This window comes from Paenarthrobacter sp. NyZ202 (genome assembly GCF_049860755.1).
Taxonomy (GTDB): Bacteria; Actinomycetota; Actinomycetes; order Actinomycetales; family Micrococcaceae; genus Arthrobacter.
This window is the reverse complement of record NZ_CP187556.1, coordinates 680376-736438: the sequence shown is the minus strand read 5'-3', so window position 1 is coordinate 736438 and position 56063 is coordinate 680376. Positions and strand designations below refer to the sequence as shown.

Below are 56063 nucleotides of genomic sequence, written 5' to 3'. Positions count from 1 at the left end.
CCGGCCGCCTGCACACCTTCGTGGACCACCGCCCCGGGGCGGACGGCCCGGAACAAGTAACGGTCGACGACGCCGCCTGGGCCACGCTGACCCTCACCTCCGGAGCAATCGCCTCGGTGGAAGTCTCCCGCGTAGCCACGGGGCAGAAGAACTCCCTCAAGCTCGAAATCTACGGCGACAAGGGCACGATCCTGTTCGACCTGGAAGCGCTGAACGAGCTCGGCTTCCTGGACGCCACCGTCCCGGTCCGGGAGCAGGGTTTCCGCAGGATCCTGGTCAACGAACCCGAGCACCCGTACCTTGAAGCGTGGTGGCCGCAGGGTCACATCATCGGCTGGGAACACACCTTCACCCACCAGATCCGGGACTTCCTGCGGGCCATCAGTGAGGGCAGCGAGCCATCGCCATCCTTCGAGGAAGGCCTCAACGTCCAGCACATCCTGGCCGCCATCGAAGAGTCCGCGGCCGCCAAGAGCTCACTGATTCAACTGTCCAACACCAACGAATCCGCACACGCAACCGAAGGAGCCTGACATGCCCCGCCCGTACACCCTGTTCACCGGCCAGTGGGCCGACCTCCCCCTCGAGGAAGTCGCCAAGCTCGCCTCGGGCTGGGGCTACGACGGCCTGGAAATCGCCGTCTCCGGAGACCACCTGGACGCCTGGCGCTGGGACGAACCCGGCTACGTCGAGTCCAAACTCGAGCTCCTGGACAAGTACAACCTCAAAGTCTGGGCCATCTCCAACCACCTCAAAGGCCAGGCCGTCTGCGATGACCCCATCGACTTCCGCCACGAAGCCATCGTCGGCTCCAAAGTGTGGGGCGACGGCGACCCCGAAGGCGTCCGCCAACGCGCTGCCGAGGAAATGAAACACACCGCCCGCCTCGCCAAAGCCCTCGGCGTGGACACCGTGGTCGGCTTCACCGGCTCCTCCATCTGGCAATACGTCGCCATGTTCCCACCCGTCCCCGAGAAGGTCATCGACGCCGGCTACCAGGACTTCGCCGACCGGTGGAACCCCATCCTGGACGTCTTCGACGAAAACGGCATCCGCTTCGCCCACGAAGTCCACCCCTCCGAGATCGCCTACGACTACTGGACCACCGTCCGCACCCTCGAAGCGATCGGCCACCGCGAAGCGTTCGGCCTGAACTGGGACCCCTCCCACATGATGTGGCAAGGAATCGACCCCGTGTCCTTCATCTGGGACTTCAAGGACCGGATCTACCACGTGGACTGCAAGGACACCAAGGTCCGCCAAACCGGCCGCAACACCGTCCTCGGCTCCCACCTGCCCTGGGGCGACCCGCGCCGCGGCTGGGACTTCGTCTCCGCCGGACGCGGTGACGTGCCCTGGGAAGCCTCATTCCGCGCCCTGTCCGCGATCGGCTACAACGGCCCCATCTCCGTCGAATGGGAAGACGCCGGCATGGACCGCCTCCACGGCGCCCCCGAAGCCCTCAAAGCGCTCAAGAAATACGACTTCCCCGCCTCCCAAACCAGCTTCGACGCCGCCTTCAGCAGCAAAGACTAGGAGCCGTCCGACGTGATCCGCACCCTGCAATCCGGTCAACAGTGCCAGGTGCGGATCGCGTCGGTGACCGGCGAATCTACGCTGCTTTACAGCACCCACCGCATCCTCCTGGAAGCCCCCAACTGGACCCTGGATGGCCGGTCCCTGATCCTCAACGGGGACGGGAAACTTTGGCGGTTGGACATAACTTCCGGCACCCTGATCGAAATCCCCCTCGGCGGTATCCCTGACCTGAACAACGATCACGTCCTCGCGCCAGACGGCGAAAGCATCTTCCTCTCCGCCAACGACGGCCACATCTACAGGGCTCCGCTCACCGGCGGCCATGCCCAGCGCATCACCCCGGATGACGGTTCCTTCCATTTCCTCCACGGTGTCAGCCCGGACGGGGCGGAGTTGGCGTACGTGGGAATCGGGGGCGGGGACTTCAGGCAGCCGGGCCGCCTCATGACCATAGCGTCCGACGGCGGTGCTCCCGCCCGCGTCAACGTTGGAGAGGGCCACTGCGACGGGCCGGAATACTCGCCCGACGGGAAGTGGCTGTACCTGAACACGGAATCCTTCAGCACCGAGCCCGGCCATGCCCAAGTCGCCCGCATCCGGGTGGACGGGACCGGCTTCGAGCAACTCCTCGAATCCAAAACGGTGGACTGGTTCCCCCATCTTTCCCCGGACGGGCAGTATGCCTCCTACATCCGGTTCCCCAGCGGAACGCAGGGCCACCCCGCAGACCTGCCGGTCGCCGTCGTACTCGTCTCCACAGGTGACTGGAAAACTCCGCTGCACACATGGCCGCTGTTCGGCGGCCAAGGTACGCTCAACGTCAACAGTTGGTCGCCGGACTCGGAGCATTTCGCGTACGTGGCGTACCCGCCGGCTACCCAAACGGAGGACTGAACACGTGTCACTTTCTGATGGAACCATTCGCTGGGGAATCCTTGGAACGGGGTTCATTGCGGACCTGCAGACCCGGGACCTCCGTGAGAACGGGTTTACCGTCCAGGCCGTCGGCTCACGGTCGCTGGACTCGTCCAAGGCCTTCGCTGAACACCACGGCATCGCGACCGCCCACGGCAGCTACGAGGACCTCGCGGCTGATCCCGATGTGGACGTCATCTACATCGCCACCCCGCACCCCATGCACCACGCAAATGCTCTCCTGGCTTTGAATGCGGGCAAGCACGTGCTGGTGGAGAAGTCGTTCACCATGAACGCCAGGGAGGCGCGGGAGGTGACCGAGGCGGCCGCTGGCAAGGGGCTCGTGGCGCTGGAAGCCATGTGGACGCGGTTCCTGCCCCACATGGTCCGCATCCGCGAAATCATCGCGGCCGGGACCATCGGCGAGGTCCGCAAGGTCGTCGCCAGCCACAACCAGAGCCTGCCCACCGATCCCGCGCACCGGCTGAACGACCCCGCCCTCGGCGGCGGCGCGCTGCTGGACCTGGGTATCTACCCCATTTCCTTCGCCTTCGACATCCTCGGCACACCGTCTGCCATCCGCGCCAGCGCGTCGATGACGGCCACCGGTGTGGACCGGCAGACTGCCGCTATTTTCGACTACGACGACGGCGCCCAGGCCGTGGTGGACTGCGAACTGGATGCGGCGAGCGCCAACCGTGCCATGGTGGTCGGAAGCAAGGGTTGGATCGACGTCGAACATACTTGGTACAACCCTGTGCCGTTCACTGTTCACGCCGTTGACGGCTCTGTCCTGGAACGTTTTGATGAACCCGTGAACAGCCGCGGAATGCAATTCCAGGCCGCCGAGGTGGAGCGCCTGGTGAAGTCCGGCGAAACCGTGGGAACCATCCTTCCGCCGTCCGAGAGCGTTGCCATCATGGCCGCCATGGATGAGATCCGCCGGCAGATCGGGCTGGGCTACGGGGCTGATCGAGCATGAGCGATTCACCACGCCTGCAGGAGTTGCGGCAGCAGGAGGAAGAACTGGTTTTCGCTTCGTTCGATCACCATGATGCCTGGCGGCTGGGGTCGTTGATCGCCAACCACGCGATCGCCGAGGGCTTTGGGGTGGCAGTAGACATCCGCCGCCACAACATCGTCCTCTTCCGCTGCGTGCTTCCCGGCGCCACGTCCGATCAGGAGGAATGGATCCGGCGAAAGTCCAACTCGGTACTCAGGTTTGAGCACAGCACCGCGTTCCTGTCCGAGCAGTTCTCCGCTCTCGGCCACAATCCGCTCGGCGGTGGCTGGCTCAACCATGACGACTACACGCTCGCCGGGGGCTCTTTCCCTCTCCGGGTCCGGGGTGCCGGGGTGGTTGGCGCGATCACCGCTTCCGGCCTGGCCTCCGACGAGGACCACCGGTTGGTAGTGGACGGCATCAGGAACTACCTGAAGACAGTCGGGGCGTAACCCCCACAAGAACGTGTCCTAGGCCATCATCCACGCCGCCCCCAGGCCAAGGGCCGCGATCAACGCCCAAGCACACAAGGCCATCACGAGCGACCGTGGTCCGGCGTGCAGGAGTTCACGTACCCGGACCGCGGAGCCCAGGCCGAACAGGGCTGCACCCAGGGCGATCTCCTGTGCCAAGCCGCCAAGGTCCAGGACAGGGGGCGGAGCCCAGCCCAGGGTGCGGAGCACGATCATGGCCAGGAATCCCACCACGAACACGGGAACAATGGGCGGGAACGTCCCCGGACCCCCTGATCCGCGGATGCGCTGAAACCGTTGCCACAGCCCTGCCGAGGCAACGATCGGCGCCAGGAGGACCACCCGAGTGAGCTTGATGACCACAGCAGCGCCGAGGGCCACGGTTCCGGCAGTCTGGGCTGCGGCCACCACTTGCCCCACATCATGGACCGATGCTCCCACCCATCGCCCGAACGTCACCGTGTCCAGGCCCAGCGGATGCATGAGCAGGGGCAAGGTGCCGATGGCCAGGGTTCCGCAGAGCGTTACGAGGGCAACCGGCAGGACGGTGTCCTGGTGCTTTGTTCCCCGGACAGCCGCCATGGCCCCGATGGCCGAGGCACCACAAATCGAAAACCCCGTGGCGATGAGCAGCGGAGCATCGCCCGGGAGCTTGAACAGCTTGCCCAAGGCATACGTGCCGGCGAAAGCGAGCAGCACTACCGCCACGATGAGCCCCAAGGCCTGCCAGCCCAAGGCGGCGATGTCCCCCAGGCTTAGCTTGAGCCCCAGCAGGACGATGCCGGCCCGCATCAGGTGCTTACCGGCAAAGCGGAGACCCGGCTGCCAGGCACCGCCAACCCAAGCTGCAGTTCCGGGCACGTTGGCGCCGGCAATCCCCAGGACCACGGCAAGGGTCATGGCCGGAAGCGACGGCAACAGGGCGTGAATGCCGAAAGCCAACGCCACCGCCACCGCACAGGCGGCTAGCCCGGGCGCCAGGGCGCGGAGGCGGTCACGACACCGGATGGCAGCAGACAGCCCCGGTTCGTCTTGGGCGGTTGCCCTGGTTGTGGTCATACTTCCACGATCCCCCGAATCCGCGGCCCCCGGTAGCCGTCGTTTCAGCCTGAACCCATGCCTAATTGACATGAGCTGACTCTGAGGCATATCGTCCACGCATGAGCAGCCGACCAGACCTCACCGCCTTGGAAATCCTGGTCCTGGTGGCAGAAACGGGGTCGGTCGGCGCTGCCGCCCGCCGTGTGGGCATGGCCCAACCCAACGCCAGCCGCGCATTGGCACGGCTTGAGCGGCAACTGGGCCTGACCCTGGTGGTCCGTACTCCTGCCGGTTCCCGCGTCACCAATGAGGGCGAGGTTGTCACGGCGTGGGCCCGTGAGGCACTCGGCGCAATGGACCGGATGATCCTGGGAGCCCGCTCGCTTGCCGAGGAACGGGCGGCCCACCTGACGGTTGCGGCCAGCCTGACCATTGCGGAATACCTGGCTCCACGTTGGCTGGCCCGTTTCCGCCGGACACACACGGACCTGCATGTCAGCCTCGCGGTGGGAAACTCCGGCGAGGTCCTGGAGCAGGTGGCCGCCGGGAAAGTTCCCCTGGGCTTCGTCGAGACTCCGGTGTTGCCGCGGACTGTTGCTTCAACCACCGTGGCCCGCGACGAACTGGTTGTGGTGGTGGGGACAACGCACCCTTGGGCACGGCGGCGGGTCCCCGTCCAGCCGGACGAATTGATCGCCTCCGACCTGGCCCTTCGGGAAGTCGGCTCGGGAACCCGCGACACCCTGGTCAGGGCCCTTGAGCGTTCGGGCGCCCCGCTGCATGAGGCACGGATGGAACTGGCCAGCACCGTTGCCGTCAAAGCGGCCGCCATTGAAGGTGCTGCCGTGGCGGTGCTGAGCGAGCTTGCCGTGACCGCAGAACTGGCCACCGGCCAACTCATCGCCGTACCCGTCCAGGGCCTGGACCTCACGCGGTCGCTTCGCGCCGTCTGGCTGCCCGCGCGGAGGCCTGAAGGAAGCGCCGCCGAATTGATCCGGATCGCGAAGGCGGGCGAGCGGCTTCACCGCGGCTTGAGCACATAGCGCCTTTCAGGACGCCCGACGCCGTACTTCAACTTCACGTCCACGGCACCTTCGTCGTGGAGGTACTCAAGGTATCGGCGGGCACTCACCCGTGACGTGCCCAGCTGTTCGGCGACTTCCGCGGCCGAGAGGTCGCCGCTGGCGGAACGGAGCGTTGCCTGGACCCGCTCGAGGGTCTCCACGCTGCAGCCCTTGGGCAGGGAACGCCCGGTGCTGCCCAGCCCGAACACCCGATTCACATCCGTTTGCTCAGCCACGTCCTTGGAAGCGTCCAGGCCCTGATAGGCGCTGAGATAGTGGTTCAGCCGTTCCTGGAGGTCTGCCTGGGAGAACGGCTTGATCAGGTAGTGCACGATCCCGCCGCGCAGGGCCTTGCGGACTGTCTCCACCTCCCGCGCGGCGCTGATCACCAGGACATCCAGTTCCGGTGCCACCTCCCGCAAGCGGTGCATCAGGTCAAGCCCATTAATGTCCGGCAGGTGGATGTCCAGCAGCACCAGGTCCGGCTGCAGGCGCCGGGTCTCTTCCAGCGCCTGCGCTCCCGTGTGGGCCACCCCCACAACGCCGAACCCTTCCGTGCGCTGAATGAAACCGGCGTGCACTTTGGCCACCATGAAGTCGTCATCGACAATCAGGACCTTGATCACGGCTTTCCTGCCCCTTTGCTGAACGTCGCTGTAAATACTGCCCCCTGGTCATTGGCCACCGTGAGGTCGCCTCCGGAGCGCCGGCAAATGACCCGGGACAGGGCCAGGCCGAAACCACGGGCATCCCCTGGTGCGCGCTCCTTGGTGGAGAACCCCTGCCGGAAAATCTCCTCGACGTCGGTGTCCGGGACCCCAGGTCCGTTGTCCCGGACACTGACGGTTACCTCGTTGTCTCCATCAGCCACCACCACGCTGACCGTTGCCCCCGGAAGGCCGGTGACGGCGTCGAACGCGTTGTCCACGAGGTTCCCCACCACGGTGGTGAGGTCGCGGGAAAGTTCCTCCTGAACGCGCGGCAGCGCAGCAACCGGATCCAGCTTCAGCTCAACGCCGCGTTCGGCGGCGAGGCTGGCTTTGGCGATGAGGAGGGCGGCGAGCGCCGGGTCTTCGATACGCCTGGTGACGTCGTCGTTGAGGCGCGTACGGTCCACCGTGACGCCGTTGACGAACTGGACCACGGAATCATAATCCTCAAGCTGGATCAGGCCGGAAATCACGTGCAACTGGTTGGCGAACTCGTGGGCCTGGGCTCGGAGGGTGTCCGTGACGGTGCGGGTGGCGCCGAGTTCACGTTCCAGGGATGAGAGCTCGGTGCGGTCCCTCAGCGTGGTGACGGAGCCGATGTCACGGTCATGGGAGCGGAGCGCCACCCTATTCATGACCACCAGCCGGTCCCCCACCAGCACCAACTGGTCCGGGGTGTCCTGGTCGCGGGTGAGTACGGTCTTAAGCGCCGGGTCTACGTGCAGGGACCGGATCTTCCGCCCCACGCAATCCTCCGGAAGGCCCAACAACTGCCGAGCGCTGTGATTGGCTACGGTGATGCGTTCGTGGGGATCCAACGCAACCACGCCTTCCTTCAGCCCCTGCAGCATGGCTTCGCGGTTCTCCACCAAACCGGTGATTTCGTGCGGTTCCATGCCCAGTGTTTGGCGCTTTACCCGGCGGGACAGCAGGAATGCCCCTGCAACTCCCAGAACGCTTGCCACCCCCAGATAGGTCAGGAGGTTGGGAACAGCGTCACCCAGGCGTTCGATGGTGGATGGGTAGTTCCGGCTGATGGCAGCGATGCCGATCATGGTCCCGGAGTCGTCCAGCACGGGCACGTGGGCTGAGAGCACAGCGGCTCCGCCACTGCCAACGACTCCCGTCCAGGCCCGCCCCTCGCCCACGCGGCTGTCGCCAAGGGGCAGGGGCTTACCCAGGATTCCGGGATCAGAGGCGGCGACCACGGTGCCGTCCAGCTTGGCGAGCGCAACATGCGACGACCCGGAGACGGTCCTGACCGATTCAGCCACGGCAGGGAGGGCTGAACCGGCGCGCGGCTCGGCGGCGGGCAGGAGCGCGCGCACTGTGGGGTTGCTGGCCAGGGCTTCGGCGGCGGACAAGGCCCTGCGGCCTTCGGTCCGCTCGAACGTTGCCGCTGACTGCGCCAGCGAGATGGCGACGACTGCCACAAGAACGGCCAGGACGATCAGCAACTGCAGGACAAGGTACTGCCCCGCCAGGGACATCCCTCTTCGTCGAGTCACGGCATGGATCCTTTTTGGGTGGCTCCCGGGCCTGGACAGGGGCTGGGTGTTGTCCGGCAGGAGTACCGGAACTATACCCCAGGCGTCACCGTTCGCTGCCTGCTGGTGAACGCAATGAACTTAACGATCACTGCGAACACAAGAGTGATCCCTGTCACCTGCGGACCTAGCATCGATTCACGGGGCACACCGATGTCCGCCCTGCACCTAATTTTCATCGTTGAGAAGAGGAACACCATGCGCCAGATCCGCGCATTGCGCCTTGCCGCCGTCGCCGCCGGCATCGCCCTGATGGCCACCGGCTGCGGTGCCACCGGCAAGAACTCCACCGGTTCCGAAAGCACCGGCGCGGCCGGCCCGGTCACCGGCCTCCAGATCATGGTCCCCAACACGCCCGGTGGCGGGTACGACACCACGGCGCGTGCCGCGGCCAAGGTCCTCGATGACGAGAAGATCTCCACCAACACCGAGGTCTTCAACCTTGCCGGAGCCGGCGGCACTGTTGGACTGGCGCGCGTTGTCAATGAAAAGGGCAACGGCGACCTCACCATGCTAATGGGCCTTGGCGTGGTGGGGGCCAGCTACACCAACAAGTCCGAATCCAAGCTGACCGAGACCACCCCGCTGGCACGGCTCATCGAAGAACCCGGCGCCATCATGGTCAGCAAGGACTCCCCCTACAAGACCATCGATGACCTGGTGAAGGCGTGGAAGGCCGACCCCGCGTCCATCTCCGTGGGCGGCGGTTCCTCCCCGGGCGGCCCGGACCACCTCCTGCCCATGCAGCTTGCAGGTGCCGTGGGCATCGATGCCACCAAAGTGAACTTCGTTTCCTACGACGGCGGTGGGGACCTGCTCCCGGCCATCCTCGGCAACAAACTCGGCTTCGCAGCTTCGGGCGCCGGTGAATACCTGCAGCAGATCAAGTCCGGTGAAGTCCGTGTGCTGGCCACCAGCGGCGAGAACCGGCTGGAAGGCGTGGATGCCCCCACGCTGAAGGAATCCAACATCGACCTCGTGTTCACCAACTGGCGCGGAATCGTGGCCCCTCCGGGAATCAGCGACGAGGACAAGAAGTCCCTGATCGCGGCCCTGGAGAAGATGCACGAATCCGCCGGTTGGAAGGAAGCCCTGAAGACCCACAGCTGGACCGATGCCTTCATCACCGGTGACGAATTCCAGACCTTCCTGACCGAGCAGGACAAGCGGGTGGCGGACGTGCTCACCAAGCTTGGGTTGGCGTGAGCACTGCAGCAACAGGCCTGAAAGGCCGCGCCGAGCTGGGGGTTTCCCTCCTGCTCGGCGCGGCCGGCGTCCTTGTCTTCCTTGACGCCAACGGCCTGGTTACCCCGTATTCGAAGTCGGACCCTGTAGGTCCAAAGACCGTTCCCTTCATCGTTGCCGGCCTCTTGATCGTGTGCGCAGTCCTGCTGGCCATCAACGTCCTCCGCGGCGGCAAGGGGGAAGCCGAAGGCGGCGAGGACGTGGACCTGGCACACCCCGCGGACTGGAAGACCGTCCTGCCCCTGGCCGGCGCGTTCATCCTCAACATCCTGCTGATCGATTGGGCCGGGTGGGTCATTTCCGGAACGGTCCTGTTCTGGGGCAGCGTGCTCGCCCTGGGCAGCCGCCGCTACATCCGTGACGGGCTCATCTCGATTGCCCTCTCCTTGCTGACCTTCTACGGCTTCTACCTCGGCCTGGGCATCGCCCTGCCGGCCGGGCTCCTGGAAGGAATCCTCTAATGGACGTCTGGTCCTCACTGATGGACGGGTTCGCCACCGCCCTCACCCCCATGAACCTCATGTTCGCCGTCATTGGCGTGCTCCTTGGCACAGCCGTGGGCGTTCTGCCCGGACTGGGCCCGGCCATGACCGTGGCCCTGCTGCTGCCGGTCACCTACGCCCTGGAGCCCACCAGTGCGTTCATCATGTTCGCCGGCATCTACTACGGCGGCATGTTCGGCGGTTCCACCACGTCGATTCTGCTCAACACACCCGGTGAATCGTCGTCAGTGGTGACGGCGATCGAAGGCAACAAGATGGCCAAGGCCGGGCGTGCAGCCCAGGCGCTCGCGACGGCGGCCATCGGTTCGTTCGTAGCCGGCACCATAGGCACTGCCCTCCTGGCTGTTTTCGCGCCCGTGGTGGTGGAGTTCGCCGTCAGCCTGGGCGCGCCCAGCTACTTCGCGATCATGGTCCTTGCCTTGCTCGCTGTCACGGCCGTACTTGGCTCCTCGCGCCTGCGTGGCTTCGCCTCCTTGGCGCTCGGCCTGGCCATCGGGCTGGTGGGCATCGACTCCGTCACCGGGCAGCGCCGGCTGACTTTCGGCCAGCCGCTCCTGGCAGACGGCCTGGACATCGTGGTGGTCGCCGTGGCGATCTTCGCGGTGGGTGAAGCACTCTGGGTCGCGGCGCATCTTCGCCGGACCCCGCTCCACGTCATCCCCGTCGGCCGCCCCTGGATGGGCCGCAAGGACTGGGGGCGTTCGTGGAAGCCATGGCTCCGTGGCACAGCCTTCGGGTTCCCGTTCGGTGCCCTTCCCGCCGGCGGGGCCGAGATTCCCACGTTCCTCTCCTACGTCACGGAGAAGCGTCTCTCCAAGCACCCGGAGGAGTTCGGCAAGGGGGCCATCGAAGGTGTCGCCGGGCCGGAAGCTGCCAACAACGCCGCAGCGGCGGGGACCCTGACCCCCATGCTGGCCCTCGGCCTGCCCACCAACGCAACGGCCGCCGTCATGCTCGCAGCGTTCACCACCTACGGCATCCAGCCCGGACCGCAGCTGTTCTCCAGCGAGGGCCCCCTGGTATGGGCGCTGATCGCAAGCCTGTTCATCGGCAACCTGCTGCTGCTCCTGATCAACCTGCCGCTGGCTCCCGTATGGGCCAAGCTGCTCCAGCTCCCCAGGCCCTACCTTTATGCGGGCATCCTCTTCTTTGCCACCCTGGGCGCCTACTCGGTCAATCTGCAGGCCTTCGACCTGGTGATCCTCTTGGTCCTGGGCGCACTGGGCTTCATGATGCGGCGGTTCGGCCTTCCCGTCCTGCCACTCATCCTCGGCGTGATCCTCGGCCCGCGCATCGAGGGCCAACTCCGGAAGACCCTGCAGCTGAGCGCGGGCGACCCCGCCGGGCTCTTCAGCGAGCCGATCGCCGTCGTGGTTTACATCATCGTGGCCCTCGTCCTGGCGTGGCCGCTGGTCTTCAAGATGATCCGGCGCAACCGTCCCGCCCTCCACACCCCGAACAACCATCCCGAGCCCCAGAAACAGGAGAACCCATGACCATAGTGGTGGGATACGTCCCAACCCCGGAAGGCGAGGCGGCACTCACCCAGGCCATCGCCGAGGCCAAGAAGAACAACGCCACCCTCTTGGTCATCAACTCGTCCAAAGGCGACGCCCTGGTGGACAACCGGTACGCCCAGGAACCGGACATCCAGAACATCGAAGAGCGCCTGGCAAACCACGGCATCCAGCACATCATCAAACAGCCGGTCCGTGGACATGACGCCGCTGCCGAAGTCCTTGATGCGGCAGACGAACACCATGCCGAGCTCATCGTGATCGGCCTCCGCCGCCGCAGCCCGGTGGGCAAGCTCATCATGGGCAGCGTTTCGCAAAGAATCCTGCTTGAAGCGGACTGCCCGGTCCTGGCGGTCAAGGCCGACTAAGGACTCCCCGCACGGAAAATGCCCTTAAGATGCGTTCTTGAGGGCATTTTCCGTTTCAACCCCAGGGGGACCCACATGACCGAAACCATCCGCACGGCAAGAGCGGACGACGCCGGAAAGCTGGCGGAGCTGGCCGCCGTCACGTTCCCCTTGGCCTGCCCTCCCGGCGCCTCGCCGGACGACATCCAGGCCCATCTCGAAAAGAACCTCAGCGAGGCCAGCTTTGCCGGTTACCTCACCGACGCGAATATCACCATCCTGGTGCTCGACGACGGCGGGCAGCTCAACGGCTACACCATGCTGATCGCCAAACCGGCAGGCGACCCGGACGTCGCCGCGGTCCTTTCGGCCCTGCCATCAACCGAACTCAGCAAGTGCTACGTGCACCCCGACCACCATGGCCAGGGTGCAGCGTCACGCCTGATGAGGGCCTCCCTGGCCGACGCGGCGGACAAGGGTGCGGCCGGCGTCTGGCTTGGCGTGAACAGCGAGAACGCGAAGGCCATCAGGTTCTACGAGAAGTCTGGCTTCCAGCGGGTGGGCACCAAGTCCTTCAAGCTCGGCGATTCCGTGGAGCACGACTTTGTGATGGAGTACGCACTCTGACTAGCCGAACATGTCTCCCGTCAACGGCGGCCGCGGGTCGCTCCGCAACTGGAGCCCCTCGGGCAGGTTGGTCACCGTCCCCGAGGAACCCGACGCCTGCACCGTGATCCGCGACTTGCCCAGCAGCACGTTCTCCGCTTGGAACTTCCCCAGTGAATCCGGCAGGATCGGCGCGAGATGCAGGACGTTCCGGGTGAAATCGGGATCGAACCTCAGCAGGATCCTGGCGAGCTGGATCGGCGCCGCAGCCGCCCACGCCTGCGGGGAACACGCCGTCGGATACGGTACCGGCGCCGAAAAGTCGTCACGGTCAAAGCCGCAGAACAGCTCCGGGAGTTGGCCGCCGAAGTGCTCGGCGGCGTCGAACAATCCGCGCGCTACCCGGCTGGCTTCCTTGACGAAGCCGTACCGCATGAGTCCCGTGGCGGCGAGCGCCGTATCGTGCGGCCAGACGGAACCGTTGTGGTAACTGACGGGGTTATAGGCTCCCATGTCCGAACCAAGCGTCCGGATCCCCCACCCTGTGAACATCTCGGGCGACATCAGCCGTTCGGCCACCAGTCCTGCCTTGTCCTCGTCAACGATGCCTACCCACAGGCAGTGCCCCATGTTGGATGTACAGGAATCCACGGGCCGTTTGTCCTTGTCCAGCGCCAGGGCGAAGTAACCCTTGTCCGGAAGCCAGAAGCTTTTGTTGAAAGCCTCCTTGAGCGCCTCGGCCCGATCAGCGCAACGGCGTTCGACGGCGGAATCACCTGCCGCGCGTGCCAGCAGGGAGCGTGCTACGTAAGCCGCGTAGGAGTAGGCCTGGACTTCGCACAGGGCGATCGGTGTCCCGGCCATGGTGCCGTCAGCGAAGTTGATGCCGTCCCACGAGTCCTTCCACCCCTGGTTGACCAGTCCGTGGGTGTTGGGCCGCTGGTATTCCACAAATCCGTCTCCGTCGCGGTCACCGAACTCTTCGATCCAGGCCAGGGCGCGATCGGCGTGGGGAAGCAGGGATTCAATGATGTCCGAGCCCAGGCCCCATCGGCTGAGCTCGCCCAGCAGGGAGACGAAAAGCGGTGTCGCGTCGGCGGTTCCGTAATACGCGGTGCCGCCGAGGGATAGCCCGGCTGTGACTCCCAGGCGGACTTCGTGCGGCATCCGGCCGGGTTCCTCTTCAGAGTCAACGTCCACGGTGGTGCCCTGCAGTGCCGCGAGCGTCTGCAGCGTTCCGGCCGCGAGCCCGGGGTCCACCATGAGGGACATGTAGGAGGCCAGGATGGAATCCCGCCCGAACAGGGCCATGAACCACGGCGCACCGGCAGCCACGGCTGCCCGCCCGGGGTGGTTCGGGTCGAAGATCCGAAGGGAACCGAGGTCGCTTTGGCTCCGTTCCAGGGTCTGGTCCACGTTGCGGTCCGTAACCTCGATCCTGGGCACGTGTTCGGTCCAGGCGATGTGCCTCCGGGCACCGGTGGTGTGGTGCAGGGGCGTGGTTTCAGTGAATGGCTCGTCCGGTCGTTTGCCGTTGACCAGGGGAACAGCCACAACACTGGTACTCCACTGGCTGCGGGGTGGGATGGTGATGTGGAAGGTGAGCCCTTTTTCCGTGGCCCTGGCACCCGATGCCCGGAACGCCACCCCGCGCCGTTCGCCGTTGGGGTGGATGGCCTCGAGATGGAGCTCGCGTTTATGTGCTGTCCTGGTCACTGCACCCGCACGGCCGGACCGTCCGCCCTTGACGTCGAAGAGGTCTGCCAGGTCCGCATCCACCAGCAGTTCGATCTCGCAGGGTGCAGGCTGGCCGGAGTAGTTCCTGATGGTCAGGTCGTCCCGGAGTCCGGCGCCCACATGCCTCTGGTGCCTGACCACCAAGGGACTATCGAAGCGCCCGTCCGAGGAGCACGCCCGGCCCACGTACTCGGCCTGGAAAGCCGTGGGATTCCTGGCGACCAATGGTTCCCTCAGTGCACCGTTAACGCGCAGGACCCACATGGAGACGATCCGGGTGTCCTGGTAATAAGCCCCTTGGGAGCCGCCACCGTGGACGTCACCCGAGTGGGAGGAGATACAAAAGGAAGAGCCTTCGACGACGGTTACGGCACCCAGTTCCGAGGCACCGGCTTCGGTGTCGGCGTTCCAAGCTGTCATGGCCGTCAGGCCTCCTCCATGGGATCCCGGGATGGTCCGGCCGTCTGCGCTAGAGGGCCTGGCTTCGATTCTCTTGCACCGGCGCGCTCCCCGATACCCCTTTACCTTTGAATTGTTGGATCACACGGGCGTAGAGGTCCAGGTGTTCGGCAGCCATCCGCCCGGCACTGAAGTAGTCGTCCACAGAGCGCCTGCAGTCTGCGCGGCTCAGGCGTGCTGCCGCATCCACGAAGCCGGCCAACCCGTCCACTCCGGCAAGGTAGCCGGTCTGCCCATGCCGGATGATCTCCGGCGCTGCTCCCATGGGTGTGGCCAGGACCGGAGTACCCGTGGCCAGGGATTCGATCATGACCAGGCCGAAGGGCTCGTGCCATTGGATGGGATTGATGAGCGCCAGAGCACCGCCCATGAGTTCATACTTTTCCGGGTCGGACAGTTCACCCAGGAACTCCTCATCGGGACCCAGCGCCGGCTTCACAACCTCGCGGTAGAAGAGCTGTTCATCCTTGGCGTGCATTTTCGCGGCGATCCGCAGGGGAACCCCGGCTTTCCGGGCAATGGACACTGCCTCCATGAGCCCTTTGTCCGGGCACATGCGCCCGACGAAACAGGCGTAGCCCCCGTCTCCTGGACCGACTGACACCGTGGAGAGGTCCAGTCCGTGATGGATGACGGCTGACACATTAAGGTCCGGGACCAGGCCGCGTTGGTCGTGGGAGATGGCGACGATGGCCGTGTCCCCCTCCATCGCCCGGTACAGGCCGGTCGACTGATGATTCAGGGGACCGTGGATGGTGGTGACCACCGGGATTCCCGGCGGCCGGTGGGCGTAGAGCGGGCCGGCCAAAGTGTGGTCGTGGATGATGTCCACCCCGTCCATCGCACCGTAGGCCTTGATCACATGGGCCAGTTCGCTCAAGGAAAACCCCAGCTCGTCCGGCTCGCTGGGCCCGAGGTCCGGTACCTGCGGCACGGGACAGGTGCTGTCCGATGTCGCCGCCAGCAATACGTCGTGGCCGGCGTCGGCGAGCGCCCGGGCCAAGGCATCCACTACTCTTTCGGTTCCGCCGTAGCGTTCGGGCGGCACGGTAAACCATGGTCCAACTATGAGTCCGATGCGCATTCCGGGGTCCTTCGCGCACACCCCCAAACCACGGGCTGACTTCATAACCCGCTTCAAGGCTATTAGCCCCGTGAGGAAAATAACAGGTCAGCGCCGGAATGCTCCCGCAGCCTTCACGGTTGGCAAAACCATGAAGATTGAGATTTGGTCGGACGTTGCCTGCCCGTGGTGCTACATCGGCAAGCGCCGTTTTGAGACTGCCTTGGCACAGTTTGCACACCGCGATTCGGTGCAGGTCCAGTGGAAGAGCTACCAGCTGGACCCCTCCGTGCCCGGGCACTACGACGGTACGGAACTGGATTACCTGAGCAAGCGCAAGGGCATGGCTCCGGAGCAGGTCAAGCAGATGTTCGCCCACGTCACGGAGACCGCGAAGGGCGAGGGCCTGGATTACCGCTTCGACCAGGTGGTGGTGGCCAACAGTTTCACCGCGCACCGGCTGATCCACCTCGCGGCCACCCACGGCAAGCAGGATGCCGCCAAGGAACGCCTGCTGAGCGACCACTTTGAGCACGGCAAGGACATCGGCAACCAGGAATACCTGAAAGACCTTGGAGCTGCCCTCGAACTGCCCGCCGCCGAAGTCGCTGAACTCTTCACTTCAGAGAAGTACACGGAGGAAGTGAACCAGGACATCAACGAGGCCCGTGCCATCGGCGTGACCGGAGTCCCGTTCTTCGTCATCGACCGCAAGTACGGGATCTCGGGCGCGCAGCCCGCCAAGCTCTTCAGCCAGGCACTCAACCAAGCCTGGCAGGAAGCCAATCCGCTCATTCCCGTCGGCGCCTCCGACGCCGAGGCCTGCGGCCCCGACGGCTGCGCCGTTTAACCCGGCCACCCGCCGTCGTCCGTTAGCCCGACTGGGTCGCATTTGTGCGCGTTTTGAGCGCTCAAAACGCGCTTAACTGCGGCCCAGTTGGGTGCCGGGCTAGGCTTTGGCGACCTCAAGCTCGACGACGGCCCAGGACAGGGCGGGCAGCGTCAGCCGAAGCTCCGAGCCACTTGCCTTGACGTTCTCCAAAGGCTTCAAACCCACCCGGTCCGGCTGGGACTGGCTGTTGATCGTGAACCGGTCGCCGCCGTCGGGAATCTCCAAGACCTCCGCCCGCACTACCTGCCGTGCGTCGAAGCCACGCAGGGCGGTCTCAATGTCAGCCGCCTCCTCCAGGCCGCGGTTGGCGAAGAACAGCGCAACGCGTCCGGTCTCCTCGTTCCAGGTTGCGCTGACATCCACCAGGTCCGTGTCCCCAAAGCGGGCATTGGAGTACTTGTCCGAGTCCACGGCCAGCTGAAGGATCTGCCCCTTGGCGAGCTCTGCCATGCGCGCGAACGGGTGGAAGATGGTCTGCTTCCACGCCGGCCCGTTCTCTTCGGACAGGATCGGCGCGATCACGTTGACCAGCTGCGCCTGGTTGGCGATCTTGACCCGGTCGCCGTGCCGGAGCAGCGAGTTGAGCACCGTGCCCACCACTACGGCGTCCGTGACGTTGTACTTGTCCTCGATGACGCGCGGATGTTCACGCCACGGTCCCTTGACGATGTTGCGCAACTGGTCCTCGGTGTCCCGGCCGCGCTGGTACCAAACGTTCCACTCGTCGAAGGACAGGTTGATGTGCTTCTTGTGCTTGCCCTTGGCCCGGACTGCGTCGGCGGTGGCAATGACCGACTCAATGAAGAAATCGGTGTCGACGGCGGATGCCAGGAAGCTGCCGACGTCGCCTTCCTCTTCGAAGTAGTAGGCATGGAGGGAAACGTAGTCCACCTCGTCATAAGTGTGCGTGAGGACAGTCTGCTCCCACTCGCCGAACGTGGGCATCGCGGATTTTGAGCTGCCGCACGCTACGAGTTCAATGGACGGATCCACGTAACGCATGGCCTTGGCGGCCTCCTGTGCCAGGCGGCCGTACTCATCGGCCGTCTTGTGTCCGATCTGCCACGGCCCGTCCATCTCGTTGCCGAGGCACCAGAGTTTGATGTCGAACGGGTCCTTGTGGCCGTTCTTGGCGCGCAGATCCGACCAGTACGTGCCTCCCGGGTGGTTGGAGTACTCGACGATCGCGCGGGCTTCTTCCACTCCCTTGGTGCCCAGGTTGATGGCTTCCATGATTTCGGTGCCGGCCTGCCTGGACCAGTCCACGAATTCATGAAGGCCAAAGGCGTTGGTCTCTACCGTGTGCCAGGCACCGTCCAAGCGGCGGGGCCTGTTTTCGCGCGGGCCGATTCCGTCTTCCCAGTTGTAGCCCGAGACGAAGTTGCCGCCCGGATAACGGATCACGGTGGCGCCGAGTTCCTTGACGAGTTTCAGGACATCCTGCCGGAATCCATGCTCGTCTGCTTCAGGGTGCCCGGGTTCGTAAATTCCGGTGTAGACGCAGCGGCCCATGTGCTCCACGAAGGAGCCGAACAGGCGGCGGGGTACTTCTCCGACCGTGAAGTCGCGGTCGAGGGTGATGCGTGCGCGGGACATGGATCTCCTTAAGTTTTGTGATGGCTGGAAAGCTGGCCGGTCAGGTGCCGGCAAGTCCGGTGGTGGAAATGCCCTTGATAATCTGGCGCTGGAAGAACAGGAAGACGATGATCAGCGGCAGTGCGGCCAACAAAGCTGATGCCATGTTCTGCGCGTACTGCACGCCGTAGGCGCTCTTGATGGTCTGCAGGCCCACGGGGAGCGTCAGCAGGGAGTCGTCATTGGTGGAGATGAACGGCCAGAGGAAGTTGTTCCACGCGCCGATGAACGTGAAGATGGCGACCGCAGCCAGGATGGGCCGGGACAGCGGCAGGATGATCTGCAGGAAGATGCGGAGCCGGCTGGCCCCGTCCATCACGGCGGCTTCTTCAAGTTCACGCGGGATCTGGTCAAAGAACTTCTTGAGCACGAACACCATGGCCGGGTGGATCACCTGCGGAAGGATGATGGCCCATGGCGTATCGATCATTTTAAACGCGAGCATTTGGTAAAAGAGCGGAATCATGAGCACCGGTGGCGGCACGATGATGCTGGCGATGATGGCCGCCATCAGGATCTTCTTGCCCTTGAACTCGATCCTGGACAGCGCGTAGGCGATGAGGGCGGAGATCACCAGCGTGATGAGCGTGATGGCTGCGGAGGTGTAGAGCGAGTTCCACGTCCACAATGGGATGTTGCCGGCCTGGAACACGCTGGCGAATGCGTCGACCGTAAAGCCCGACGGCGGGATCCAGCTGACCTTCGACGCCGAGGCATCCGCTTCGGTCTTGAAAGCGGTAACTGCCGCCCAGGCGAAGGGGATCAGCCAAAGGACGGCGAGGACGGCTGCGACGGCGATCGCGATGATCTTTCCGACGGTCGGTTTCCGGCGTGGTTGCCGGATGACCTGGCGGTCTGTGGCTGGCGCAACGGTACGGGAGAGGGTGGTGGTTGCCATGGCTATGCACTCCTGCGGCGGGTGACGAAGAACTGCATGACGGACACCATCACGATCAGTCCGAAGAAGATGTAGGAGATGGCTGCGGAATATCCCAGCCGGTACCCGGTGAACCCGGTTTCGAAGATGTACTGGACCACGGGCCTGGTGGAGCCACCCGGACCGCCCGCTGTCATCTGGTAGATCTGGTCGAAGATCTTGAGGGATGCAAGGATCTGCAGCAGCACGATCATCACGGTGGTGGGCGTCAGTTGGGGCAGGGTGATGGAGAAGAACTGCCGCCAGGCGCCGGCTCCGTCCAGCGATGCCGCTTCATAGTGCTGGACCGGGATGTTCTGCATTGCGGCCAGGTAAAGAAGGAAGTTGAATCCCACGGTCCACCACAGCGTTGCGATCACAATCGACCACATGGCCACATTCGGATCGTTGAGCCACCCGACTTTCGGGATGCCGAACTTGGACAGGAAATCGTTGATCAGGCCAAGCTGCGGGTTGTACATCCACACGAAGAACATGGACACCACGGTGGAGGCCAGGAGGTACGGTGCAAAGTAGCTCAGCCGCCACAACCACTGGGCCGGGAGGCCGATGTTCAGCAGCGCCGCCATGGCCAACGCAACCAACACCAGCGGAACCGTGCTGATCACCGTGAAGTACAGGGTGTTGCCCAGGGAACGCCACATTCCAGCGTCGGCGAAGGCCTCGGAGTAGTTGGCGAACCCGATGAGGGCGTCATTGGCCCCTGTGAGGGACTTGCCGGTCAGGCTCATGTAGAAGCCGTACAGGATGGGCCATATAAGGAATACCAGGAAGAATGCGATGAACGGGGCCGAGAACGCCCAGCCGCTCACGTTGTCCCTGCTTCTGCGCAGGGAGGGGCCGGCCTTGCTGCCGGGTGCCGGTGTTGTCCGTAGTTGGCGGGTCTGCCGGGACACTGTAGAGGAACTCATGAAGGACTCCTTTGTCGCTCGGTGTGCTGATGCCGGTCAGACCGGGTTGGGCCGGAACAGGAGGTCGTTGGTGCGGTCCACGAAGCCGTCCCACCCGTCCTGCGCCTTGCTGCGTCCCAGAAGCACGTTCTGGATGAACTCGGCAAAGTAGTTCTGCCAGTCCGAGCCTGACCCGCTGAACCCGGCCTCGGGATCGTAAGAGATGATGTCCGCCGCGTTGGCGTAGTGGACCTGCGGGGTGAGCTCTTTGTACGCCTGCGATTGCACCACGGGCTGGTACGCGGGAATGTGGCCTGCCTCTGCCCACGACAACGAACCCTTGAGGATGTCGCTGACGAACTTGTAAGCGTCCTTGCGCTTGTCCTGGTCAGCCACGAGTTGCCGCGGAAGGACGAACGAATGCGAATCGGCGTAGGCAGCCGGCGTCCCGTAGAGGGTGGGAATGGTGAGCGCATCAACGGGCAGCTTTGCCTTCTTCATGGTGGGCAGTTCCCAGCCGCCGCTGAACAGCATTCCGGAGTCGCCCCGGACGAACTCGGCGATACCGGTGTTGATGTCGTTGCCTTTGGCCGCGATGGTGTCGTCAAAGAGCGAGGCCATGAACTCCAGCGATTCCACGGCGGCGTCCCGGTCGGCCTGCATGGGCTGGCCGGGTGTCAGCACAATGTCAGCTCCGTGCTGCTTATAGAGCGTGTAGAACAGACGCCACATCTGGGAGCCGAGGTTCAGGTAACCAAAAGAGAGGCCGTGGGCTTTGGTGACCTTTTGCATCTCCAGGGCCATGGCTTTGAACCCTTCCGGCGACGTCACCTCCTGCAACAGGCCATTGCTTTCCAGAAGCCCTGCTTTGGCGGCGATGTCCGTGTTGTAGAACATGATGAACGGGTGGGAGTCCAGGGCGAGCGAGAACACCTTCCCGTCCTGCCGGCTCTTTTCCCAGATGCGCGGCGCGAAGTTCTCCGGCGTGATGCCGTTCTCCGCCAACAGGTCCAGGTCCCAGGGCTCAATGAGGCCACCCGGGGCGTAGCCGGGCACCCGGCTGGCATGCATGATGGCGACTTCCGGCGGCCGTCCGCCAGCCGACGCCATGGCGAGCTTGGTGTAGTACGGCGGGCCCCAGGCCAGCACCGTTGGGTGCACTTTGAAGCCGGCGTTGAGGCTGTTGGCGTTGGCAATCATGGCCTGCATCTTGGTGCCGTCCCCTCCGGAGAGGAGATGCCAGAAGTTGATGGTCTCCTTGGGGGCGGCTCCGGCAGTCCCGCCGCACCCCGAGAGGCCCGTGGCCAAGAGCCCACCGCCAAGCAGCGCTGAGCCGGCCAATAACTGTCGCCGGGACAAACTTCTCCCGGCCAAAGATTCAAACTGCTTCACCCATCACTCCTTTGGAAGGGTCCGCTGAAAGGACACACACTGCTGCACTAAAGTCCGGATCCGTAGCGTCTCCTCGTGTGGGAAATGGTGGCCCCGGGGTGACGCAGGTCTCACATTACATCGTTGTAAAAATAAGAACAAGAGAAAATTGTTAGCGCACACAATTCTGCGGCAAAGTCCCTTTCACCGACCGCTGCTGGCCCGTTCCACGATCGAGTAGTCCACCTCCACCACCCGCTGCTCCCGGTGCCTGTCTCCCATGCGTTCCATCAACAGGCGCAACGCCTCCGAAGCAATGGCCCGCTTGTCGAAGGAGACCGTGGTCAGCGGCGGGACCGCAAACCGCCCGTCGGCAATATCGTCAAAGCCTGCCACGGCAATGTCATCCGGCACCCGGATCCCCCGCTTCCACAACGCATTGAGTGCACCCAGCGCCAATGAGTCCGTAAAGCAGAAAAGGGCCTCCGGCAGGGGATGGGATTCCAGGTATTCATCCAGGGCCTGCGCCGCCGACTCCGAGGTCCACCGTTCACAACGGATCAACAGCTCATCGTCGGGCGTGATGCCCAACGATTCCAAGGCGGCCTCATACCCCGCGGCCCGGTGGATCGCGGTGGACGAGTGTCGGCCCTGGTTGATGCCCAGCACGGCGATCCGGCGGCGCCCAGGCTTGGCTAGTGCAAGGGTCAGGTCGCGCGCAGCACCAAAACTGTCCACGTACACCCGGTCCGCCAAGTGCTGGGTGACCTCCCCGAGCAGGACAACGGGAGGCAGGGACACCCCCACTTTTACCGCACTCTCCTGCAGTACCACCGGATTGAGGATCAACCCGTCGATCAGGTTGGAGCGCGCCCTGGTCATCAGTTCCTGCTCGCGCTGGGGATCCAGGCCCGTTTCCTCGATCTGGATGCTCCAGCCCAACTCATGGGCCACGTCCACAACATGGTGGGCTATCTCAGCGGAGAAAGGGGTTGCGAGGTCCGGCAACGCCAGGCCGATCACTCCCGAACGGCCGTTGCGGAGGCCGCGCGCGGACAGGTTGGGGACGTAGTCGAGTTCGGCCATGGCCTGCTCCACCCGCAGCCGCGTGGGAGCGCTGACCGGCACGACCCCGTTCATGACGTTCGATACGGTTTTGGGCGATACCCCTGCTCGCCGCGCCACATCCTTGACCGTTGCGCGCAACAGTCCCCCTTGTTGAGTTATTGTCCGGTCCCCTGATGGTACGCGAGTTTGTGAGCGCAAACCTGCCACTCTTAGTGACAGATCACTGTAAAGTGTCTATATGCCAAGGATCACGGCCCCTACCAATGCTGCCCAACGAGCCGCGACGCAGCGCCGGATCCTGACTGCTTTCGGCGAGCTCCTCTTCACCCACGGACTTCCGGGGCTCACCATGACAGACGTCGCCCGCCATGCGGGAGTTGGCCGGACCGCCGTCTATAACTACTACGCGGACATGGAACAACTGTTGATCGCGTACGCCTTGGACGAGACCGAACGCTTCATCGGCGACCTCCGCGACTCGCTCGCCGCCCTGGAGAACCCCGTGGACCGGCTTGCGCTCTACGTGCGCGCCCAAGTGGAGGACCTGAGCCGCCGGCACCTGCCACCCGGGCCGGCCATGGCCGCCGTCCTCTCCCCGGGCTCCTTCGCCAAACTGGCGGACCACGTGGGTGAGCTGAACGTCCTGCTTGAGGACATCCTCAACGACGGCGTACGGCAGGGCTACCTACCGGACATCGACGTCGCCCAGCTTGCGCGGCTTATCCACGGCACCCTGTCCGCCAGCGCCGCACGACGCAACCGAACGCCCGACGGCGACACTCCCCCGCCGTCGCCGGCCTCCGACGTCGACATCCAGACAGCGCAAACGGTGCGGTTCATCCAGTTGGGTGCCGGCGCCCAGTTCGACGAGGCCAACCGGCCCGTCCGCTTGTACGGGCAAGCTCCGGTGGGCACTGCGCTACTGGTTGGCCGGGAGGGTGGGAACGATCGGCCACTTTGAGTTATCGGCGATCCGCAGGTTCTCCCGCGGGCACGCCAGCATGCCCGGGCTCTTGTCCACCTTGTCAGCATCAACCAGGCCCTGGTAGCCGGACGTCAGGATGACATCCACGGACTCGTCCTCGCGGTTGTCCTGGAAGTAGTCGGTCCCGGCCAGGTTGCGCTGGACGTTGAAAGCTGCGGCCTGCCCCTTGACGCCGGACACCACCACGCCCACGCCCGTATAGGCGGTGTCGCTGTTGTCCACCCCGGCCACCTTGTAGCCGCGGGCCGTGAACTGTTCGGCCACGGTCCCGGCCAACCCGCCCCGCGATGTGGCATTGAAGACGTTGAGCGTCACGGACTCGTTGGGCAGGTAGTCGAAGGTAGTGGTGGGGCAAAGGCTGGTGGGCGCCTTGCTGGAGGCCGCCGTGGGAACCTTGATGACCCCGCTCATGACCGCCCAGGCCCCTACTGCGCCGGCGGCGATCACGCCAACCAGCAGGACAAGCACCACCGCATGCAGCACCCGGCGGGCGAAGTGCCCGCGGGGCGGCTGGGTACCCTCGGTGAAGGTGGCCCGGAGCTCCGGACCAGTCACCACGTGGTGGCCATGCAGCTGCGTCACATCCTTGGGACGCCGCCGTTGCCTAGCCATCGATCACCAGCACGCGTGCGTGGATGGCCGTCCTTTGATGCAGCGCCGTCCTGACCGCCCTGTGCAGTCCGTCCTCCAGGTACATGACCCCCTGGTACTGCACGACATGGGGGAAGAGATCACCAAAGAACGTGGAATCCTCGGCCAGCAGGGCCTCCAGGTCGAGCGTCCGCTTGGTGGTCACCAGCTCGTCCAGGCGTACGGGGCGGGGAGGCAGGGCAGCCCAGTCGCGCGGCGCCGAATATCCATGGTCAGGGTACGGGCGTCCCTCGCCCACAGCTTTGAAGATCACCCTGCAAGCCTATGGAAGATGCCGCCGCAACGGAACTTGTGACCGGCGGCACACGCAGGTTGTAGCCAAATGGTGACTATCGACGTGGGGCGTCATAGCTGGGATGCACGGCCCGGGGGCTGACAGAATAGGGGCATGACCCAACCGCTGCAAGGTACCCGCCGGACCACTGCCCGCACCGCACCCGCCCTCGCGCTGCTGCTGGACGTGGACGGCCCCATCGCCAGCCCTGTGACGCGCGACGTCAAACCGGACATCATTGCCGACCTCGTGGCACTGGCCTCTGCGGGCATTCCCGTGATCTTCAATACCGGACGCTCGGACGCCTTCATCAGCGAGCAGGTGATGGCACCCATGATCGCCGCCGGCATGCCCGCGGGGACCGTCATCCATGCGATCTGCGAGAAGGGCGCTGTCTGGTTCAGCTACACGGCCGGGGGCCCCGGCCCGATCCACGTGGACCACGAGCTGTCAGTGCCCAAGGCCTACGCCGATGACATCCGCCGGCTGGTGGCGGAGGACTACGCCGGGCATATGTTCTTCGACGAGACCAAGCGCGCCATGGTGTCCGTGGAGCAGCACGTGGAGGTGGCCAGCGAGGACTACCTTGCCGAACAGAAGCTCTTCGACGCAGATGCCCTGGACATCATGAACCGGCACGGACTCAATGCCGCAATCCTTGACCACCATGCGCCCGGCTCGGACGACACTGCCGACTACCGCCTCGACCCCACCATCATCTCCACCGACATCGAATCGGTGCGGCTGGGCAAGGACCTCGGTGCCAGCCGCGCCGTGGAACTGCTGGCGGCCCAGGGCATTACCCCGTTGTCGTGGCGGACCGTGGGAGACTCGCGCACCGATTACGCCATGGCAGACTGGCTGCACCACAACGATCACGAGGTCAAGCACGTAGACGTCCGGCCGGCAGACGGAGTTCCGGTGAAGCCCTACCCCATCCTTACCGCCGCCGACCTCGAACTGGCGGACGACGTGATCCACGACGACGCCGGCGGAGCCTTCCTCCGCAGCTGGCGCGAGGCCCTCGCCATCTAGCCAGCCACCCACCCGCATCCACCCGCAAAGACTACGGAGAAACAGCCATCACGCAAGCACAGGTCGATCCCATTTACCACGGCAGCCCCACCGTAGAAGAGGATGCGGTCGCCGAGGCGGTCTCGCCTGCCGTTGTTGCCCACCTTAAGCACAGGCCCGACGTCGTCCGTCACCGCGGGCGCTACGCCCTGCTGAACGCCGACCTCACCCCGCAACAGGCGATGATCGAGGACCTCCTGGCGGTCCGTGCCGCCCTCGATGCCCAGGGCGTTGACTTTATCCTGGTCCGCGGAAACGACGAGCGGCCGGTCATCGCCGTCGACTGGGAGTCCCGCAAGCAGGTCCGCGAAGCCCTGGTGGCCGCCTTCCGCAACGAACCCTTCTACTCCATGACCGTCGACGCCAAGAAGAAGGCTTCCGTATTGGTGGCCGACGGGGAACTCTCGGCCAACCGCAAGGCCAGGATTTTCCGCCTGTACCGACCCCGCGTTGAGCCCACGGGTGGCCTGTCCTACGGCCCGGGCCTGGGTGTCCAGCTGGAACTGTGGCGGTTTGAAGGCAACCACCTGGAGCTGCCGGTGGAGAATTCCCTGACCCGGCGGACGCTGATGCGCCAGGACGCCGTCCGCGGCACCGTGAACCGGCATGGCCTGGAATGGCCCACGATCGAGAACATGTTCGCCGACCACGCCAGTGACATCGACTTCGACATCGACATCGTCTTCTCCTGGGTGGACGGCACGGATCCCGCCTACATCGCGGCCCGGCGCAAGCAGCAGGCCAACGCCGTGCTGGGCGAAGGGGACGACCACGAAGCCCGCTACCGGCAGATCAACGAACTCAAGTACGCCCTGCGTTCCGTGCACATGTTCGCGCCCTGGATCCGGCGGATCTTCATCGCCACCGACTCACCCGCTCCGTCCTGGCTGGCCGACCACCCCAAGGTCACCATCGTGCGCAGCGAGGAATTCTTCACCGATCCGACCGTCCTGCCTACCCACAACTCGCAGGCCGTGGAGTGCCAGCTCCACCACATCGAGGGCCTGTCCGAGCACTTCCTCTACTCGAATGACGACATGTTCTTCGGCCGCCCGGTGGGACCGGACATGTTCTTCACTCCCGGCGGCATCACCAAGTTCATCGAAGCCGACACCCGGATCGGCCTGGGCGAGAACGACGCGGAGCGCAGTGGCTTCGAGAACGCCGCCCGAGTCAACCGGAAACTGCTGTGGGAACGGTTCGGCCGCATCACCACCCGGCACCTTGAGCACACGGCGGCTCCCCTGCGGCGCAGCGTCGTGGAGCAGATGGAACGCGAATTCCCCAACGAGTTCACCAAGACCGCGGCAAGCCGCTTCCGGGCGGCCGACAACATCTCGGTCACCAACTCGTTCTACCACTACTACGCGCTTCTGACCGGCCGGGCCGTGACCCAGACCAACGCACGGGTCAAGTACGTGGACACCACGTTGTGGTCCGGGCTGCACTATCTTCCGAAGCTCCTCGCCAAGCGCCACATGGACCTGTTCTGCCTCAACGATGGCAGCTTCCCCGAGGTCCACGCCGACGAACGTGCGGCCATGGTGACGGACTTCCTGGAAAAATTCTTCCCCGTGAAGGCTCCTTGGGAGAAGTAGGCGTCAGCCTCGGCTGCCGGCGGGCGACACAAGTTCCTGCGGCTGCCGTGCCTGCTTCCGGCTGGAGCCCTCCGGAATCCGGATTCCGGCTTCTGCCAGCCGCCGCTGCACCTCGGCCGCGTCAACGGGTTCGCCCACGGTGACCCCGCCGGACATGGGCACCACCGAATGGACGATCGTGTGTTCGTACACATGCACCATGTTGTAGGACTGCGCACCGTCGCGGCCCCGTTGGCCGCCGGCGCTTACGGCCAGGTCCTGGGTGTAGCACGTCGCCGAGGCGACCGACACCGGGATGCCGGCGAAGCCCGCCGTCGTGGAGTAGTGCAGATGCCCGCCCAGAATGGTGCGGACGTCCGTATTGCGCACGACGTCGGCCAGCGCGGCCTGGCCGCGCAGCTCCACCAGCACCGCGAGGTCCTGGACGCAAGGGACGGGCGGGTGGTGCAGGGCCAGGATGGTGCCGTCCGGAGCGGGCGTAGCGAGTTCGGCGGCGAGCCATTCGAGCTGCGCCTCGGACAGTTCACCGTAATGGTGGCCGGGCACCGTGGTGTCCAGGGTGATGATCCGCAGCCCGTTGACGAAGTAGCTCCGGTCCACCGGGTCTTCCGGCTTGCTCTTCTCCGAGGCGTCCAGGAACGCTGAACGGAAGTTGGCACGGTTGTCGTGGTTGCCCATGGCCCAGATCGCCTTTGCGCCGACGGTCTCGCAGACGGGTTCGATCATCTCGCGGAGGCGGCTGTAGGCCTCGAACTCGCCCTTGTCAGCGAGGTCTCCGGTAAAAATGATGGCCTCGGGACGGATCCTGGACGCGATGATCTGGTCGCAGATTTCCTGGAGGCGGGCAGAGCTGTCCACCGAGCCGTGGAGCGTGGCGGCACCACCTACCAAGTGAAGATCGCTCAAGTGCAACAGCACATGACCTGGTTTGGGGTACTCGGCCTCGATGAGCTCCATGACTGCCCTAGCGTTTGGTGGGAGACGGCGCCTCCCGCTTCCTTCCAGTACGACCAATCCAACCAGACAGCAACCCAACATCAGGCTAATTTCCGGCGGAATGTTGGAAAATTACCTGTTTCCCTTCTGCGTCCGGCTGATCAGGCCAGCGCCTTGTCCACTGCTTTTAACAGGTCTTCGGAGTCAGGCCCAACTGCGGATGGGACCCAATCCCATGGTGTTCATCCAACCGCCCTGGGCCCGCGGCGGGGCCGTGGTTCACCCGGGGAATGGAGCAGCTACGGCGCCGGCGTGATGAAGGCGGACAACGGAATGGTTGTCCCATCAGGTCCCTGGACCAACCCTGGAGCCACCACAATGTATCCAGGCGGCAGGATCACCGTGGGCAGGGTCGCAACGGTGGTTACGGGCGCGGGCGCGGGAGCGGGGGCCACAGGCACGGTGGCCGCCTGCGTGGTTGTCACCGGGACCGGCGCGGGAGCCGGAGCGACGACCACCGGAGCGGGGGCCGGTGCAGCTGGAGCGGGGGCTGCCGGCGCAGGTTCAATCGGTGCCGGCGCCACTGGAGCAACGACGGCGGCATCCGGGCTGGGTGCCGTCTGCGTCGTCAGTTGGGGTGCCACAGTTGTGGTGGCCGGCGTCGAGCCGGTCGTGGTACCCGTGGCAGGAGCCGTCGTCACCGGGGCCGGCGCAGTTGTCTGGGTTGGCGTCGGTGTGGCGGTCTGCGTTGGCGTCGGCGTAGCGGTCTGGGTTGGCGTCGGCGTAGCAGTCTGCGTCGGTGTCGGCGTGGCAGTCTGCGTCGGTGTCGGTGTGGCAGTCTGCGTCGGCGTCGGTGTCTGTGTCGGAGTAGCGGTCTGCGTCGGTGCCGGTGTCTGTGCCGGTGTCTGCGTGCCGGGCGGGGTGGACGTGGTCGGAGTTCCGGCAGGACCGGATGGTCCGGGAACCACCGTGGCGGGAACTTCGTCGTGCTCGTGTTCGCCGCCGATGACCGCGCGGGTGGTGCCGTCCGAGACCGGAACTGCCCACTGCGGCGCAGCCGAAGTCCCGGTGCCGGCACCCGGCTGGTAGTTGACCATGGTGATTCCCTGCAAAGGATCCACTTGGCGGATCGGCAGGAGCGTCCAGTTGGCCGGGTTTGTGTGCAGTCCGTTGACGATGGTTTCGAAGTGGAGGTGGCAGCCAGTGGACCAGCCGGTGGTCCCGACTTCCGCGATGACCTCGCCCACCCGGACGGATTGCCCCTGCGTGACCCCAATGGCCTGCAGGTGGTTGTACGTGGTGACCAGTCCGTTGCCGTGCTCGATCTCCACGCGGTTGCCGCCGCCCCAGATGTGCCAGCCAACAGCCCTGACCACGCCGGCGTCAGCCGCGTAGACCCGGGTTCCACACGCCGCAGCATAGTCCTGGCCCCAGTGGAATTCGCCCGGGAGGCCGGTCAGCGGGCTGAGCCTGTAGCCGTAGGAAGAGCTCGGGTTCAGCACTTCGAGCGGAGCGTAGAGACTGCCTGCGGGAGGCCGTGACAATCCGGCGGAAGCAACGGTGAGTCCCGTGGAACCGTCCTTGCCGACCGTCCTGACCAAGGCCCGGTCAAAGTACACCATGGGGGTGCCGGCGGTCTGTTCGGGAGGCTCCGGGAGAGGGTCGATCACCGTCGTTTCGGCCTCCGGAGGCACCAACTGACCCAAAGCCGCTGGTCCCACCACGCCCTGGGCGAGGGAACCATTGACCGATCCGGTCGAGGCGGACGTGAGGGGTTGGAATCCAAAAGCGAAGAACGCCAGCACTGCGAGACTGCCCGCGACGAACACGCGGCGGAACCCCTCGGTGCGTACCAGATCCACTACCCGGTCTGATTCATGATGCTTGCCCACAAACACTCCCCAAAAGCCAGCGTCACCAAACCCCAGCCTGGCGTGCAAGCTCCATTCTTGCCCCAATCATGGGGAAAATAAACCCTTTCGGGCCGCCCGGGAGTGCAAGGTTGGCTCAGTTTTTGCTCAAGGCACCCTTGAGGAAACCTGCGGTTTACCTAGCCGAGGTTTTCCTTCAGGAGGGCGCGGTGCTCCACCGCCGCGCTGGCATGGAGTTGGCGGCCGGCCTCGGTAAGTTCCAGGAACAGTGAGCGGCGGTCATCAGAGCACGTCTGGCGGGACACCAGTCCGGCCTTTTCCAGCCGGTCCACCACCTTGGATACAGCACTTTGGGTCATGGGCGTCCGCTCCCCCAACTGCTTCATCCGGCAGGCTGCGTCGGTGCTTTCAGCCACAAGGTCCAGGATCTCGAACTCGTTCAGGCCGATGTCGAACTTGGCTTCCAAGGCGCGGTCTATGGCTCCGGCGGTCCGGAAGTAGGAGTCCTGGATGCTGCGCCACTGCTCTACAAGCTGACGGTCACGCGTTGATGCCATGCCCCGATTCTAGTTCATCCGGCATTTGAAATCCACGTCATAAGATGACGCATCATATTCCTTGTCATTGAATGACGCGTCATATAGATTGATCGCATGACTTCACCCACCACCCTCAAAACACCTGCCGGCGCCGTGGTTTCAGCGGTCAAGTGGACCCGTTCCCAATGGCTGCTGCTCATGGTGGTCTGCACTGTCCTGGCCCTGGATGGGCTGGATGTTTCCATGGTCGGGGTGGCCTTGCCATCGATCGGCCAGGAACTGAACCTCGGCACGGATACCCTGCAATGGATCGTGTCGGCCTACGTCCTCGGCTACGGAAGCCTGCTGCTCCTTGGCGGGCGGCTCGCTGACCTGTTGGGCCGCCGTCGTATCTTCCTCATCGCGTTGGCAGTATTTGCCGCAGCCTCGCTGGTAGGCGGCCTGGTGGATGATCCTGCGGTCCTCATCGCCACCAGGTTCATCAAGGGGCTGGCCGCCGCCTTCACCGCACCTACCGGATTCTCCATCATCACCACCAACTTCGCCGAGGGCCGCGAGCGCAACAAGGCCCTGTCCATCTTCACCACCTTCGGCGCCAGCGGCTTCTCGCTCGGCCTGGTGGTGGGCGGGCTCATGACCAGCCTGAGCTGGCGGTGGACCTTCCTGGTCTCCGTACCGATCGCCGTGGCCGTGGTCCTGTTGGGCATCAGGTTCATCCCCAAGGACAAGCCGTCGGCGGAAAACAGCGGCCACGATATCTGGGGCGCCGTCACCCTTGCACTGGGCATGCTCGGGCTCGTTTACACCCTGGTCTCGGCACCGGAAGCGGGGTGGGGATCTGTGGCAACAATCGCCGGATTCGCCGTCTCCGCAGCTGTGCTGGCGGCCTTCGCAGTGATCGAGAGCAAGGTCAAGCACCCGTTGATCCGCTTCGGCATCCTGAAGGAAGGCTGGGTGGCCCGGGCCAATCTCAGCGCCGTCGGGTTGTTTGGTTCGTACCTGAGCTTCCAGTTCATCGTGACCATGTTCCTGCAGTCTGTCCTGGGCTGGACGCCATTGGGGATGGCGCTGGCCTTGCTGCCCGCCGGCTTGCTCGTCGCCACGAGCGCTCCGTTCGCTGACCGGCTGATCGAGAAGTTCGGCGCCACGCAGCTTATCCTCACCGGCCTCACTGCCTTGGGCCTCGGCTATGTCCTGTTCCTTCGGGTGGGCACCACCCCCAACTACGCCTTGGACATCCTGCCGTCCGTGATACTGCTCGGCATCGGGTTCGCTTTGGCCTTCCCGTCCATCAACGTCCAGGCCACCACCGGCATCAAGGACTCCGAGCAAGGCTTGGCAGCAGGCCTCATTCAGACCAGTACCCAGGTTGGGGCAGCCTTGGTGCTGGCAGTAACCACGGCCCTGGTCAGCAGCCACGGTCAGCCAACCGGATCCGTCAGCCCCCAGGCCATGCTGGAACAGTACCGTCCGGGCCTGATCCTGAGTGCCGCCGTCGCCATTGCCGCCTTGTTGGTGGCAGCAGCCCCGGCACGGCGCCGCCAAGCCCCGGCAGGCAGCGCCAGGTAGGGGCAGCCCGCGGTACAGGTCCCCCACCCGGGCGGGACCTGTACACGCTCCCCGAACCGGGGTCGAATGGAATGCATGAGGAATTACCTCACCGAATACCGGCACGCACTCCAGCACACTTTCACCGGCACCTCCGGCACCCCGCCCGAGTGGGTACCGCGCCTGGCCGAAGGCAACGACACCGGATACCACCTCCCCGGCTCGGCGGTCTGGACCGTGCACGGATCCATGACCCCGATCGTTGCCGGGATCCGCGTCCTGCTCATGCAGGCGCTGCACCCCGGAGCCTTGGCGGGAGTCTATGAGCACTCTGGTTTCAAGGAAGATCCGCTGGGACGCCTGGCCGGAACCATTCGCTGGATCTTCACCGTCACGTACGGGTCCCGGGAAGCTGCGCAGGCCGCCACTAACCGGATCAGGAAACTCCACCACCATGTCCGGGGAAGCTACGTGGACGGCACGGGGGCCCACCGCGACTATGTGGCCAGCGACCCCGAACTCCTCCGCTGGGTCCATGTCACTTACGCTGAGTCGTTCGTCACGGCGCACCGTATCTGGGGCGGGCCCATACCCGGCGGCCCTGACCAGTATGTGCGTGAGTGGGCTCAGGCGGGCACGCTCATGGGTGTGGAGAATCCTCCCTCAACGGAGGCAGAAGTCCACCGGGAGTTGGACGACTGGTACGCCTCCGGAGTCCTGCGTTCCGACGAGCGCCTGGCGGAAACTGTGGCCTTCATCCGCCATCCGCCGCTCAACCCGCTGCTGCGGCCCGGTTACAGCGTCCTCTTCGCAGCCGCCGTGGCAAGCCTTGAACCGAAGTACCGGGAGCTCCTTGGGCTCCGGACGGCCCACTTGGGACCCGTTCCCCTGCCCGCCATCCCGGCAGCCCGGGTGGTGCTGGCCGTTGTCCGCCTGGCACTTGGGCGGCATGGCCCCAGCGAACTCGCCGCCCGTCGGCGGCTTGAGCGGCTTGGCTGGCCTGACTGATCCACTTCTGCGTGCCGCCACCACCCACTTTGACGGCAAGGGCCCCGGGGCGGGCCCGGATCCTCGGCGTGTCGGGCGCGATGGCGGCCAAAGTTGGTGGTGGAGGTACGGGCCCTCGCCGCGGGAAACCAAAAAGCCGGGCAGGTCGGAGTGAATCCGTCCTGCCCGGCTTTGCGGGAGGTGCCTTAGATCAGGTGGTCGGAGAGGTGGTTCGGGGTGCCGAAGCGGTGGGCCGTGATGGACACAGCCTGTTCGCGGAGGAACGGCAGCATCTCGATCCGGCCGGCCTGGGTCACGGCACCGTGGTACACAGCGACATCCGGACGGCCACCCATCGCCGCGCTCAGCGCGGTGAAGTCGCCACCGATCAGGCGGATGCGGCCGCCGTCGAACGTTGCAGCGCGGGCCAGCCATGCGGCGTCGTCCTCAACGCGGACGCTGACGCCCAGGTTCGCGAACACACTCACCACAGCATCCGGAAGTACGACGGCGGAGCTCACCTTGAGCGCCGAGCCAGCCACGGCACCGGCTGCTGCAACGCGCAGCAGCTCGGCGAGCCGCTCACCTTCGGAAAGGCGGATGGTCACCGGGATGGGGCGGTAGCGGAAGACGTTCCGCTCGGCGGTCAGGCCGGAGACGTCCTTGCGGGTACCGAACTCGGAGTCCCAGGCTGCGGCGTCACTGAAGAGGGACTGTTGCAAGGTCTGCAGTTCCTCCGGCGTCACGTCAACAGACTTGGCTGCGGACAGGATCTGCGCGGCAGCGCCCTGGAGGACCGTGCCGCGCGTGGCCGTGGCCTCGGCCGGAAGCCAGCTGCCCAAACCAATGAGGTAGTTGGGTCCACCGGCCTTGGTTCCGGCGCCGACTGCGGACTTCTTCCACCCGCCGAACGGCTGGCGCTGGACAATCGCGCCGGTGATGCCACGGTTGACATAGAGGTTGCCGGCCTGGATCGTGTCCAGCCACGTGCCGATCTCTGCGGAATCGAGTGAGTGGAGACCGGCGGTCAGGCCGTACTCGATCTCGTTCTGGATGGCGATCGCTTCTTCCAGGGTTTCAGCGGTCATGACGCCGAGGACCGGGCCGAAGAACTCGGTCAGGTGGAAGTAGGAGCCGCGTTTGACGCCCGAACGGATGCCCGGGGACCACAAGCGGCCGGTGTCGTCGAGGCGTTCGGGCTTGACGGCCCAGGTTTCGCCGTCGCCCAGGGTGGTGAGGGCGTTGAGGAGCTTGCCGTTGGCGGGCTCAATGATCGGGCCCATCTGCGTGGTGGCGTTGTCCGGGTAGCCCACGGTCAGGGAGCGGGCGGCATCGATGAGCTGGTTGTGGAACCGCTTGGACTTTCCGACCGAACCCACCAGGATCACCAGGGACGCGGCGGAGCACTTCTGGCCGGCGTGGCCGAACGCGGAGTAAACCACATCCTTGGCGGCAAGGTCCAGGTCGGCACTCGGCGTGACGATGATGGCGTTCTTGCCGGAGGTCTCTGCCAGCAGGGGCAGGTCCTGGCGGAAGGAACGGAAGAGTTCAGCGGTCTCGTAGCCACCGGTGAGGATGACGCGGTCGACGCTCGGGTGCGAGACCAGCTGCGTGCCAAGGTCGCGCTCTTCGAGCTGCACGAGCGACAGAACCTCGCGCGGCACTCCGGCCTCCCACAGGGCGTCCACCATCACGGAACCGGAGCGGCGGGCCTGCTTTGCAGGCTTGATCACGACGGCGGAGCCTGAGGCGAGTGCCGCAAGCGTCGAGCCGGCGGGAATCGCCACCGGGAAGTTCCACGGCGGGGTCACCACGGTGAGGTTCGCTGGGACGAACGTGGCGCCGTCGACCGTTTCCAGGTCCTTGGCCCGCTCTGCGTAGTAGTGGGCAAAGTCGATCGCTTCGCTGACTTCCGGGTCACCCTGGTCGATGGTCTTGCCGGTCTCGGACGCCATGACCTCCAGGAGCTCGGCGCGGCGGGCTTCCAGGACCTCGCCGGCGCGGTGGAGGATGGCTGCACGCTCCGCGGCGGGGCGGGCGCCCCAGGCCTTGCCGGCATCCACGGCTGTGGTGATGATGCGCTCAAGCTCGGCAGCTTCGGAGACCTTGGTGGACTCCACGATCTTGTTTCCTGCCGTTGACCCCGGAACGCGCTTCAGGATGTCGCGGCCCCAGGCGCGGTTGGCGGGAAGGGCGGGGTCCGTATCCGGGGTGTTGCGGAAACCTTCTGTGGGAGCCGGCTCGGCGGGCAGGCGGCGGTCCTGCTTGCGGTTCGGTTCCGGGACCTCATCCGTGAGTTGCGCGAGGGAGTTGAGGAAGCGCTGCTTTTCGCGCTCGAAGAGTCCCTCGTTTTCGCTGAGTTCAAAGACGGCCGACATGAAGTTTTCCTGGCTCGCGCCTTCTTCAAGGCGGCGGATCAGGTAGGCGATGGCCACATCGAACTCACCCGGGTGGACCACCGGGGTGTAAAGGAGCAGGCTGCCCACGTCCTTGCGGACCGCGGTGGCCTGACCGGTCGCCATGCCGAGGAGCATCTCGAACTCGATGCCTTCAGTGACGCCACGCTGCTTGGCAAGGAGCCAGGCAAAGGCGACGTCGAAGAGATTGTGCCCGGCAACGCCGATGCGCACCGCGTCCACATGCTCCGGGGTGAGCGCGTAGTTGATGACGCTCTTGTAGCTGGTGTCTGAGTCCTGCTTGGTGCCCCACGTAGCCAGCGGCCAATCGTGGAGGGAGGCTTCCACCTGCTCCATGGGAAGGTTGGCGCCCTTCACCACGCGGACCTTGATGGGAGCCCCACCGTTTGCGCGCCGGGCGGTGGCCCATTCCTGCAGTTCCTGCATGGCGCCGAGGGCGTCCGGGAGGTAGGCCTGGAGGACGATACCGGCCTCGAGGTTCTTGAACTCAGGCATGTCCAGGATCCGCTTGAACACTGCGATCGTCATGCTGAGGTCTTTGTATTCCTCCATGTCCAAGTTGATGAACTTGGGCTTGGGGAACGACGCAGCCAGGCGGTAGAGCGGGGTGAGCTTCTCCACCACGTGGTCCACTGCCTCGTCGAAAGCCCACGGGGAATGAGGGGCCACGGTAGAGGATTCCTTGATGGAGACATAGTCGACGTCCTCGCGGGCAAGGAGCTTAAGCGTGCCGTCCAGCCGGCGCTGGGCTTCATGCTCGCCCAGGACAGCTTCACCGAGGAGGTTCACGTTGAGGTGGACGCCGTCCTGGCGGATCTTTTCAATGGCAGGGCCGAGCTTGGCGTCCGTTGCATCAACAATCAGGTGACCCACCATCTCGCGGAGAACGCGGCGGGCGATCGGGATAACCACCTGGGGCATGATCGGGGCCATGAAGCCACCCACGCGGACCGCGCTGCGCATGTACCACGGCAGGAACGCCGGCACCTTCGGGGCAAGCTCGGCGAGCTTCCGGGCGGCGACGGACAGATCCTCAGGGCGGATGACGCCGTCGACGAATCCAACCGTGAAGTCCAGTCCGTTCGGGTCCTTGAGGACGCCGGCGAGACGCTGGGCGGAGACGTCCACTGGAATCTTGCCGGCCTCTGTCAGCCAGTGACGGACCAAGGCGATGGCCTCTTGGGCCAGTGCGTCGAACTGCCCGGATTCCTGGGTGCGCGGAGAGGTCGCATCCGGGAGGGTGCTGGTCATGGGGGCTCCTTCTGGGACGGAGAAGTTTGTTTGTTTCCATCAGTATGGATCTACAATCCCATTAGGAAAAGCGATCTTTTCTGACGAATATTCATTACTCATCCCGATGCTTTGGAGGCCACCGTGCTGGACGTCCGCAGACTGCGTTTGCTGCACGAGTTGAAGATCCGGGGAACCCTTGCCGAGGTGGCCGATGCCATGCAGTACAGCCCCTCCTCGGTGTCCCAGCAGCTCACGCTTTTGGAAAAGGAAGCAGGCGTGGAGCTGCTCCGGAAAGCCGGCCGCCGCGTGCAACTGACTCCGCAGGCGGAGATCCTCGTGGCGCATACAGCTGCGCTGCTGGAGACGCTGGAACGGGCCGAAACCGAGCTGGCCGCTTCCCTGTCCACGGTAACGGGAACCGTTCGACTGGCCGTGTTCCAGTCGGCAGCCTTGGCACTGCTGGCCGACTTTCTCACGATCATGCGGCAGGAGTACCCGGACGTGCGGGTGGAGATGACCCAGCGCGAACCTGAAACTGCGTTGTACGAGACCTGGGCGCGCGACTTCGACATTGTGGTGGCAGAGCAATACCCCGGCCACGCCGCTCCGCACCATCCGGGACTGGACCGCGCGACCCTCACCAGCGACGCCATCCGGCTGGCCACTCCCCCGGTGGGCATGGGCGGGGAGAGTATCGCCTCGATCGCTGATACCGCGTCCATGCCCTGGGTCATGGAGCCACGAGGTGCGGCCTCACGGCACTGGGCCGAGCAAGCATGCAGGTCGGCGGGCTTCGAGCCGGACGTAAGGTATGAGACAGCCGACCTCCAGGCACAGATCCGCCTGATCGAGTCCGGGAACGCAGTAGCCCTGATGCCGGACCTTGTGTGGACCGGGATGGAACGCCCCGTCCAACTGATCGACCTCCCGGGCCTTCCGGCCAGGACCATCTTCACGTCCACGCGCACCGCCGGACGCATCCATCCCGCGATCCTTGCATGCCGCGAGGTGCTGGAGCGTGTGGCAGCAGCCCAGCGGTAGGGGTTTCCAGCCAACGCAAAAGGCCCCGGTCCGAAGACCGGGGCCAACCGCGGAGAATGGGGGATTTGAACCCCCGAGGGCGTTAACCCAACACGCGTTCCAGGCGTGCGCCATAGGCCGCTAGGCGAATTCTCCCTGCTTCCGATTCGAAAGCAGATACTACTGTACCTGAGAATTCCGGCATCGCCCAATCGAGGGTTAACCCTTGACCCAGGAGCCGCGCCTTAACGAAAAAATGGACGCCCCCAACGCGCCCATTCTTGCGGTATCACCGTTGAGCTGCCGGGTCCGGCCCCTCTTGCCCAGGCCCCGCAGCTCACAATCTGGAGATTGCCCCAATCGGTGTACATACTTATGGTCCGCTGTGGATGGCGGATATGCAATGGTCCTGCCCGCTTTTCGGACTCTTTAGTGACAGGATGTGCCCATGACAGAGCTCCACGCCCTGGTGGTCTACGTGCCGGTTGACCACGTCGAAGTGGTTCTGCGCGCCATCGGGGACGCCGGCGCAGGGCGGATCGGAGACTACTCGCATTGCGCCTTTACCTCGCCGGGAACCGGACGGTTCACTCCGCTCCCAGGCGCCCGGCCCTTCATCGGTGAAGTGGGGGCGGTGGAACAGGTGCCCGAAGTCCGGGTTGAGTGCGTAGTTGCTTCAGACGTGCTCGACGGCGTGGTGCTGGCTTTGCGGGCAGCGCACCCTTATGAGGAACCGGCTTTCATGACCTGGCCGGTGAACGGGTGGAGGTGAGGGGCTGAGCCGGCACACGGGGCCGGCTCAGCGCCGCGTCCGTTTCCGCCCGTCGCACCCATAACTACGGGTGCGCCAGGCGGAAAGGGTTGCGCAGCCCACGCAGAACGGTTGCGAATGGCGGAAAGGACCGCGAAAACCTTTCGCCGTCGGGAGTTTTTCACACCGGCCACGGCCGATTCGAACCCCGAAGTAAGTTCGGGTAAGCTTGTCGACGGCCCCTCATGTGGCGTCATCCTGTTGAACTCCCCCAGGACCGGAAGGTAGCAAGGGTAGATGGGCTCTGGCGGGTGCATGAGGGGTCTCTTATTTAAAATGTCAGTCCCTATAGGTAGGTTTTCCCTGTGACTGTTACAACTGCCCTGTACCGGAGATACCGCCCGGATTCTTTCGCGGACGTTATCGGGCAGGAACACGTCACCGAGCCGCTCATGACGGCGCTGCGGAAGAACCGCGTCAACCACGCCTACCTTTTCTCCGGTCCGCGCGGCTGCGGTAAAACCACGTCCGCCCGCATCCTGGCCCGCTGCCTCAACTGTGCGCAGGGCCCCACGGATACCCCCTGCGGACAGTGCCCCAGCTGCGTTGAGCTCGCCCGCGGGGGTTCGGGTTCCCTGGACGTCATCGAGATCGACGCTGCCAGCCATGGCGGCGTGGACGACGCCCGCGATCTCCGGGAGCGGGCCACCTTCGCTCCTGTCCGGGACCGCTACAAGATCTTCATCATCGACGAGGCCCACATGGTCACGTCTGCCGGCTTCAATGCACTGCTCAAGATCGTTGAGGAGCCGCCGGAACACATCAAGTTCATCTTCGCCACTACGGAACCGGACAAGGTCATCGGCACCATCCGTTCCCGCACCCACCACTACCCGTTCCGCCTGGTGCCGCCCGAGCCGCTCATGAACTACCTTGAGCTGCTGTGCCGTCAGGAAAACGTGCCGGTGGCTCCCGGTGTGTTGTCCCTGGTCATCCGCGCCGGAGGGGGCTCGGTCCGTGACACCCTCTCCGTGCTGGACCAGCTCATGGCCGGAGCCGGACCCTCGGGCCTGGACTACGAGCTCGCCGTCGCACTGCTGGGCTACACGCATGCTTCCCTGCTGGACGACGTCGTGGATGCCGTGGCTGCGGCAGATGCCGCCACAGTGTTCCGGGCCGTTGACCGCGTCATCCAAACGGGTCACGATCCCCGGCGTTTCGTGGAGGACCTCCTGGAGCGCTTCCGCGACCTCATCATCGTCCAGGCCATGCCGGAGAGCGCCCAGGCCATCCTGCGCGGGATGCCCGAGGACCAGATCGCCCGCATGCGGAACCAGGCCACCAACCTTGGTGCGGCCGAGCTGTCCCGCGCCGCAGACGTCACCAACACCGCGCTCACCGAGATGACCGGCGCCACCTCTCCGCGCCTGCACCTGGAACTTCTGTGCGCCCGGATCCTGCTGCCCGGTTCCGAGCAGACGGAGCGGGGAATCGCCGCACGGATCGACCGCGTGGAGCGCCGCCTTAATTACGCGGGCGACGCCGGGTCCCCGGTTGCTGCTGCTGTCCCGCCATCAGCAGGTGGTACTGCCCCGGGCGCCGGTCCGGTCCCTGCCGCACCTGCCCCTGCAGCGGCGGCTCCCGCTGAACCTGCAGCGGCCGTGCCTGCCGCGACGGCAGCAGCTGCCCCTGCGGCGGCTCCCGCAGCCGCCGCTCCCGCTGAACCTGTCGCGACTGTTCCCGCCCCCGCCGGGTTCCCTGCGTCCCCGCAACAGGCACCCGGGCAACCCATGGAGCGGCCCGCCCGTGACGGAATCACGGCTCCGCGCGTGTCCACCAACGACTGGCCCGTCGAGAACCGCCAAGGTCCGTCCGGGGTCGACGCTCCTGGCGCCGCACAGCACGCCGAAGCGCAGCCGCCAACAGCCCAGCCTGCTCCCGCTGCGCAGCAGGCCCCCGCAGCACAACAGGCCCCCGCAGCACAGCAAGCACCACCGGTGGCGGCATCCGCTCCTGCAGCCCCGGGGGGCGGGGATGTCGAGGTACTTCGCCGTGCCTGGCCCGATGTTCTGCAAACGCTGGCCAAGATCAAGCGCAGCACCTGGGCTCTGGTGGAGCCCAATGCGCAGGTTGCACACTTCGACGGCCAGTTGCTGACGCTCTCCTTCACCACGTCCGGACTCGCCGGGGCTTTTGGCCGGGCGGACCACTCGGAGAACCTGCGCCAGGCAATCCACAAAACCATCGGCATCGACTGCCAGATCGTGGCTTCGGCGGGCGGCAACAGCTCAGCGAGCTCTGAGCCAAACCCAAAAGCACCTACTAGCCGGGCAACCCCGGCATCGGATGGCAGTGCTGGGCCGGCGGGCCGCTCCGTAGCTTCTGCAGCCCAGGGAGAGGCGAAAGCTCCAGCAACGCCTGCGGGCCCGGCAGTTCCTTCGGCACAGGCTGTTTCGGCCGTCGACTCCGCGTGGGGACTGGCCCCGGCACAACCGTCCCCCGCAGCCACGGCCAAGCCGGCTCCCGAACCCGGCGCGCCCACCGGCTCGTCGTCCGTTGGCGCATCATCCGTCGGCCCGCAGCCAGGCAGCGCTCAAGCAGCAGCTACGCAGCCCGCGAGCACGCCCGCAGAAGCCACGCAGCCCGCGAGCACGCCTCCGTCAGCTGAAGCCGCTACTGGGGGCTCCGGAGCTTCTCCTGTCACAGCTTCCGGCGCCACGGCAGGAACCAACCCCTCGCCGGGTGACTACTCCTACGCCGACGACGACTGGGGTGCTCCCCGCGACGAGGACGTTCCCCCGCTGGAGGAAGAGCCGCCCTACGACTGGGAGCCGTCCTCCAACGCCGGGCAACCTGACAGGCACCGCGCGCCGTCCCCTGCACCTTCCGCTCCTGCCGCTCCTGCCGCTCCGGCTGTCCCTGCCACCAACGAAAGCGACCCACCCGGATCTGCCCGGGAGGATTCAGGCAGCCCGGCCCGCCCGGTAGCTGATGACCCGTGGTCCCGGGCCGTTGAGCATGCTCCGGGCACGTGGGTAGTGGGAACGGAGTCGAATGTCGGCACAACGGCAGTCCGTCCGCAGCAGGAGACTCCGGCATCCTCCGGCACGCCGGATTATGAACCCGCCGCGGCGCAGGTCCCGGCAGAGCCAAGCTATGGCCACCCCACCAGCGGCGATCAAAACGGCTCCTCCGGCTGGAACGTCGCAACGCCGTCGGGCTGGCCTGGAACCGCAACCCGCGCGGCGGCGAACCCTGCCCAGGCCGCCGGCGTGGCACTGCCTTCAGGTTCCGTAGCCACGCTCGAGGGGGACGCGCCGTCGTCCGGTCCTGTAGGGCGGCAAAGCCTGTACCAGCGCCTGACCAACAGCCCGGAAGCGCAGATGGGGCGGGTCCAGGCGCCGACCCGTACCCAGCCCCAGCCACAGGAAGTGGCTGACGACATCCCCAGCCCGGAGGACGAAACCATTGAGGAATCCCGGGTCTTTGGGCGTGCCGCGGTGGAGCGTATTCTGGGCGGGAAGCTGATTGAAGAGCGGTCGCTGGACGGTTCTCCGCTGCCGGGCCGTTAGCGGCCGGCGTCCTGGTCGGACCATCGTCACCCATCACAACCCACGGCTGGATCCCAGCCGGACCACCACCGAGCAAACGAGGACATTGTGTACGAAGGCGCAGTTCAGGAGCTGATCGACGAGCTCGGCCGGCTTCCGGGCGTGGGCCCCAAGTCGGCGCAGCGCCTGGCGTTCCACATCCTTGAGGCTGATCCTGAGGATATGAAGCGGCTGGTCGCTGCCATCACTACGGTGAAGGAACGGGTGAAGTTCTGCTCAACGTGCTACAACGTCACCGAGCAGGAAACATGCAACATCTGCCGTGACCCTCGTCGGGATCCATCGGTCATCTGCGTCGTGGAGGAATCCAAGGATGTCCTGGCCGTGGAGCGCACCCGCACGTTCCGGGGCAGGTACCACGTGCTGGGCGGGGCCATCAATCCGATCGCGGGCATCGGTCCCGAACAGTTGCGCGTCCGGGAGCTCCTGACACGCCTGAACGACGGCGCCATCCAGGAAATCATCATCGCCACGGACCCCAACCTTGAGGGCGAGGCCACGGCAACATACCTGGCGCGCATGCTGAAGACCATCGGGATCACCGTCACCCGACTGGCTTCCGGGCTGCCGGTGGGCGGGGACCTCGAATACGCGGATGAGGTCACCCTTGGCCGGGCCTTCGAGGGCAGGCGGAACGCGTTGGCCTAAGTCCGGCGCCTGCGGGCTCCCAGCCTCCGTCCGGGCACCACCACCATGGCAGCAACAACAACCTGGACCGCAAGGCCTGTCACGGCGACGGGCACAGACGGCGGAAGGCCTTCGCTGGACTGACCGTCCAGGCAGGGAACATCCCGGGCCGGGCCATCGGCAGCCCACTGCAGCCCCGCCAGCACCCAGGCAAGGTCGTGGTCCCGGGGAACCATTCCCCCGGCGAGGCCCCCCAGTAGCAGCGCGGGGTGCGACGCAGCCATCCACGCCACCCGCTCCGTGTACGCCACGTCCACTGGCCGGGGGCGTCCAACACATTCGTACGAGGTGATGCGGCCTGCGTCGTCACGCTCCACATTGACGGGCACGGACGCCTGGGCTGTCCCTTGGGTGCTTGGCAGGAGCGCCACCGTGGCCACCACGTTGGCGAGGCACAGAACCACCAGCACAACCGTCGCAAGGGCAGACCCCGCAGCGCGCGAACGGAAGCATTGACGCGCTCCGTGGCCGATGAGCCCAAACAGCGCACCTTCCACGACGGTGACAACGACGGCGGCACCGGCCACCCCTATCGGCACGCCGCTGCCGGCGCCCACCGCAGCCAGAAGCACGCCGGCGGGCAAGGCAAGACCAGCGGAGCGCAGCGCACCCGCGGTCAGGACCGCGAGGACGTTGCCTGAGGAAGCGAAGCCCCAAACGGTGCCCAGGACCGCGGAGAGAACGGCCAGCCATGCTGCCGCCAGCAGGTTGGAGGCACTGGGAACACTCGACTCGAACCATCCGTTGGCCTGGCCGAAGCTTACTGTGGCCGCGGCCAGCGCCCAGGACAGGCCGAGCGCAGCACTGCAGGCCAGCCAATAGGACCATGACGTCCAGGACGACCACGCCTGGGAGCCGCCGTTCCGCACGGCGTTCACCAAGGCACGGCGGGCATCCTCCTGCGGATGGACGGCGTGTTCCGGCGTTGCCCTGCGCACGGGAAACCGGTCGTCGATCTCACCGCCGCCGATCACCTCGTATCCCTGGTTCGAATCCGGGGCATCACGGGGCAAGCCGGGGTCAGGCCCGGGCAACGCTCCGGGCGGCTGGTCAGGCACCTTGGCCACGGCCCCACCCACGTGTCATGGAGGCATAGTACCCAGCCGTTGACACGCGAAACAGGGACTGTGGCAAGACCGGAAACCACGCTCCTTTCCGCAGTGGTCCTGCTGGTGGCCGCGATGTGGTCACAATTCCTGCCCGGGCAGCTGACGGCGATAAACTTGCCAAATAAGCTACGCAGGCGTGCTCCAATTGGATTGCAGTGTGCCGCGTTCGAACCCTATTGATGCAGTGAGGGTGCGCGCATGACTATGCCCACTACCGAAGTGAAGATCGAAGAGCTCGCCGACGGGGCTGCCAAGACCAAGCAGCTGATCGTCCAGAAGTTCGGCGGTTCCTCGGTTGCTGATGCTGATGGCGTCAAGCGGGTGGCCCAGCGCGTTGTGGATGCGCAGAAGGCCGGCAACGAGGTCGTGGTTGTTGTTTCCGCCATGGGAGACACCACCGACGAACTCCTGGACCTTGCCGCCCAGGTAACCGATGCCGCTCCGGCCCGTGAGATGGACATGCTGTTGTCCGCCGGTGAGCGTATCTCCATGGCACTGCTGGCCATGGCGATCAACAAGTTCGGCGCCTCGGCGCAGTCCTTCACCGGTTCGCAGGCGGGCATGATTACCGACGGCATCCACGGCAAGGCCAGGATTATCGACGTCGATCCGCACCGTATCCGCACGGCACTGGACAAGGGCCATATCGCAATCGTGGCCGGTTTCCAGGGCATGAGCCGCAGCACCAACGAGATCACTACTCTTGGCCGCGGCGGTTCGGACACCACGGCTGTGGCGTTGGCTGCCGCACTGGAGGCCGATGTCTGCGAGATTTACACGGACGTCGACGGTATCTTCACCGCGGACCCGCGCGTGGTGTCCTCGGCCCAGAAGATCGACCGCATTTCCAGTGAGGAGATGCTGGAACTGGCTGCTTCCGGCGCCAAGATCCTGCACTTGCGCTGTGTGGAGTACGCACGCCGCTTCGGTGTGCCGCTGCACGTCCGTTCCTCATTCAGCCAGCATGAAGGCACCTGGGTCATCCCCGGCGCTGACGAAAAGTTCACGATTCAAGAGGGAGTTGCCTTGGAGCAGCCAATCATCTCCGGCGTTGCACACGACCGGTCCGAAGCCAAGGTCACCGTGGTGGGCGTCCCGGACATCCCGGGCAAGGCTGCCGCCATTTTCCAGGTGATCGCCGATGCCCACTCGAACATCGACATGATCGTCCAGAACGTATCCACCCACGGCACCGGCCGGACGGACATCTCCTTCACCCTGCCGATCGTCGAAGGCGCCGACGCCCTCGCTGCCCTGCGGGCCGCCGAAGCACAGATCGGTTTTGAGAGCATCGAGTACAACGAACACGTTGGCAAGCTCTCCCTCATCGGTGCAGGCATGCGCTCCCACCCGGGCGTCTCGGCAACCTTCTTCAAGGCCCTCTCCGATGCCGGCATCAACATCGACATGATCTCCACGTCGGAAATCCGCATCTCGGTGGTCACCAGCGCGGACGCTTTGGATGACGCTGTCCGCGCCATCCACAACGCTTTCGAGCTCGACGGCGAGGCAGAAGCTACCGTCTACGGCGGCACCGGCCGCTAGGAATTCCTCGGGCGACGAGCCCAACTAAGTAGCAGTAGTGCGCGTTTTGAGGGCCCAAAACGCGCACTACTGCTACTTAGTTGGGTGAGCACGTCCTTGTCGTACAGCCACTGCAGCTGCAGTCCGTCGAAGGCATTGTTCACCGTGGTTTTCACCACATGAGGCCTCTTTACGGTATGGTATGGAATTTTCATGGCATGCTGTACGTTGCATAGCCGTAACTCCCCTATCTGAAGAGGCAAATAAACAAGTGGCAGCCGATTACGACGAACTCCGTACAGACGTCAAAGAAAACCAGGAGCAGTCCCTCCAGGCACTGCAGTCCGCCAGCGCCCCGACGGCAAAGAGCGTCGTGCTGGAACTCGATGAAACCGATGGCCTTGACGCCAACGGCCCGGGCGGCGAAATCGTCGCTGAAGAGCTCGTCATCCAGGTCATTCCCCAGGCAAGCGATGAGTTCACGTGCAACTCCTGCTTCCTGGTCCGCCACCGCTCGCAGATCGCCCGCGAGAAGGATGGCGTCGCCTACTGCACTGACTGCGAAGGCTAAGACAACCACCACCCGGGCGGTCTGATCGTCGTCAGGGAGTGCCGCCGTCGGGTCTTAATTGCGGAAGGGACCGGAGCACATGCTCCGGTCCCTTCCGCAGTTAATCAGTGTTCTTCCGAGTCCGGCTCGGTGAGCTTTTCCTCATCCGTCTCCTCGGGAGCAACCACGGGCGACAGCGCATCACCGAGCAGTCCCGGCGTCCCCTTGTCCCGCTCAGCACCCGCGCCGAGGTCAGGGGCGTCCTTCCCGGGATCCCCGCTCACTGTCCGGCCCTTGGTCCCATGGCTGCCCGCCGCCGGTGGTTGTTGATCCTCAACTGCAGAATCCGGGCACCACCGGCAAGGGCCACCAGCACACCGCCACCCACGGCAGCAATGAACAGGGTTGTTCCGAGGGCCAAGGACCCTTCCAGTCCGAAGAACCTCACCGTCACCATGTCCTGGTTCTGCACAAAGAAAACGATCAGGAGCACCAACACCGCCAAGCCCACAGCCACCGCCACCCACACTGCCGCGGTCCTGGTGGGCCGGCTGCTCTCCGGGGCCCGTGTTTGCTCCGGATAGGCCGGCCCGGTGGGATCCACGCGCCGTTGATCAACGGGTCGTCCGGGTGTCACCGGCTGTCCGTGGGTTGTTGCAGCATCATCCTGGAAACTCATCAAGGCCCCCTTGGTCGCGGATTATCCGTGCACTCACATGATAAGCATGCTGATTAGTAGACTCACAGGGATCCGGCGGGCTTACTTCTTCGCCTTTCCGTGGCACTCCGGGCTAGATGGCATAATCCGTCGTGGTCGGGCCGGGATCGTTGTTCCGCACTGCGTAGTGGTGCCCCTCGGAATCGGTCTCGATATCGAAGGTCTTCAGATCAGCCTCGGAAGCAGTCTCGAATTCATCGTGCTTATGCACCACGGGGCTGTCCGTATCTCCGCGCGCTGCGGGGCCAAAGACCATCTGAAACCGCTCGGTTGCGTGCTGGAAGCCTTCCAACCTGCGTCCCATATTCTCCACCTCCTCTCGCCAGGAGTAGGAAAGAAACGGCTGGGCGTGACAACCGGCCCAGTGATGAAATTTTACGCCCGGGACGGGGAAAAGGCACCGGACGGCACCGGCGGCTACAGGTAGTCTGCTGCCCTCTCGCGGGAAATTTCCAGGAGCGTGGAATGGAAGGCCACTTCCGCGGGCGCGTACACCTTGTCCTGGCGCTGGGCGAGGAGCACCCTCCTGAGCGGCGCCGCGGAACCAAGGCTGATGGTTCTGACGTCCGGATGTTGCAGGGCCATGGCCGTCTTGGGAACCATGGCAACACCCATGCCGACGCTCACCATGGCCTGCGCCTCCTGGTAGTCGTTCGCCAGGAAGCCAATGGAGGGTTCAAACCCCGCCGCCTGGGCAGACCGCCGGAGCACTTCCACCACAGGGTGCGCCTCTGCCCTGACAATCCACGACTCCTTGCTGAGTTCCTCCATGCGGACTTCCCCGCGCCCGGCAAGGGGGTGGGTGCGGGAGACGAGGATCACGGTGCTTTCCTGAAAGACTTCCGTGACCCTGATTGAATCGTCATGGAAGCGGTTCCAGGGATAGTCCCACAACAAGCACAGCCCGGTGACGCCCGACTGCAGGTCCTCCACCAGTTCGTCGAACCGCGCACTGCGCAATGACAGTCCGATGGCCGGATACCTCTTCTTGAACGCGCGGATGACCAACGGCAGGAATGAACCGGCGAGGGTGGGAAAGGTGCCCACCGTCAACGATCCCCTCTTGAGGCCTGCAATCTGCTCCAGATCGCTGTGGGCTGCCCGCATCTGACCGACGATCCTCCGGGCATGGCCCGCCAGGACCTGGCCGGCCTCAGTGGGAACTACCCCCCGTGAGCGCCGGTTGAACAGCGGCTGCCCGACTTCCTGCTCCAGCTTCCTCAGTTGCTGGGACACGGCGGACGGGGTGTACATCAGAATGTCGGCCGCCGCGGTGATGGATCCCTGTTCGACGACCTCAACCAGCAGCGCCAGCCGTCGGATATCGAATAATTCCCGCATCTCATCGTTTAGCATCACTTCACTCTTCCACACGAAAGCTTCAACTGCTGATGGCTGGGCCTGATCCGCAGACCAACGGTGTCCGCGGAAGGTCCAGACACCTCCCACTAGCCACCCTGCATGCCATAAGCAGCAGTTACTTAAGAACCTCTACATCCTCCCTCACATATCCAACATTGTCTTCAATTGTGATCTGGCTCAATCTCGAATCAAGCCCAAGAACTTTTGAGGGCGACGGAAAGCGAGGAACAGATCATGCAGATCGAAGCGGAATGGATGCGGGGCGGGACCAGCAAGTGCTGGGTCTTCGAAACATCACGCCTGGAAGAGACCCGGACCAGCCCGGATATCCTGCTGCCCCGGCTTTTTGGCAGCCCCGACCATCGGCAGATCGATGGTGTGGGCGGGGCCAGCTCAACCACCAGCAAAGCAATGATCCTCAACCGGCCTGACGACGGAGACGTTGATGTCGAATTCACCTTTGCGCAGGTGGGAATCGAAGAAGCCGTCGTGGATTGGGGCAGCAACTGCGGCAACTGTTCAGCCGTTGTGGGCCTGTATGCCATCGAAAAGGGCTGGGTGGTGCCGCACGGGGACATCACCCGGATCGTCACGCGCAACACGAATACAGGCCAGATCATTATCCAGCGCGTGGCAACCCCCGCGGGAGCGCTGCCCATCCTTCCCCAGGCAGTGATGCCCGGGGTCCCCTTCCCGGGATACCAGGTGGGGTTGGGGTTCCAGGATCCGGCGGGCAAGACGACGGGCACGTTGCTGCCATCGGGTTCGGCAACGGACCTGGTCGAGGCTGGCGGAACCCGCTTGACCGTCACCATGGTCGACGCCGGGGCTCCGGTGGTCATACTCCGGGCCGAGGACTTGGGCCTCGTTCCGGATCGCTACGATAACTGGTCCACTGATGTGCAACCATTCCTGCCCACCCTTGAAGAGATCCGTCGTGGCGCGGCTGTCCGCATGGGGCTTGCAACTTCACCAGGTGAAGCAGCCCGCGCCGTTCCCAAGGTCGCAATCGTGGGGCAGCCGTCCCCGGGCAGTTCCCTCGATGACCCGGCAATGGCCAGCGACGTCAACGCCATGATGCTGTCCATGGGCAAGCCCCATCCGGCCCTGGCGATCACCGGAAGCATCGCGTTGACCCTCGCCGCCCGCACGGATGGCACCATCCTCAACGCCATCACAGGGCCTGCAACCCAGCCAACCCTCCGGCTGCGGACGCCGGCCGGGGTCATCGAAACGTGGAGCGAGGAACGGAACGGATCCCTGCTGGTGGGCGTAGACCGCACAGCCCGCACCATCGCCACCACCACCATCCACCTCCCGGAGGTCATCGACAGCATGGTCGAACCCTCCTTTGCCGGCGCTACTCAATGAAGAGAGAGCATCATGACTAAAACCGCAGTAAAACCAGCCCCCGCCACCGCTTCCGGTGACCGCTCCAGGCGACCGAACCGCCGTCGTCGTATCCTGCTGGTGACGGCAGCCGCGATCACCGCCCTGGGTCTGGTCGCCCTCCTGTTTGGAGGTGTCCTTTTCGACCCTTCGGCCGCCGCGGAATCGGAGCCGACCATGACCCCCACCCAGATCATCCCGCTCGTTATCCTCGTGGTGATGTTCGTGGTTGCCACCAAGTGGCCGCTCAACATCGGCGTGATGGGCCTGGTGGCCTCCTTTGGAGTCGGTTACTTCATGCTCGGTATGAACGACAAGGAGATCCTGGCAGACTTCCCGGCCAGCATCGTCCTGACGATCATCGGCGTGACCTACTTCTTCAGCATGGCGCAGAGGAACGGGGCGATCGACATCATCGTCCAGTCCTGCGTGCGGATGGTACGGGGCAAGACACTGCTGATGCCCTGGGTGTTCTTCCTCATGGCGGCGGCGCTGACGGCTTTGGGAACCTTCTCCCCTGCGGCTGTGGCTTTGCTGGCCCCCGCAGCGCTGGGCCTTGCGTATGAATCGCGCATCCATCCGGTCCTTATGGGCGCCTTCCTGATCAATGGCGCGCACGCCGGAGGTTTCTCGCCCCTTTCAGTAGCAGGGGTCCTGGTCCATGACATCGCCCTGAAGAACGGCTTCCCCATCTCCCAGGGGGCATTGTTCTCAGCCAGCTTTGCCCTGAACTTCATCCTGTCCGCACTGACCCTGGTGCTGTTCGCCCTCATGGGCAAGCTCCGCGACAAGCACGCCAACGAGTACGACGGCGTGGAAACCCCGAGGGCAGGCCGTCCCAACGGCCAGCAACTCCTCACCCTGGCACTGATCCTGGCCATCCTCGTCTGCACGCTCGGTTTCCACCTGCCCATCGGCTTCGTGGCGCTGTCGGCGGGCCTCCTCCTGGCACTGGTCAACATCAAGGAGCACAAGACCTTCATTGGCGGCGTTTCCTGGTCCACCGTCCTCCTGGTGGCCGGCATGATCACCTACGTTTCGCTGCTCCAGCACGTAGGCGTTATCGATACCCTGGCTGAGCAGGCCCTGGCTTTGGGCGCACCACTGCTGATCGCCCTGGTCCTGTGCTACGTGATCGGCGTCGGCTCCGCCTTTGCTTCCTCGACGGCACTGCTGACGGCCTTCATCCCCATGGCGGGTCCCCTGCTGGCCACCAGCTCACTGAGCGCTTCGGGAACCGTTGCCGCCCTGGCCATTGCCGCCACCGTGGTGGATGTCTCCCCGTTCTCCACCGATGGCGCCCTGGTAGTGGCCAACGCCCGGGAGCATGACCGCCAGCGCGTCTACCGACAGCTCATGGTTTACGCCGGTGGAGTGGTGCTGGTTGCCCCCGCCCTGGCGTGGCTGCTCCTGGTACCCACCGGGATCATGTAGCTCCCCGGCTACCCACCGCGTGCCGGACCTCATGGCCGGCAGACACGGAACGCCCTGCACTCCATCGCAACAGGACACCCGAAATACGGGCGCAGGGCACCGTATACAGCAAAGGCAGGGCGCATCCCGCGCCCTGCCTTTCGCTTGCAGTTGTATCCGGCCCCGACCCGATCCATCCAGCCGCGGCTACCGCAGCGACTTGTCGTCCGGGTTGCGGGGAACCACATAGGTGCTGCCGTCGGGGCGGCGGATGGTTTCCCACTGCTGGGTCTCTGCCTGGCGCTGGGCAAGGAGCCGGCGGTTGTCCTCGGTCATTTCATGGTCGATCGAGCTGCTGTGCGCCGGTCCAAAAATGACCCGCAGCTTCCCCGTTGCGCGCATGAACTTCTGGGCGAAGGATTCCTTTGCCACCCGGATCGACTCCTCTTTTCGACGGTTCAGTACCTTCATAGTACGCTAATAGTTAGTACACTAACTAATCGATCAGCAGGAGGCATCGATGACCCTTACCAGCGAGAGTACCCAGGACACCGATGACGACCTGCTGCTCGAACGCCAGTTGTGCTTTGCCCTGACGGTTGCTTCGCGCACCGTGGTGGGCGTGTACAAGCCAGTCCTCGAGCACCTGGGACTGACCCACCCGCAATACCTGGTGATGCTCGCCCTGTGGGAGCGGAGCCCCAGGACGCTGAAAGACATCAGCGACGCCCTGCTGCACGAGCCCGCCACGCTTTCCCCGTTGCTCCGCCGCCTGGAGGAAGCCGAACTGGTAACCCGCGAGCGCGTCCCGGGCAACGAACGCGCCCTCGCCATCAAGCTCACGGACAAGGGAGCAGCGCTCCGCCGGCAGGCCACGGAGGTACCCGGCGCCATCCGCGAGCGCCTGCAGCTCAGTCGCGAAGAAGTCGCAGAGCTCCACCAGGCCATGACCGGCCTGATCGCGGCGACCCAGCGGAATGCCACGGGCTCCTAGGCGCCATTCCGGGGGTTGGTGTTCCCTGCAGCTGACAAGGCGGACCGGCGGACCGGCAGCGTAAAATGGACGTGAACCAAGGAGATTCGATGCGTCTGCGATCCGTACGTTCCGCGCTGGCGGTCCTGGCCCTGGCAGGCCTGTCGGCCACCGGACTGGCTGCGTGCACGGGCACCCCGGCGCCAGGCGGGTCCGGCAGCGCAACGTCTGCTCCGGCGTCGTCGTCCAGCACTGCTGCCCCGACGCCTGGCGGGTCAAGCACCAGCACCCCTACGCAGGTGCCCACCACTCTCGGTCCGGGGGACACCGGGCCCAACCCGAGCCTCCCAGGCCCCAACCCGGTTCCCGGGCAGGGCAATGCCGAGCTGTCCATCACCGTCCTGGACTCCCCGGAGGCAGCACCCCGGAACTACACCCTGGTGTGCCAGGGCGGAACGCCGGCCGCGGAAAGCAACCACCCCACCGCTGCCGCTGCCTGCGCAGCGCTTGAGGACAACCCGGGCCTGCTGGTCCCGCCCACGCCCACAGACCAGGCCTGCACGCAGCAGTTCGGCGGCCCGCAAACGGCCACGGTGACGGGTGCCGTTGACGGCACGGAAGTGACGGCCCGTTTCAGCCGCACGGACGGTTGCCAGATCGCCCTGTGGGACGCTGCCGCCGGCATCCTCGGTTCCAGCGGTGGGGCAGCTTAGCCTGCAGCACCTCCCCCAGGACCTATGGCTTGGTATGGAGGCTGCCCATCACGCACGCGTCGCCCGGTACGCTGATCCCTACCTGGCCCGCCGCTCCGCGGGGAAGAAGCATCCCGTAGAGGACTTCCTTTTCACGTACTACACGCAGAAGCCCGGCCAGCTGCTGCGTTGGCATCCGGGCGACGGCGTGGTGCTCAGTGGGGAGCGCGCCTTGGAGCGGGCGGACTGGAAGTTTTATCAAAGGCTCGACGACGGCCAGCTCGCCGCTGCGGGATTGGCGCCCGGGACGCCTGCGGTCACCTTCCACCGCGAATCGTTCCTGGACCAGCGGGCGGAAGCTGTCCGCTTCGCCGGGATCATCCTGAAGGGTACGGCGATGCGGCCGGCACAGTTTGGCTGCTTCGGGCTGCATGAATGGGCCATGGTGTACCGGCAGGACAAATTCGACCTCCGCCACGAGTACCTGACGTTGCGACTGGGCGGTCAAGGGACGGATGAAGTGGTGGAACGGAACCGCATACGCTGCACCCATTTCGATGCCTTCCGTTTCTACACACCGGACGCCATACCCCGGAACGAGCTCACGCCCACCCGGGAGAACCAGCGGGCCATGGAGCAGCCGGGTTGCCTGCACGCCAACATGGACCTGTACAAGTGGGCCTACAAACTGGCGCCCGCGCTTCCCAGTGAACTGGTGATGGATTGCTTCGAGCTGTCGTGGCGGATCCGGACCATGGATATGCAGGCGTCCCCCTACGATCTTGCGGAATGGGGCTACCCGCCGATCAGGATCGAGACACCGCAGGGCAAGGCCGAGTACGTTGAATACCAGCGGGCTTTCGCAGCCGAATCCCAGGTTCTGCGGACCCGCGTGCTCCAGGCGGTAGGGCCGCTGTTGGAGGGCCTGCAGTCCGGGTGACATGCCCGGCTGTCCCGCCGGAGCACCCGCCGCCGCCACCAGCGAAAGGTCACCATGGATTCACCGCAGAACAGCCCGTACGACGTCGACCTGACAGTTACGCTCACAGACGCACCTGGCGCCGAGCCGAGGATGTTCCGCCTCCGGTCCGTTGACGGCGTCCTCTCCCCTGACGAAGGGTCGCTGGAATCCAACTTGCCGGACGCGCATGCGGCGCTTGCCGCCGTCGAGCAGTTCGGCGAGGAAGCCTTCTTTCCCGCGCCCCGTCCGGACCGGATCTGCACCCAGCAATACGGCGGACCGCAAGTGGCTGTGGTCCATGGAGTGTTCCGCGGACGGCAGGTCACCAGCCGATTCAGCCGCACCGACGGCTGCGAGATCGCGCGTTGGAAGAGCCTGGCACCACTTCTGGGCAGCATCGGAGGCTCCACGGGCAACGTGTGAAATTTCCGGCGCAAACAGTCCCGGCCGGTCCGTTGATGACTTCGACGGACTGGCCGGGCTTGTTCAATCGGGGCCGGCCCCGGGGGAAGTCAGCTGGCTGCCTTGGCCGGCCGGCGGAGGAACAGGGCCACTACAACGGCTGTGGCCAGGCACAGCACTGCGTTCACCCAGATGGCCGTTGTGACTCCGCTGAGGACAGCCGGAGGGGCATTGTTTCCGCTGGTCAGAATCTGTGCCGTGAAGATTGCGCTCATGATCGGGATACCCATGGTGATGCCGATCTGCTGGCTCATTGTTGCCAACCCCGTAGCCAGGCCCTGCTCTCCGTCAGGCAAGCCCGAGGTGGCGGTGACCATGAAACCGACAATCACGACGAGGTTCGCCACGCCACCGATGAACGTGGCAACCAGAAGCAGCGCAATCGACGCCGGGTGGTCGCTGAGCAGCACAAGCGCGCCAGTGGCGATGGCTTGGACGATGAATCCGTAAACAATGGCCTTCTTGTTGCCGATCTTTCCGATGACCTTGGGGCCAAGAACTCCACCGAGCACTGTTCCGAGACCCAGGACCGCGAAGGCAAGGCCGGCGCCAAGCGGGGTGTACCCGAGCACTTGCTGCAGATACAGGGTCAGCAGGAATACCAAGGACGTCTCGGTGACGAAGGCAAGAATGCCGGCGATGTTTCCCCAGGCGACTGTGGAGCGCTTCAGGATGTCCAGGGGAACCAACGGGGACGACGCCTTGCGTTCCACCGCCACGAAGGCCACGAACAGCACCACGGCTGCGGCGAGCGAACCCAAAGTCAGCGGATCGGTCCAAGAATGCTCGGCAGCGTTGGTCAAGCCAAAGACGAGCGCCAGAAGGCCCAGGGTCACCGTGATGGCTCCGGGGACGTCGAGCTTCAGTTTGGTAGCAGGCTTGCTCTCACCGAGCACGATCGGGGCGATGATGAGAACCGCGACGGCGACCGGGACGTTGATGAAGAAGGCCCAGCGCCAGCTGAGCAGGTCAGTCAGGAGCCCGCCAAGGATGGCTCCGGTTGTAAAGCCTGCGGCCATCAGGGAACCGTTGAGCCCCAATGCCTTGTCCCGCAGCGGACCTTCGGGAAACGAGGCCAGGAGCAAGGACAGCGCAGCCGGGACGACTATGGCCGTCGCAATGCCTTGGCCAACGCGGGCTATCAACAGCATTGCGGGATCGGCAGCCAGGCCGCCGGCCAGCGAGGCAGCTCCCAGCAAAGCCATGCCGATGATGAACATCCTGCGACGCCCCGCAATGTCTGCCACGCGGCCAAACAGGAGCGTCAACCCGGCGGCGCACAGGGCGAATGCCGTGGCGATCCACTGCAGGTTCTCCAGGCTGAATCCAACGTCGGCGCCGATGGCGGGAAGGGCAACGTTGAGGATGGAAAAGTCGACGGCCAGGGTAAAGCCCGCCGTCAGCAGGACAATGAGTGCCAGCCTTTGACGGCCGTTCATCCGCGCCGGAGCCTGGGCCGCTGGCTGGGCGGGCGTCCGGACTTCTTCAGTCAAGGGTGGAACACCGGGGTCCGTGCTGACATCGGGTTGCGTTGTCATGGGAAAGGTCCTTCTTTTGGAGGTACAGCCGCCCGTGGACGGCATCTTCACAACTCCACGTTCATCCAATCCCGCGGCATCAACCACACCCCCTTCTGCCTACCACTGGCAGTGACAGGACAGGGCAGCGAAGGACCGGCAGAATGGGGCGCATGAGTAATCCAAGTGAACTTGGGGAGTTCCTTCGCGTTCGAAGAGCTGCCCTACAGCCAGAGGACGTCGGCCTGCTCAACTACGGGATCCGTCGCGTACCTGGCCTGCGCAGGGAAGAGCTGGCCATGCTCGCCGGCGTCAGCAGCGCCTACTACACGCGGCTGGAGCAGGGACTCAGCAACAACGCCTCCGAGGCCGTTATCGACGCCATCGCCCGGGCCCTGAACCTGACCACCGTCGAGCGTGCGCACCTTTTCAACCTCGCACGTCCGGGAACCATCACAAGGAGGACCTTGAACAGGGCTGACAAGGTCCGCCCGGGCACACTTCGCCTCATCGAGTCGTTGGCCGGTACACCCGCCGTGGTCCTGGGACGCCGCAGCGAAGTCCTTGCATGGAACCGGATGGGCCACAGGCTCGTGGCCGGCCATTTGGATTTCGCAGCACCTCGGAAACCTTCAACCAGGCCCAACCT

General features: G+C 64.9%; 53 protein-coding genes, 1 tRNA gene and 1 other RNA gene (2 of these 55 cut by a window edge). 31 read left to right on the top strand and 24 right to left on the bottom strand.

What is annotated here, in order from left to right:
- The 5 genes in view from ACPFL9_RS03605 to ACPFL9_RS03585 are tightly spaced (at most 12 nt apart) and all read left to right on the top strand, a layout consistent with a single transcriptional unit that may run on beyond the window.
- Positions 1-533, top strand: the 3' end of a protein-coding gene (locus ACPFL9_RS03605; protein WP_426005897.1) for a Gfo/Idh/MocA family protein. It extends 664 nt beyond the left edge of the window; only the last 533 of its 1197 coding nucleotides appear in the window; its start codon lies off the left edge, out of view; the stop codon is at positions 531-533.
- 1 nt (position 534) lies between these two features.
- Positions 535-1536, top strand: coding sequence for a sugar phosphate isomerase/epimerase family protein (locus ACPFL9_RS03600; protein ID WP_426005895.1), 1002 nt, complete (start codon positions 535-537; stop codon positions 1534-1536).
- A gap of 12 nt (positions 1537-1548) precedes the next feature.
- Positions 1549-2433, top strand: a complete 885-nt coding sequence (locus ACPFL9_RS03595) for a TolB family protein (RefSeq protein ID WP_426005894.1) — start codon at positions 1549-1551, stop codon at positions 2431-2433.
- A 4-nt stretch (positions 2434-2437) separates the two neighbouring features.
- A complete protein-coding gene (locus ACPFL9_RS03590; protein WP_426005893.1) occupies positions 2438-3436 on the top strand; it encodes a Gfo/Idh/MocA family protein in 999 nt (332 codons plus the stop codon).
- Positions 3433-3909 carry a heme-degrading domain-containing protein gene (locus tag ACPFL9_RS03585; RefSeq protein ID WP_426005892.1) on the top strand — a complete coding sequence of 159 codons (477 nt, stop codon included), beginning with the start codon at positions 3433-3435 and terminating at the stop codon, positions 3907-3909. Before ACPFL9_RS03590 ends, ACPFL9_RS03585 begins: the two co-directional genes overlap by 4 nt.
- Positions 3910-3927: 18 nt before the next feature.
- On the opposite strand, the gene ACPFL9_RS03580 is transcribed toward ACPFL9_RS03585, so the two are convergent.
- Positions 3928-4989 (bottom strand): YeiH family protein, encoded by a 1062-nt coding sequence (locus ACPFL9_RS03580; RefSeq protein ID WP_426005891.1) that lies wholly within the window; start codon positions 4987-4989, stop codon positions 3928-3930.
- Between the two features lie 101 nt (positions 4990-5090).
- On the opposite strand from ACPFL9_RS03580, the gene ACPFL9_RS03575 reads away from it, so the two are divergent.
- Positions 5091-6014 (top strand): LysR family transcriptional regulator, encoded by a 924-nt coding sequence (locus ACPFL9_RS03575; RefSeq protein WP_426005890.1) that lies wholly within the window; start codon positions 5091-5093, stop codon positions 6012-6014.
- On the opposite strand, the gene ACPFL9_RS03570 is transcribed toward ACPFL9_RS03575, so the two are convergent.
- Positions 5993-6661, bottom strand: a complete 669-nt coding sequence (locus ACPFL9_RS03570; protein WP_426005889.1) for a response regulator — start codon at positions 6659-6661, stop codon at positions 5993-5995. The two genes, ACPFL9_RS03575 and ACPFL9_RS03570, sit on opposite strands and share 22 nt — an antisense overlap.
- The gene (locus ACPFL9_RS03565) at positions 6658-8235 is read right to left on the bottom strand and encodes an ATP-binding protein (RefSeq protein ID WP_426007479.1); all 1578 of its coding nucleotides are present in this window, start codon (positions 8233-8235) and stop codon (positions 6658-6660) included. The genes ACPFL9_RS03570 and ACPFL9_RS03565 overlap by 4 nt, the downstream gene beginning before the upstream one ends.
- A gap of 255 nt (positions 8236-8490) precedes the next feature.
- Between ACPFL9_RS03565 and ACPFL9_RS03560 the strand changes: the two genes are divergently transcribed.
- The 5 genes from ACPFL9_RS03560 (at position 8491) to ACPFL9_RS03540 (ending at position 12531) form a co-directional block, all read left to right on the top strand.
- Positions 8491-9498, top strand: coding sequence for a Bug family tripartite tricarboxylate transporter substrate binding protein (locus ACPFL9_RS03560; RefSeq protein ID WP_426005888.1), 1008 nt, complete (start codon positions 8491-8493; stop codon positions 9496-9498).
- Entirely contained in the window at positions 9495-9998 is a 504-nt protein-coding gene (locus tag ACPFL9_RS03555; protein WP_426005887.1) for a tripartite tricarboxylate transporter TctB family protein, read from the top strand. The genes ACPFL9_RS03560 and ACPFL9_RS03555 overlap by 4 nt, the downstream gene beginning before the upstream one ends.
- A complete protein-coding gene (locus ACPFL9_RS03550; protein WP_426005886.1) occupies positions 9998-11536 on the top strand; it encodes a tripartite tricarboxylate transporter permease in 1539 nt (512 codons plus the stop codon). Before ACPFL9_RS03555 ends, ACPFL9_RS03550 begins: the two co-directional genes overlap by 1 nt.
- Positions 11533-11925: a universal stress protein gene (locus tag ACPFL9_RS03545; protein ID WP_426005885.1), complete on the top strand. Its 393-nt coding sequence runs from the start codon at positions 11533-11535 to the stop codon at positions 11923-11925. The genes ACPFL9_RS03550 and ACPFL9_RS03545 overlap by 4 nt, the downstream gene beginning before the upstream one ends.
- Positions 11926-12000: 75 nt before the next feature.
- On the top strand, positions 12001-12531 hold the full coding sequence (locus ACPFL9_RS03540; protein WP_426005883.1) for a GNAT family N-acetyltransferase: 531 nt from the start codon (positions 12001-12003) through the stop codon (positions 12529-12531).
- Here the strand turns inward: ACPFL9_RS03540 and ACPFL9_RS03535 are convergent, their stop codons facing one another.
- The gene (locus ACPFL9_RS03535; protein WP_426005882.1) at positions 12532-14667 is read right to left on the bottom strand and encodes a glycogen debranching N-terminal domain-containing protein; all 2136 of its coding nucleotides are present in this window, start codon (positions 14665-14667) and stop codon (positions 12532-12534) included.
- Positions 14668-14716: 49 nt separating this feature from the next.
- Positions 14717-15790, bottom strand: coding sequence for a glycosyltransferase family 4 protein (locus ACPFL9_RS03530; protein WP_426005880.1), 1074 nt, complete (start codon positions 15788-15790; stop codon positions 14717-14719).
- 130 nt (positions 15791-15920) lie between these two features.
- Between ACPFL9_RS03530 and ACPFL9_RS03525 the strand changes: the two genes are divergently transcribed.
- Positions 15921-16619, top strand: coding sequence for a DsbA family oxidoreductase (locus ACPFL9_RS03525; RefSeq protein WP_426005879.1), 699 nt, complete (start codon positions 15921-15923; stop codon positions 16617-16619).
- Positions 16620-16718: 99 nt separating this feature from the next.
- On the opposite strand, the gene ACPFL9_RS03520 is transcribed toward ACPFL9_RS03525, so the two are convergent.
- From ACPFL9_RS03520 to ACPFL9_RS03500, 5 genes are all read right to left on the bottom strand, one after another.
- Positions 16719-18257 carry an alpha-N-arabinofuranosidase gene (locus tag ACPFL9_RS03520; RefSeq protein WP_426005878.1) on the bottom strand — a complete coding sequence of 513 codons (1539 nt, stop codon included), beginning with the start codon at positions 18255-18257 and terminating at the stop codon, positions 16719-16721.
- A gap of 40 nt (positions 18258-18297) precedes the next feature.
- Entirely contained in the window at positions 18298-19194 is an 897-nt protein-coding gene (locus tag ACPFL9_RS03515; protein WP_426005876.1) for a carbohydrate ABC transporter permease, read from the bottom strand.
- 2 nt (positions 19195-19196) lie between these two features.
- Positions 19197-20144: a carbohydrate ABC transporter permease gene (locus ACPFL9_RS03510; RefSeq protein ID WP_426005875.1), complete on the bottom strand. Its 948-nt coding sequence runs from the start codon at positions 20142-20144 to the stop codon at positions 19197-19199.
- A gap of 36 nt (positions 20145-20180) precedes the next feature.
- The gene (locus ACPFL9_RS03505) at positions 20181-21515 is read right to left on the bottom strand and encodes an extracellular solute-binding protein (protein WP_426005873.1); all 1335 of its coding nucleotides are present in this window, start codon (positions 21513-21515) and stop codon (positions 20181-20183) included.
- A 183-nt stretch (positions 21516-21698) separates the two neighbouring features.
- On the bottom strand, positions 21699-22634 hold the full coding sequence (locus ACPFL9_RS03500) for a LacI family DNA-binding transcriptional regulator (protein ID WP_426005871.1): 936 nt from the start codon (positions 22632-22634) through the stop codon (positions 21699-21701).
- 166 nt (positions 22635-22800) lie between these two features.
- On the opposite strand from ACPFL9_RS03500, the gene ACPFL9_RS03495 reads away from it, so the two are divergent.
- Positions 22801-23523: a TetR/AcrR family transcriptional regulator gene (locus ACPFL9_RS03495; protein ID WP_426005870.1), complete on the top strand. Its 723-nt coding sequence runs from the start codon at positions 22801-22803 to the stop codon at positions 23521-23523.
- Here the strand turns inward: ACPFL9_RS03495 and ACPFL9_RS03490 are convergent.
- Positions 23482-24129 carry a LytR C-terminal domain-containing protein gene (locus tag ACPFL9_RS03490; protein ID WP_426005868.1) on the bottom strand — a complete coding sequence of 216 codons (648 nt, stop codon included), beginning with the start codon at positions 24127-24129 and terminating at the stop codon, positions 23482-23484. The genes ACPFL9_RS03495 and ACPFL9_RS03490 overlap by 42 nt on opposite strands.
- A 22-nt stretch (positions 24130-24151) precedes the next feature.
- Positions 24152-24451: a type II toxin-antitoxin system VapB family antitoxin gene (locus ACPFL9_RS03485; RefSeq protein WP_021471645.1), complete on the bottom strand. Its 300-nt coding sequence runs from the start codon at positions 24449-24451 to the stop codon at positions 24152-24154.
- Positions 24452-24586: 135 nt separating this feature from the next.
- Between ACPFL9_RS03485 and ACPFL9_RS03480 the strand changes: the two genes are divergently transcribed.
- Together ACPFL9_RS03480 and ACPFL9_RS03475 are read left to right on the top strand one after the other, a co-directional pair.
- On the top strand, positions 24587-25507 hold the full coding sequence (locus ACPFL9_RS03480; protein ID WP_426005866.1) for a hypothetical protein: 921 nt from the start codon (positions 24587-24589) through the stop codon (positions 25505-25507).
- Between the two features lie 47 nt (positions 25508-25554).
- The gene (locus tag ACPFL9_RS03475) at positions 25555-27144 is read left to right on the top strand and encodes a stealth family protein (RefSeq protein ID WP_426007478.1); all 1590 of its coding nucleotides are present in this window, start codon (positions 25555-25557) and stop codon (positions 27142-27144) included.
- Between the two features lie 3 nt (positions 27145-27147).
- On the opposite strand, the gene ACPFL9_RS03470 is transcribed toward ACPFL9_RS03475, so the two are convergent.
- The 3 genes from ACPFL9_RS03470 to ACPFL9_RS03460 form a co-directional block, all read right to left on the bottom strand.
- Complete coding sequence (locus ACPFL9_RS03470; protein ID WP_426005865.1) at positions 27148-28101, bottom strand: phosphodiesterase; 954 nt, start codon at positions 28099-28101, stop codon at positions 27148-27150.
- 278 nt (positions 28102-28379) lie between these two features.
- The gene (locus tag ACPFL9_RS03465; RefSeq protein ID WP_426005864.1) at positions 28380-29972 is read right to left on the bottom strand and encodes a M23 family metallopeptidase; all 1593 of its coding nucleotides are present in this window, start codon (positions 29970-29972) and stop codon (positions 28380-28382) included.
- Between the two features lie 158 nt (positions 29973-30130).
- Positions 30131-30508 (bottom strand): MarR family winged helix-turn-helix transcriptional regulator, encoded by a 378-nt coding sequence (locus ACPFL9_RS03460; protein ID WP_426005863.1) that lies wholly within the window; start codon positions 30506-30508, stop codon positions 30131-30133.
- A gap of 96 nt (positions 30509-30604) precedes the next feature.
- Here ACPFL9_RS03460 and ACPFL9_RS03455 point away from each other — a divergent pair, with 96 nt between their 5' ends.
- Together ACPFL9_RS03455 and ACPFL9_RS03450 are read left to right on the top strand one after the other, a co-directional pair.
- Positions 30605-32059, top strand: coding sequence for an MFS transporter (locus ACPFL9_RS03455; RefSeq protein WP_426005862.1), 1455 nt, complete (start codon positions 30605-30607; stop codon positions 32057-32059).
- Between the two features lie 75 nt (positions 32060-32134).
- Positions 32135-33046 carry an oxygenase MpaB family protein gene (locus ACPFL9_RS03450; protein ID WP_426005860.1) on the top strand — a complete coding sequence of 304 codons (912 nt, stop codon included), beginning with the start codon at positions 32135-32137 and terminating at the stop codon, positions 33044-33046.
- A gap of 185 nt (positions 33047-33231) precedes the next feature.
- Here the strand turns inward: ACPFL9_RS03450 and ACPFL9_RS03445 are convergent, their stop codons facing one another.
- Complete coding sequence (locus ACPFL9_RS03445) at positions 33232-36693, bottom strand: proline dehydrogenase family protein (protein ID WP_426005859.1); 3462 nt, start codon at positions 36691-36693, stop codon at positions 33232-33234.
- Between the two features lie 123 nt (positions 36694-36816).
- Here ACPFL9_RS03445 and ACPFL9_RS03440 point away from each other — a divergent pair, with 123 nt between their 5' ends.
- Positions 36817-37716, top strand: coding sequence for a LysR family transcriptional regulator (locus ACPFL9_RS03440; protein ID WP_426005858.1), 900 nt, complete (start codon positions 36817-36819; stop codon positions 37714-37716).
- Between the two features lie 50 nt (positions 37717-37766).
- Here the strand turns inward: ACPFL9_RS03440 and ACPFL9_RS03435 are convergent.
- A tRNA-Ser gene (locus tag ACPFL9_RS03435) sits at positions 37767-37851 on the bottom strand.
- 292 nt (positions 37852-38143) lie between these two features.
- Here ACPFL9_RS03435 and ACPFL9_RS03430 point away from each other — a divergent pair.
- The 4 genes from ACPFL9_RS03430 (at position 38144) to recR (ending at position 42705) form a co-directional block, all read left to right on the top strand.
- A complete protein-coding gene (locus tag ACPFL9_RS03430; RefSeq protein ID WP_426005857.1) occupies positions 38144-38467 on the top strand; it encodes a hypothetical protein in 324 nt (107 codons plus the stop codon).
- Between the two features lie 213 nt (positions 38468-38680).
- An RNA gene (gene ffs / locus ACPFL9_RS03425) (signal recognition particle sRNA small type) lies at positions 38681-38777 on the top strand.
- Positions 38778-38811: 34 nt separating this feature from the next.
- Positions 38812-42018 (top strand): DNA polymerase III subunit gamma and tau, encoded by a 3207-nt coding sequence (locus ACPFL9_RS03420; protein ID WP_426005856.1) that lies wholly within the window; start codon positions 38812-38814, stop codon positions 42016-42018.
- 87 nt (positions 42019-42105) lie between these two features.
- Entirely contained in the window at positions 42106-42705 is a 600-nt protein-coding gene (gene recR, locus ACPFL9_RS03415) for a recombination mediator RecR (RefSeq protein WP_426005855.1), read from the top strand.
- Here the strand turns inward: recR and ACPFL9_RS03410 are convergent.
- Complete coding sequence (locus ACPFL9_RS03410; protein WP_426005854.1) at positions 42702-43811, bottom strand: hypothetical protein; 1110 nt, start codon at positions 43809-43811, stop codon at positions 42702-42704. The two genes, recR and ACPFL9_RS03410, sit on opposite strands and share 4 nt — an antisense overlap.
- 240 nt (positions 43812-44051) lie before the next feature.
- On the opposite strand from ACPFL9_RS03410, the gene ACPFL9_RS03405 reads away from it, so the two are divergent.
- On the top strand, positions 44052-45398 hold the full coding sequence (locus ACPFL9_RS03405; protein ID WP_426005853.1) for an aspartate kinase: 1347 nt from the start codon (positions 44052-44054) through the stop codon (positions 45396-45398).
- 250 nt (positions 45399-45648) lie between these two features.
- Positions 45649-45948 carry a DUF4193 domain-containing protein gene (locus ACPFL9_RS03400; RefSeq protein WP_211713967.1) on the top strand — a complete coding sequence of 100 codons (300 nt, stop codon included), beginning with the start codon at positions 45649-45651 and terminating at the stop codon, positions 45946-45948.
- A 104-nt stretch (positions 45949-46052) separates the two neighbouring features.
- On the opposite strand, the gene ACPFL9_RS03395 is transcribed toward ACPFL9_RS03400, so the two are convergent.
- The 4 genes from ACPFL9_RS03395 to ACPFL9_RS03380 all read right to left on the bottom strand — a co-directional run bounded on the left by ACPFL9_RS03395 (position 46053) and on the right by ACPFL9_RS03380 (position 48001).
- On the bottom strand, positions 46053-46211 hold the full coding sequence (locus ACPFL9_RS03395; protein ID WP_426005851.1) for a hypothetical protein: 159 nt from the start codon (positions 46209-46211) through the stop codon (positions 46053-46055).
- Positions 46208-46606 carry a LapA family protein gene (locus tag ACPFL9_RS03390; protein WP_426005849.1) on the bottom strand — a complete coding sequence of 133 codons (399 nt, stop codon included), beginning with the start codon at positions 46604-46606 and terminating at the stop codon, positions 46208-46210. The genes ACPFL9_RS03395 and ACPFL9_RS03390 overlap by 4 nt, the downstream gene beginning before the upstream one ends.
- Before the next feature lie 112 nt (positions 46607-46718).
- Complete coding sequence (locus ACPFL9_RS03385) at positions 46719-46949, bottom strand: hypothetical protein (protein WP_426005848.1); 231 nt, start codon at positions 46947-46949, stop codon at positions 46719-46721.
- Positions 46950-47062: 113 nt separating this feature from the next.
- Entirely contained in the window at positions 47063-48001 is a 939-nt protein-coding gene (locus tag ACPFL9_RS03380) for a LysR family transcriptional regulator (protein WP_426005846.1), read from the bottom strand.
- A 240-nt stretch (positions 48002-48241) separates the two neighbouring features.
- On the opposite strand from ACPFL9_RS03380, the gene ACPFL9_RS03375 reads away from it, so the two are divergent.
- Positions 48242-49378 carry a PrpF domain-containing protein gene (locus tag ACPFL9_RS03375; RefSeq protein ID WP_426005845.1) on the top strand — a complete coding sequence of 379 codons (1137 nt, stop codon included), beginning with the start codon at positions 48242-48244 and terminating at the stop codon, positions 49376-49378.
- A gap of 12 nt (positions 49379-49390) precedes the next feature.
- Positions 49391-50830, top strand: a complete 1440-nt coding sequence (locus tag ACPFL9_RS03370; RefSeq protein WP_426005843.1) for an SLC13 family permease — start codon at positions 49391-49393, stop codon at positions 50828-50830.
- Positions 50831-51016: 186 nt separating this feature from the next.
- On the opposite strand, the gene ACPFL9_RS03365 is transcribed toward ACPFL9_RS03370, so the two are convergent.
- The gene (locus ACPFL9_RS03365) at positions 51017-51280 is read right to left on the bottom strand and encodes a hypothetical protein (protein ID WP_426005841.1); all 264 of its coding nucleotides are present in this window, start codon (positions 51278-51280) and stop codon (positions 51017-51019) included.
- A 49-nt stretch (positions 51281-51329) separates the two neighbouring features.
- Here ACPFL9_RS03365 and ACPFL9_RS03360 point away from each other — a divergent pair, with 49 nt between their 5' ends.
- From ACPFL9_RS03360 to ACPFL9_RS03345, 4 genes are all read left to right on the top strand, one after another.
- The gene (locus tag ACPFL9_RS03360; RefSeq protein ID WP_426005840.1) at positions 51330-51803 is read left to right on the top strand and encodes a MarR family winged helix-turn-helix transcriptional regulator; all 474 of its coding nucleotides are present in this window, start codon (positions 51330-51332) and stop codon (positions 51801-51803) included.
- 89 nt (positions 51804-51892) lie between these two features.
- The gene (locus ACPFL9_RS03355) at positions 51893-52495 is read left to right on the top strand and encodes an SSI family serine proteinase inhibitor (RefSeq protein ID WP_426005838.1); all 603 of its coding nucleotides are present in this window, start codon (positions 51893-51895) and stop codon (positions 52493-52495) included.
- A 34-nt stretch (positions 52496-52529) separates the two neighbouring features.
- Positions 52530-53414, top strand: a complete 885-nt coding sequence (locus ACPFL9_RS03350) for a 3-methyladenine DNA glycosylase (RefSeq protein WP_426007477.1) — start codon at positions 52530-52532, stop codon at positions 53412-53414.
- A gap of 54 nt (positions 53415-53468) precedes the next feature.
- A complete protein-coding gene (locus tag ACPFL9_RS03345; protein ID WP_426005837.1) occupies positions 53469-53858 on the top strand; it encodes a serine protease inhibitor in 390 nt (129 codons plus the stop codon).
- Positions 53859-53947: 89 nt separating this feature from the next.
- Here ACPFL9_RS03345 and ACPFL9_RS03340 read toward each other — a convergent pair whose 3' ends face one another.
- Positions 53948-55336: an MFS transporter gene (locus ACPFL9_RS03340; RefSeq protein WP_426007476.1), complete on the bottom strand. Its 1389-nt coding sequence runs from the start codon at positions 55334-55336 to the stop codon at positions 53948-53950.
- 251 nt (positions 55337-55587) lie between these two features.
- Between ACPFL9_RS03340 and ACPFL9_RS03335 the strand changes: the two genes are divergently transcribed.
- A protein-coding gene (locus tag ACPFL9_RS03335; protein ID WP_426005836.1) for a helix-turn-helix transcriptional regulator crosses the window boundary here: on the top strand, positions 55588-56063 show its 5' portion. Its footprint extends 391 nt past the window's final position; only the first 476 of its 867 coding nucleotides appear in the window; the start codon lies at positions 55588-55590; the stop codon falls past the right edge of the window.

What these genes read in the sequence shown, in the direction of transcription:
- ACPFL9_RS03600 (WP_426005895.1), top strand. Translation starts at nt 535, where the DNA reads ATGCCCCGCCCGTACACCCTGTTCACCGGCCAGTGGGCCGACCTCCCC.
- ACPFL9_RS03585 (WP_426005892.1), top strand. Translation starts at nt 3,433, where the DNA reads ATGAGCGATTCACCACGCCTGCAGGAGTTGCGGCAGCAGGAGGAAGAA.
- ACPFL9_RS03580 (WP_426005891.1), bottom strand. Translation starts at nt 4,989, where the DNA reads ATGACCACAACCAGGGCAACCGCCCAAGACGAACCGGGGCTGTCTGCT.
- ACPFL9_RS03575 (WP_426005890.1), top strand. Translation starts at nt 5,091, where the DNA reads ATGAGCAGCCGACCAGACCTCACCGCCTTGGAAATCCTGGTCCTGGTG.
- ACPFL9_RS03565 (WP_426007479.1), bottom strand. Translation starts at nt 8,235, where the DNA reads ATGTCCCTGGCGGGGCAGTACCTTGTCCTGCAGTTGCTGATCGTCCTG.
- ACPFL9_RS03560 (WP_426005888.1), top strand. Translation starts at nt 8,491, where the DNA reads ATGCGCCAGATCCGCGCATTGCGCCTTGCCGCCGTCGCCGCCGGCATC.
- ACPFL9_RS03550 (WP_426005886.1), top strand. Translation starts at nt 9,998, where the DNA reads ATGGACGTCTGGTCCTCACTGATGGACGGGTTCGCCACCGCCCTCACC.
- ACPFL9_RS03545 (WP_426005885.1), top strand. Translation starts at nt 11,533, where the DNA reads ATGACCATAGTGGTGGGATACGTCCCAACCCCGGAAGGCGAGGCGGCA.
- ACPFL9_RS03540 (WP_426005883.1), top strand. Translation starts at nt 12,001, where the DNA reads ATGACCGAAACCATCCGCACGGCAAGAGCGGACGACGCCGGAAAGCTG.
- ACPFL9_RS03535 (WP_426005882.1), bottom strand. Translation starts at nt 14,667, where the DNA reads ATGACAGCTTGGAACGCCGACACCGAAGCCGGTGCCTCGGAACTGGGT.
- ACPFL9_RS03530 (WP_426005880.1), bottom strand. Translation starts at nt 15,790, where the DNA reads ATGCGCATCGGACTCATAGTTGGACCATGGTTTACCGTGCCGCCCGAA.
- ACPFL9_RS03525 (WP_426005879.1), top strand. Translation starts at nt 15,921, where the DNA reads ATGAAGATTGAGATTTGGTCGGACGTTGCCTGCCCGTGGTGCTACATC.
- ACPFL9_RS03520 (WP_426005878.1), bottom strand. Translation starts at nt 18,257, where the DNA reads ATGTCCCGCGCACGCATCACCCTCGACCGCGACTTCACGGTCGGAGAA.
- ACPFL9_RS03515 (WP_426005876.1), bottom strand. Translation starts at nt 19,194, where the DNA reads ATGGCAACCACCACCCTCTCCCGTACCGTTGCGCCAGCCACAGACCGC.
- ACPFL9_RS03510 (WP_426005875.1), bottom strand. Translation starts at nt 20,144, where the DNA reads ATGAGTTCCTCTACAGTGTCCCGGCAGACCCGCCAACTACGGACAACA.
- ACPFL9_RS03500 (WP_426005871.1), bottom strand. Translation starts at nt 22,634, where the DNA reads ATGAACGGGGTCGTGCCGGTCAGCGCTCCCACGCGGCTGCGGGTGGAG.
- ACPFL9_RS03495 (WP_426005870.1), top strand. Translation starts at nt 22,801, where the DNA reads ATGCCAAGGATCACGGCCCCTACCAATGCTGCCCAACGAGCCGCGACG.
- ACPFL9_RS03480 (WP_426005866.1), top strand. Translation starts at nt 24,587, where the DNA reads ATGACCCAACCGCTGCAAGGTACCCGCCGGACCACTGCCCGCACCGCA.
- ACPFL9_RS03470 (WP_426005865.1), bottom strand. Translation starts at nt 28,101, where the DNA reads ATGGAGCTCATCGAGGCCGAGTACCCCAAACCAGGTCATGTGCTGTTG.
- ACPFL9_RS03460 (WP_426005863.1), bottom strand. Translation starts at nt 30,508, where the DNA reads ATGGCATCAACGCGTGACCGTCAGCTTGTAGAGCAGTGGCGCAGCATC.
- ACPFL9_RS03455 (WP_426005862.1), top strand. Translation starts at nt 30,605, where the DNA reads ATGACTTCACCCACCACCCTCAAAACACCTGCCGGCGCCGTGGTTTCA.
- ACPFL9_RS03450 (WP_426005860.1), top strand. Translation starts at nt 32,135, where the DNA reads ATGAGGAATTACCTCACCGAATACCGGCACGCACTCCAGCACACTTTC.
- ACPFL9_RS03445 (WP_426005859.1), bottom strand. Translation starts at nt 36,693, where the DNA reads ATGACCAGCACCCTCCCGGATGCGACCTCTCCGCGCACCCAGGAATCC.
- ACPFL9_RS03430 (WP_426005857.1), top strand. Translation starts at nt 38,144, where the DNA reads ATGACAGAGCTCCACGCCCTGGTGGTCTACGTGCCGGTTGACCACGTC.
- ACPFL9_RS03405 (WP_426005853.1), top strand. Translation starts at nt 44,052, where the DNA reads ATGACTATGCCCACTACCGAAGTGAAGATCGAAGAGCTCGCCGACGGG.
- ACPFL9_RS03390 (WP_426005849.1), bottom strand. Translation starts at nt 46,606, where the DNA reads ATGAGTTTCCAGGATGATGCTGCAACAACCCACGGACAGCCGGTGACA.
- ACPFL9_RS03385 (WP_426005848.1), bottom strand. Translation starts at nt 46,949, where the DNA reads ATGGGACGCAGGTTGGAAGGCTTCCAGCACGCAACCGAGCGGTTTCAG.
- ACPFL9_RS03380 (WP_426005846.1), bottom strand. Translation starts at nt 48,001, where the DNA reads ATGCTAAACGATGAGATGCGGGAATTATTCGATATCCGACGGCTGGCG.
- ACPFL9_RS03375 (WP_426005845.1), top strand. Translation starts at nt 48,242, where the DNA reads ATGCAGATCGAAGCGGAATGGATGCGGGGCGGGACCAGCAAGTGCTGG.
- ACPFL9_RS03370 (WP_426005843.1), top strand. Translation starts at nt 49,391, where the DNA reads ATGACTAAAACCGCAGTAAAACCAGCCCCCGCCACCGCTTCCGGTGAC.
- ACPFL9_RS03365 (WP_426005841.1), bottom strand. Translation starts at nt 51,280, where the DNA reads ATGAAGGTACTGAACCGTCGAAAAGAGGAGTCGATCCGGGTGGCAAAG.
- ACPFL9_RS03360 (WP_426005840.1), top strand. Translation starts at nt 51,330, where the DNA reads ATGACCCTTACCAGCGAGAGTACCCAGGACACCGATGACGACCTGCTG.
- ACPFL9_RS03355 (WP_426005838.1), top strand. Translation starts at nt 51,893, where the DNA reads ATGCGTCTGCGATCCGTACGTTCCGCGCTGGCGGTCCTGGCCCTGGCA.
- ACPFL9_RS03350 (WP_426007477.1), top strand. Translation starts at nt 52,530, where the DNA reads ATGGAGGCTGCCCATCACGCACGCGTCGCCCGGTACGCTGATCCCTAC.
- ACPFL9_RS03345 (WP_426005837.1), top strand. Translation starts at nt 53,469, where the DNA reads ATGGATTCACCGCAGAACAGCCCGTACGACGTCGACCTGACAGTTACG.
- ACPFL9_RS03340 (WP_426007476.1), bottom strand. Translation starts at nt 55,336, where the DNA reads ATGAACGGCCGTCAAAGGCTGGCACTCATTGTCCTGCTGACGGCGGGC.